At 66.3% G+C, this 54,825-nt stretch carries 58 protein-coding genes (1 of these 58 only partly in view); 21 read left to right on the forward strand and 37 right to left on the reverse strand.

The features are described 5' to 3' along the window. Positions 1 to 129: 129 nt before the first annotated feature. The 4 genes from QRN13_RS04820 to QRN13_RS04835 all read right to left on the reverse strand — a co-directional run bounded on the left by QRN13_RS04820 (position 130) and on the right by QRN13_RS04835 (position 2,447). Positions 130 to 330 carry a hypothetical protein gene (locus QRN13_RS04820; RefSeq protein WP_284877043.1) on the reverse strand — a complete coding sequence of 67 codons (201 nt, stop codon included), beginning with the start codon at positions 328 to 330 and terminating at the stop codon, positions 130 to 132. A 54-nt stretch (positions 331 to 384) separates the two neighbouring features. Further along, positions 385 to 675, reverse strand: a complete 291-nt coding sequence (locus tag QRN13_RS04825; RefSeq protein ID WP_284877044.1) for a DUF167 domain-containing protein — start codon at positions 673 to 675, stop codon at positions 385 to 387. A gap of 76 nt (positions 676 to 751) precedes the next feature. Further along, positions 752 to 1,681: an electron transfer flavoprotein subunit alpha/FixB family protein gene (locus tag QRN13_RS04830; RefSeq protein ID WP_284877045.1), complete on the reverse strand. Its 930-nt coding sequence runs from the start codon at positions 1,679 to 1,681 to the stop codon at positions 752 to 754. 1 nt (position 1,682) lies between these two features. Next, positions 1,683 to 2,447: an electron transfer flavoprotein subunit beta/FixA family protein gene (locus QRN13_RS04835; RefSeq protein ID WP_284877047.1), complete on the reverse strand. Its 765-nt coding sequence runs from the start codon at positions 2,445 to 2,447 to the stop codon at positions 1,683 to 1,685. A 116-nt stretch (positions 2,448 to 2,563) separates the two neighbouring features. Here QRN13_RS04835 and QRN13_RS04840 point away from each other — a divergent pair, with 116 nt between their 5' ends. Next, positions 2,564 to 2,908 (forward strand): hypothetical protein, encoded by a 345-nt coding sequence (locus tag QRN13_RS04840; RefSeq protein WP_055755047.1) that lies wholly within the window; start codon positions 2,564 to 2,566, stop codon positions 2,906 to 2,908. 10 nt (positions 2,909 to 2,918) lie between these two features. Here the strand turns inward: QRN13_RS04840 and QRN13_RS04845 are convergent, their stop codons facing one another. Both QRN13_RS04845 and QRN13_RS04850 read right to left on the reverse strand, forming a co-directional pair. After that, positions 2,919 to 3,491 carry a cob(I)yrinic acid a,c-diamide adenosyltransferase gene (locus tag QRN13_RS04845; RefSeq protein WP_039246607.1) on the reverse strand — a complete coding sequence of 191 codons (573 nt, stop codon included), beginning with the start codon at positions 3,489 to 3,491 and terminating at the stop codon, positions 2,919 to 2,921. Positions 3,492 to 3,493: 2 nt separating this feature from the next. Then, on the reverse strand, positions 3,494 to 3,697 hold the full coding sequence (locus QRN13_RS04850; protein ID WP_055755048.1) for a twin transmembrane helix small protein: 204 nt from the start codon (positions 3,695 to 3,697) through the stop codon (positions 3,494 to 3,496). A gap of 157 nt (positions 3,698 to 3,854) precedes the next feature. Between QRN13_RS04850 and QRN13_RS04855 the strand changes: the two genes are divergently transcribed. Then, positions 3,855 to 5,009, forward strand: coding sequence for a hypothetical protein (locus QRN13_RS04855; RefSeq protein WP_199061685.1), 1,155 nt, complete (start codon positions 3,855 to 3,857; stop codon positions 5,007 to 5,009). A 7-nt stretch (positions 5,010 to 5,016) separates the two neighbouring features. Here QRN13_RS04855 and polA read toward each other — a convergent pair whose 3' ends face one another. The 5 genes from polA to QRN13_RS04880 form a co-directional block, all read right to left on the reverse strand. Then, positions 5,017 to 7,929 (reverse strand): DNA polymerase I, encoded by a 2,913-nt coding sequence (gene polA / locus QRN13_RS04860; RefSeq protein WP_284877048.1) that lies wholly within the window; start codon positions 7,927 to 7,929, stop codon positions 5,017 to 5,019. Between the two features lie 37 nt (positions 7,930 to 7,966). Beyond that, complete coding sequence (locus QRN13_RS04865) at positions 7,967 to 8,584, reverse strand: DUF6655 family protein (RefSeq protein WP_017505427.1); 618 nt, start codon at positions 8,582 to 8,584, stop codon at positions 7,967 to 7,969. Further along, a complete protein-coding gene (locus QRN13_RS04870) occupies positions 8,584 to 9,024 on the reverse strand; it encodes a VOC family protein (protein WP_284877049.1) in 441 nt (146 codons plus the stop codon). Before QRN13_RS04870 ends, QRN13_RS04865 begins: the two co-directional genes overlap by 1 nt. 81 nt (positions 9,025 to 9,105) lie before the next feature. After that, positions 9,106 to 9,345, reverse strand: coding sequence for a zinc-finger domain-containing protein (locus QRN13_RS04875; RefSeq protein WP_017505425.1), 240 nt, complete (start codon positions 9,343 to 9,345; stop codon positions 9,106 to 9,108). 56 nt (positions 9,346 to 9,401) lie between these two features. After that, on the reverse strand, positions 9,402 to 9,695 hold the full coding sequence (locus tag QRN13_RS04880; protein WP_284877050.1) for a hypothetical protein: 294 nt from the start codon (positions 9,693 to 9,695) through the stop codon (positions 9,402 to 9,404). 185 nt (positions 9,696 to 9,880) lie between these two features. Between QRN13_RS04880 and QRN13_RS04885 the strand changes: the two genes are divergently transcribed. Further along, positions 9,881 to 10,855, forward strand: a complete 975-nt coding sequence (locus tag QRN13_RS04885; protein ID WP_055809533.1) for an ABC transporter ATP-binding protein — start codon at positions 9,881 to 9,883, stop codon at positions 10,853 to 10,855. On the opposite strand, the gene QRN13_RS04890 is transcribed toward QRN13_RS04885, so the two are convergent. The 3 genes from QRN13_RS04890 to QRN13_RS04900 form a co-directional block, all read right to left on the reverse strand. Next, on the reverse strand, positions 10,852 to 11,733 hold the full coding sequence (locus QRN13_RS04890) for an alpha/beta fold hydrolase (RefSeq protein WP_284877051.1): 882 nt from the start codon (positions 11,731 to 11,733) through the stop codon (positions 10,852 to 10,854). The two genes, QRN13_RS04885 and QRN13_RS04890, sit on opposite strands and share 4 nt — an antisense overlap. A gap of 63 nt (positions 11,734 to 11,796) precedes the next feature. Then, the gene (locus QRN13_RS04895; RefSeq protein ID WP_284877052.1) at positions 11,797 to 12,306 is read right to left on the reverse strand and encodes a D-glycero-alpha-D-manno-heptose-1,7-bisphosphate 7-phosphatase; all 510 of its coding nucleotides are present in this window, start codon (positions 12,304 to 12,306) and stop codon (positions 11,797 to 11,799) included. Then, positions 12,303 to 13,379, reverse strand: a complete 1,077-nt coding sequence (locus QRN13_RS04900; protein WP_284877053.1) for an AGE family epimerase/isomerase — start codon at positions 13,377 to 13,379, stop codon at positions 12,303 to 12,305. The genes QRN13_RS04895 and QRN13_RS04900 overlap by 4 nt, the downstream gene beginning before the upstream one ends. Before the next feature lie 175 nt (positions 13,380 to 13,554). Between QRN13_RS04900 and QRN13_RS04905 the strand changes: the two genes are divergently transcribed. The 4 genes from QRN13_RS04905 to QRN13_RS04920 all read left to right on the forward strand — a co-directional run bounded on the left by QRN13_RS04905 (position 13,555) and on the right by QRN13_RS04920 (position 17,221). Next, positions 13,555 to 14,718 carry a DegT/DnrJ/EryC1/StrS family aminotransferase gene (locus QRN13_RS04905; RefSeq protein ID WP_055755057.1) on the forward strand — a complete coding sequence of 388 codons (1,164 nt, stop codon included), beginning with the start codon at positions 13,555 to 13,557 and terminating at the stop codon, positions 14,716 to 14,718. A 4-nt stretch (positions 14,719 to 14,722) separates the two neighbouring features. Next, positions 14,723 to 15,655, forward strand: coding sequence for a Gfo/Idh/MocA family protein (locus QRN13_RS04910; RefSeq protein WP_284877054.1), 933 nt, complete (start codon positions 14,723 to 14,725; stop codon positions 15,653 to 15,655). 47 nt (positions 15,656 to 15,702) lie between these two features. Beyond that, positions 15,703 to 16,206 (forward strand): hypothetical protein, encoded by a 504-nt coding sequence (locus tag QRN13_RS04915; protein ID WP_045810938.1) that lies wholly within the window; start codon positions 15,703 to 15,705, stop codon positions 16,204 to 16,206. Between the two features lie 217 nt (positions 16,207 to 16,423). Beyond that, complete coding sequence (locus QRN13_RS04920) at positions 16,424 to 17,221, forward strand: exodeoxyribonuclease III (RefSeq protein WP_284877055.1); 798 nt, start codon at positions 16,424 to 16,426, stop codon at positions 17,219 to 17,221. A 3-nt stretch (positions 17,222 to 17,224) separates the two neighbouring features. Here QRN13_RS04920 and yczR read toward each other — a convergent pair whose 3' ends face one another. Next, positions 17,225 to 18,724, reverse strand: coding sequence for a MocR-like transcription factor YczR (gene yczR / locus QRN13_RS04925; RefSeq protein ID WP_350224838.1), 1,500 nt, complete (start codon positions 18,722 to 18,724; stop codon positions 17,225 to 17,227). Positions 18,725 to 18,735: 11 nt separating this feature from the next. Between yczR and yczE the strand changes: the two genes are divergently transcribed. Next, on the forward strand, positions 18,736 to 19,335 hold the full coding sequence (gene yczE, locus QRN13_RS04930) for a membrane protein YczE (RefSeq protein ID WP_284877057.1): 600 nt from the start codon (positions 18,736 to 18,738) through the stop codon (positions 19,333 to 19,335). Between the two features lie 4 nt (positions 19,336 to 19,339). On the opposite strand, the gene QRN13_RS04935 is transcribed toward yczE, so the two are convergent. Together QRN13_RS04935 and QRN13_RS04940 are read right to left on the reverse strand one after the other, a co-directional pair. After that, complete coding sequence (locus QRN13_RS04935) at positions 19,340 to 20,026, reverse strand: response regulator transcription factor (protein ID WP_066553631.1); 687 nt, start codon at positions 20,024 to 20,026, stop codon at positions 19,340 to 19,342. A 65-nt stretch (positions 20,027 to 20,091) separates the two neighbouring features. Further along, on the reverse strand, positions 20,092 to 20,808 hold the full coding sequence (locus QRN13_RS04940) for a YggS family pyridoxal phosphate-dependent enzyme (RefSeq protein ID WP_284877058.1): 717 nt from the start codon (positions 20,806 to 20,808) through the stop codon (positions 20,092 to 20,094). Here QRN13_RS04940 and QRN13_RS04945 point away from each other — a divergent pair. Beyond that, positions 20,807 to 21,451 (forward strand): thiamine phosphate synthase, encoded by a 645-nt coding sequence (locus QRN13_RS04945; RefSeq protein ID WP_284877059.1) that lies wholly within the window; start codon positions 20,807 to 20,809, stop codon positions 21,449 to 21,451. The genes QRN13_RS04940 and QRN13_RS04945 overlap by 2 nt on opposite strands. 10 nt (positions 21,452 to 21,461) lie before the next feature. On the opposite strand, the gene QRN13_RS04950 is transcribed toward QRN13_RS04945, so the two are convergent. After that, complete coding sequence (locus QRN13_RS04950; protein ID WP_284877060.1) at positions 21,462 to 21,755, reverse strand: NtrZ family periplasmic regulatory protein; 294 nt, start codon at positions 21,753 to 21,755, stop codon at positions 21,462 to 21,464. Positions 21,756 to 22,205: 450 nt separating this feature from the next. On the opposite strand from QRN13_RS04950, the gene QRN13_RS04955 reads away from it, so the two are divergent. The 4 genes from QRN13_RS04955 (at position 22,206) to holA (ending at position 27,077) form a co-directional block, all read left to right on the forward strand. Then, positions 22,206 to 22,670 (forward strand): DUF3576 domain-containing protein, encoded by a 465-nt coding sequence (locus QRN13_RS04955; RefSeq protein ID WP_017505409.1) that lies wholly within the window; start codon positions 22,206 to 22,208, stop codon positions 22,668 to 22,670. A gap of 159 nt (positions 22,671 to 22,829) precedes the next feature. Then, on the forward strand, positions 22,830 to 25,409 hold the full coding sequence (leuS, locus tag QRN13_RS04960; RefSeq protein ID WP_284877061.1) for a leucine--tRNA ligase: 2,580 nt from the start codon (positions 22,830 to 22,832) through the stop codon (positions 25,407 to 25,409). Further along, positions 25,409 to 25,885, forward strand: coding sequence for an LPS assembly lipoprotein LptE (lptE, locus tag QRN13_RS04965; protein ID WP_284877062.1), 477 nt, complete (start codon positions 25,409 to 25,411; stop codon positions 25,883 to 25,885). The genes leuS and lptE overlap by 1 nt, the downstream gene beginning before the upstream one ends. A 139-nt stretch (positions 25,886 to 26,024) precedes the next feature. Beyond that, entirely contained in the window at positions 26,025 to 27,077 is a 1,053-nt protein-coding gene (gene holA / locus QRN13_RS04970) for a DNA polymerase III subunit delta (RefSeq protein WP_066553619.1), read from the forward strand. A gap of 2 nt (positions 27,078 to 27,079) precedes the next feature. On the opposite strand, the gene QRN13_RS04975 is transcribed toward holA, so the two are convergent. The 11 genes from QRN13_RS04975 to hemE all read right to left on the reverse strand — a co-directional run bounded on the left by QRN13_RS04975 (position 27,080) and on the right by hemE (position 37,451). After that, positions 27,080 to 27,262 carry a hypothetical protein gene (locus QRN13_RS04975; RefSeq protein ID WP_066553618.1) on the reverse strand — a complete coding sequence of 61 codons (183 nt, stop codon included), beginning with the start codon at positions 27,260 to 27,262 and terminating at the stop codon, positions 27,080 to 27,082. Between the two features lie 26 nt (positions 27,263 to 27,288). Then, positions 27,289 to 28,179, reverse strand: coding sequence for a ParB/RepB/Spo0J family partition protein (locus QRN13_RS04980; protein WP_197458396.1), 891 nt, complete (start codon positions 28,177 to 28,179; stop codon positions 27,289 to 27,291). A gap of 24 nt (positions 28,180 to 28,203) precedes the next feature. Beyond that, entirely contained in the window at positions 28,204 to 29,022 is an 819-nt protein-coding gene (locus QRN13_RS04985) for a ParA family protein (RefSeq protein ID WP_039246649.1), read from the reverse strand. After that, a complete protein-coding gene (gene rsmG / locus QRN13_RS04990) occupies positions 29,003 to 29,635 on the reverse strand; it encodes a 16S rRNA (guanine(527)-N(7))-methyltransferase RsmG (RefSeq protein WP_055755071.1) in 633 nt (210 codons plus the stop codon). Before rsmG ends, QRN13_RS04985 begins: the two co-directional genes overlap by 20 nt. Beyond that, complete coding sequence (gene mnmG / locus QRN13_RS04995) at positions 29,635 to 31,515, reverse strand: tRNA uridine-5-carboxymethylaminomethyl(34) synthesis enzyme MnmG (RefSeq protein ID WP_284877063.1); 1,881 nt, start codon at positions 31,513 to 31,515, stop codon at positions 29,635 to 29,637. The genes rsmG and mnmG overlap by 1 nt, the downstream gene beginning before the upstream one ends. Positions 31,516 to 31,617: 102 nt before the next feature. Next, complete coding sequence (gene mnmE / locus QRN13_RS05000; protein WP_284877064.1) at positions 31,618 to 32,928, reverse strand: tRNA uridine-5-carboxymethylaminomethyl(34) synthesis GTPase MnmE; 1,311 nt, start codon at positions 32,926 to 32,928, stop codon at positions 31,618 to 31,620. Between the two features lie 36 nt (positions 32,929 to 32,964). Further along, positions 32,965 to 33,189, reverse strand: coding sequence for a DUF6489 family protein (locus QRN13_RS05005; protein WP_017505399.1), 225 nt, complete (start codon positions 33,187 to 33,189; stop codon positions 32,965 to 32,967). A gap of 40 nt (positions 33,190 to 33,229) precedes the next feature. Next, positions 33,230 to 34,663 (reverse strand): transcription termination factor Rho, encoded by a 1,434-nt coding sequence (gene rho / locus QRN13_RS05010; protein WP_055755074.1) that lies wholly within the window; start codon positions 34,661 to 34,663, stop codon positions 33,230 to 33,232. Positions 34,664 to 34,870: 207 nt separating this feature from the next. Continuing rightward, positions 34,871 to 35,338 (reverse strand): CopD family protein, encoded by a 468-nt coding sequence (locus QRN13_RS05015; protein WP_271042187.1) that lies wholly within the window; start codon positions 35,336 to 35,338, stop codon positions 34,871 to 34,873. Continuing rightward, on the reverse strand, positions 35,335 to 36,396 hold the full coding sequence (gene hemH, locus QRN13_RS05020; RefSeq protein WP_284877065.1) for a ferrochelatase: 1,062 nt from the start codon (positions 36,394 to 36,396) through the stop codon (positions 35,335 to 35,337). The genes QRN13_RS05015 and hemH overlap by 4 nt, the downstream gene beginning before the upstream one ends. Then, positions 36,393 to 37,451: a uroporphyrinogen decarboxylase gene (gene hemE / locus QRN13_RS05025; protein WP_284877066.1), complete on the reverse strand. Its 1,059-nt coding sequence runs from the start codon at positions 37,449 to 37,451 to the stop codon at positions 36,393 to 36,395. Before hemE ends, hemH begins: the two co-directional genes overlap by 4 nt. A 450-nt stretch (positions 37,452 to 37,901) precedes the next feature. On the opposite strand from hemE, the gene QRN13_RS05030 reads away from it, so the two are divergent. From QRN13_RS05030 to dnaQ, 5 genes are read left to right on the forward strand one after another with little or no spacing between them, the layout of a single operon-like run. Beyond that, on the forward strand, positions 37,902 to 38,771 hold the full coding sequence (locus QRN13_RS05030; protein ID WP_055809600.1) for a pyruvate, water dikinase regulatory protein: 870 nt from the start codon (positions 37,902 to 37,904) through the stop codon (positions 38,769 to 38,771). Then, positions 38,768 to 39,364, forward strand: a complete 597-nt coding sequence (locus QRN13_RS05035; protein ID WP_502868578.1) for a Maf family protein — start codon at positions 38,768 to 38,770, stop codon at positions 39,362 to 39,364. Before QRN13_RS05030 ends, QRN13_RS05035 begins: the two co-directional genes overlap by 4 nt. Then, entirely contained in the window at positions 39,361 to 40,191 is an 831-nt protein-coding gene (locus QRN13_RS05040; RefSeq protein WP_284877067.1) for a shikimate dehydrogenase family protein, read from the forward strand. The genes QRN13_RS05035 and QRN13_RS05040 overlap by 4 nt, the downstream gene beginning before the upstream one ends. Beyond that, entirely contained in the window at positions 40,188 to 40,820 is a 633-nt protein-coding gene (gene coaE / locus QRN13_RS05045) for a dephospho-CoA kinase (protein WP_284877068.1), read from the forward strand. The genes QRN13_RS05040 and coaE overlap by 4 nt, the downstream gene beginning before the upstream one ends. A gap of 24 nt (positions 40,821 to 40,844) precedes the next feature. Further along, entirely contained in the window at positions 40,845 to 41,567 is a 723-nt protein-coding gene (gene dnaQ, locus QRN13_RS05050) for a DNA polymerase III subunit epsilon (RefSeq protein ID WP_284877069.1), read from the forward strand. A gap of 68 nt (positions 41,568 to 41,635) precedes the next feature. Here dnaQ and dapB read toward each other — a convergent pair whose 3' ends face one another. From dapB to dnaK, 3 genes are all read right to left on the reverse strand, one after another. Beyond that, the gene (dapB, locus tag QRN13_RS05055; RefSeq protein WP_066553577.1) at positions 41,636 to 42,385 is read right to left on the reverse strand and encodes a 4-hydroxy-tetrahydrodipicolinate reductase; all 750 of its coding nucleotides are present in this window, start codon (positions 42,383 to 42,385) and stop codon (positions 41,636 to 41,638) included. After that, on the reverse strand, positions 42,382 to 43,584 hold the full coding sequence (gene dnaJ / locus QRN13_RS05060) for a molecular chaperone DnaJ (RefSeq protein WP_284877070.1): 1,203 nt from the start codon (positions 43,582 to 43,584) through the stop codon (positions 42,382 to 42,384). Before dnaJ ends, dapB begins: the two co-directional genes overlap by 4 nt. Positions 43,585 to 43,759: 175 nt before the next feature. Beyond that, positions 43,760 to 45,700, reverse strand: coding sequence for a molecular chaperone DnaK (dnaK, locus tag QRN13_RS05065; protein WP_255353582.1), 1,941 nt, complete (start codon positions 45,698 to 45,700; stop codon positions 43,760 to 43,762). A gap of 257 nt (positions 45,701 to 45,957) precedes the next feature. Here dnaK and QRN13_RS05070 point away from each other — a divergent pair, with 257 nt between their 5' ends. Genes QRN13_RS05070 through QRN13_RS05080 form a run of 3 tightly spaced genes read left to right on the forward strand, consistent with a single transcriptional unit; the run spans position 45,958 to position 47,729 of the window. Further along, a complete protein-coding gene (locus QRN13_RS05070) occupies positions 45,958 to 46,326 on the forward strand; it encodes a hypothetical protein (RefSeq protein ID WP_284877071.1) in 369 nt (122 codons plus the stop codon). Next, entirely contained in the window at positions 46,289 to 46,927 is a 639-nt protein-coding gene (locus tag QRN13_RS05075) for an alpha-ketoglutarate-dependent dioxygenase AlkB (protein ID WP_284877072.1), read from the forward strand. Before QRN13_RS05070 ends, QRN13_RS05075 begins: the two co-directional genes overlap by 38 nt. A gap of 52 nt (positions 46,928 to 46,979) precedes the next feature. Then, positions 46,980 to 47,729 (forward strand): dienelactone hydrolase family protein, encoded by a 750-nt coding sequence (locus QRN13_RS05080; protein ID WP_284877073.1) that lies wholly within the window; start codon positions 46,980 to 46,982, stop codon positions 47,727 to 47,729. 4 nt (positions 47,730 to 47,733) lie between these two features. Here the strand turns inward: QRN13_RS05080 and QRN13_RS05085 are convergent, their stop codons facing one another. The 5 genes from QRN13_RS05085 to typA form a co-directional block, all read right to left on the reverse strand. Next, a complete protein-coding gene (locus QRN13_RS05085) occupies positions 47,734 to 48,198 on the reverse strand; it encodes an OsmC family protein (protein ID WP_284877075.1) in 465 nt (154 codons plus the stop codon). Further along, positions 48,198 to 49,253: a tryptophan--tRNA ligase gene (gene trpS, locus QRN13_RS05090; protein WP_284877077.1), complete on the reverse strand. Its 1,056-nt coding sequence runs from the start codon at positions 49,251 to 49,253 to the stop codon at positions 48,198 to 48,200. Before trpS ends, QRN13_RS05085 begins: the two co-directional genes overlap by 1 nt. Positions 49,254 to 49,378: 125 nt before the next feature. Then, positions 49,379 to 50,974, reverse strand: a complete 1,596-nt coding sequence (gene murJ, locus QRN13_RS05095) for a murein biosynthesis integral membrane protein MurJ (RefSeq protein ID WP_284877078.1) — start codon at positions 50,972 to 50,974, stop codon at positions 49,379 to 49,381. Positions 50,975 to 51,010: 36 nt separating this feature from the next. Beyond that, entirely contained in the window at positions 51,011 to 53,716 is a 2,706-nt protein-coding gene (gene glnD / locus QRN13_RS05100) for a [protein-PII] uridylyltransferase (protein WP_284877080.1), read from the reverse strand. A 51-nt stretch (positions 53,717 to 53,767) separates the two neighbouring features. Further along, positions 53,768 to 54,825, reverse strand: partial view of a translational GTPase TypA gene (typA, locus tag QRN13_RS05105; protein WP_165114724.1) — the 3' portion only. 775 nt of this gene lie beyond the right edge of the window; 1,058 of the gene's 1,833 nt are visible here — the last part of the coding sequence; its start codon lies beyond the right edge, outside the window; it ends in the stop codon at positions 53,768 to 53,770.

The raw sequence follows: 54,825 nt of genomic DNA on the forward strand, positions 1-54,825 counted from the left end.
GAGAGGCGGATTTGTCAGCAAGCGGATTCTGACAGTCCGGGGGAAGTTTCTCGCAGACTCATGATCGTCGATCAGGAATCGCAGTCCCCGAGCCTGTTCGGGGCCCGCAAATCCGGGCGTTTCGCCTTTTCAGGCCCCGCCGAGACGCGACATCAGCTCTGGATCCTGCTCGGAAGCCGCGACCTCATTATCGAAGGCGCGTTGGGCGTCCGCCTCTTCCGAGAAAGTCGCCGGGTCGGACAGCCGCAGGCTTGAGACCCTATAGACATCGTCCTTCTGCTCAAGCGTGACGCCGCTGCGGGCGTGGAGGATGCGGGCGTCCATCGTCATTGGGCTGGTCTCCTGTTCCGATGCAGAACGCACCAATCGGCCGGATGGCTCTCCTCAATCGCCAGAAAGACCGTCGACGAGGCGCGAGCGCAGCTCTTCGTCATCCAGTCCCTTCACGACGATCATTTTCGAGCGCGACTGTCCGCCGCGTCCGACGCTGATCGACGACTTCGGCACGCCAAGGCTTTTGGCCAGCATCCGGATCAGGGCGTCGTTGGCCTCTCCCTCGATCGGACGGGCGCGGACGCGCACCTTGAGCACGGGTCGTCCCTCGGCGTCGGTCGCCCAGCCATCAATGCGATCGGCCGCAGCGCCGGGCTGCAGCCTTATGGGCAAGTTCGCCATGCCGTCCTCTGCGGGCAAGAAAAAGGGCGCGGCTCCGATCGGCGCCGCGCCCTCTTCAGATCGATTCGACCTGGGCCTAGCCTAGGGCGGCCATTAGTTCCGGCACGACCGTCTTGTAGTCGCCGACCAGACCATAGTCCGCGACCTGGAAGATCGGGGCGTCCGCATCCTTGTTGATGGCGACGATGGTCTTGGAGTCCTTCATCCCGGCCAAGTGCTGAATGGCGCCCGAGATGCCGATGGCGATGTAGAGCGCCGGGGCGACCACCTTGCCGGTCTGACCGACCTGATAGTCGTTGGGCGCATAGCCGGCGTCGACCGCCGCGCGCGAGGCGCCGATGGCGGCCCCCAGCTTGTCGGCGAGCGGCTCCATCACGGCATGGAACTCGTCCGCCGAGCCCAGGGCGCGACCGCCCGAGACGATGATCTTGGCGGCGCCCAGTTCGGGCCGGTCCGACTTGACCATTTCCTCGGACACGAAGGCCGTCTTGGGCGCATCGGCGCCGGCGACGCTCTCGACCGGGGCCGAACCGCCATCAGCAGCGGCCGCGAAGGCGGTCGGTCGCACCGTGATCACCTTCTTGGCGTCCGACGACTGGATCGTCTCCAGCGCATTGCCGGCATAGATGGGGCGCACGAAGGTATCGGCCGACACCACCTCGACGATATCCGAGATCGGCGCGACATCCAGCTTGGCGGCCAGACGCGGGGCGAAGTTCTTCCCGTCCGTGGTCGCCGGCGTCAGGATGGCGCCGTAAGCCCCGGCCAGCGGCAGGACGGTCGCCTCGACCGCCTCGGCCAGCATCTTGCCCAGACCGGCGCTATCAGCCAGCAGCACCTTGCGGACGCCGGCGATCTTGGCGGCGCTGTCGGCGGCGGCCTGCGCCCCCTGCCCGAGGACCAGGACGTCCACATCGGACGACAGGCTCAGCGCGGCTGTCACGGTCTTGTGGGTGGTGTCGCGAACGGTCGAACCGTCGTGATCGGCGATGACGAGGACAGCCATATTACAGCGCTCCCGCAGACTTGAGCTTGGAAACCAGTTCGGCCGCATCGGCCACCTTGACGCCGGCCGACCGCTTGGGCGGCTCGGTGACCTTGATGACCTTCAGGCGGTCGGCGACATCGACGCCGTAGTCGGCGACCGCCTTCATGGCGATCTCCTTCTTCTTGGCCTTCATGATGTTCGGCAGGGAGGCGTAGCGCGGCGTGTTCAGCCGCAGGTCCACCGTCACCACCGCCGGAAGTGCGGCGGCGATCGTCTGCAGACCGCCATCGACCTCGCGCGTGACCGTCGCCTTGCCGGCGTCGATCACCAGCTTGCCGGCGAAGGTCGCCTGAGGCCAGTCCAAGAGGGCGGCCAGCATCTGGCCCACCGCATTGTTGTCGCCGTCGATGGACTGTTTGCCCATCAGGACAAGATCGGGCTTTTCTTCCTCGACCACCGCCTTCAGCAGCTTGGCGACAGCCAGCGGCTCGAGATCCGTGTCCGACTGGATCAGCAGACCCCGATCCGCGCCCATGGCCAGCGCCGTGCGGATCGTTTCCTGGGCCTGGGTCACGCCTATGGAGACCACGACGATTTCCGTCGCGGTGCCGGCCGCATGGTGTTCCTTGCCTTCCTTCAGACGAACCGCCTCTTCGACGGCGATCTCGTCGAAGGGGTTCATGCTCATCTTGACGTTGGCCAGATCGACGCCCGACTGATCCGCCTTGACGCGGGCCTTGACGTTATAGTCGATCACCCGTTTGACGGGGACGAGTACCTTCATGGGTCTATCCGTGAAATCGCCTGAATGTGTGGGCAGGACATGGAGCGGTCGCGAAGGCCTGTCAACGTAACGCGGGGTCAAGCTGCGGCTTCGATCCCTATCCAACGGACCACGAGATGAAGCGTTTCCTGACCTTTCCCCGCCTGGCGATGATCTTCTTCGGCCTGTTCGGCATCACAGTCGTCGGGATTTTCGCCCTGCAGGACTATTGGGTCGCGCCCGGCAAACGCTGCGAGGCGGCCGGCAAATGGTACGACATGGAAAGCCGTATCTGCGCCCAGCCCATCTCGATCGCCCAGATCACCGGCCGCCCCAATGGCGTGTCGCGCGCCGAGGCGTCGGCCGAGAAGAACCGCGAGCTGGTTCGCATAGAACAGGACCTCGCCGCCCAGAGCCGCGCCCGCGCCGCAGAGGCCGAGCGTCAGAAAGCCGCACTGGCGGCGGCGCGTCCCGCCGCCTGACCGGTTTCGCCTAACGGGTCGCGCCGGGCTTCCATTTGATGTCGCTGGCGCCGTTGGCGTTGGCGCGTCGCGCGGCGACGAACAGATGGTCGGAGAGGCGGTTCAGATATTTGACCGCTTCGACATTCACGGCCTCGCCGTTTTCGATCAGGCGCACCGCCTCGCGTTCGGCCCGTCGGCAGACGGTGCGCGCGACATGCAGATGGGCCGACAACGGCGCGCCGCCCGGCAGGATGAAGCTGTCGAGCGCCTTCAGGCTCTCGTTCATCCAGTCGATTTCCTGCTCAAGGCGCGCAACCTGGCTCTCGACGATGCGCAAGGCCTCCCAGGCCGGCGGCGGGTCCAGAGGCGTGGCCAGATCGGCGCCCAGGTCGAACAGCTCATTCTGGATCCGGCCCAGCATGGCGTCGATCCGGTCGTTCTGGCCGCTGTTCAGCCGGGCGACCCCGATCACCGCGTTCAGCTCATCCACCGCGCCATAGGCCTCGACCCGAGCATCGCTCTTGGACACAGGCGCGCCAGACGCCAGACGCGTGCGACCGTCGTCGCCCGTGCGGGTGTAGATTTTGTTCAGCGTCACCATGATCAGGCTCCCTGCGTCGCCTTCCACATCATGCCGACGACCAGCAGGATGACGGCGACCGCCTGAAGCCCGACGCGCAGACGCATCAGCTTGTTGGAATGGCTGCGCGCATAGTCCCCGCCCCGGAACAGCGAATAGAGGCCGAAGCCCAAGGTGATCGTCACGGCCAGGATCGCGAGGATGATCAAAATGTCGAAAATCTGCATGCCGCCGTTCTAGACCCGGATCGCCGTCACGCGCCAGCGCAGCGCTCAAAGCCATTGTCCGGCGCGCAGGATCGAACGGCAGAAGTTCGCCGACCGCAGATATTTTATTTCCCGAGCTAAGCCATTTGGTGACGATTGTTGGCGTAACGTCAGCGCCATGACTGATCGCGCCGTCCGCAACCTGGAGCACCTCAAGAGCTCGGCCTCCACAGCTCGCGTGCTGAATCTGCTGCGCGTGTGGGAGGAGAACGGCGACAGCGCGCCCGACGGCGCCGTGCGCAATCCCGACTGGGCGGCGCGTCCGATCTTCCGTACGGCGGCGCTGAACCGCGCCCTGATCATCAAACATCGTCTGCGGCGCAATGAGACCGATCTGTTCACCGGCCGACGCCAGGTCGCGACTAAGGTCGTCATCCCCATCGACGATGCCGACTTGAAGACCGGCGGCCGATACGTCTTCGTCAATCAGATCGGCTTTGAGCGGATGATGATGGAGGCGTTCGGCGTTGCGCCCAACCATCCCGACATCGAGACCCTGCGCCTGATCGATAAGCTGCCGTCTCTGGACCCCTTCCTGCTGCGAGAACAGCTGCGTCGCGGCGGCCTGGACCCCTCGCCCTGCTACTTCTCGATCAGCGACAGTGATCTTCAGCGCATGCTGGCCTTCGTCCGCAGCGAGATCGAGCCGCTGGTCACGCTGAGCCTGGGCGCGGATACGATCGCAGTGAACTCGGATTCGGCCGGGCGGATGGCGTCCAAGATTCTGTCGAACACGCCCGGCGATCAGCTGGACGCCCTGCGACTGACCCTGCGCCTGGCGCCCGAACAGTATCAGGAGGGCGTCTTTTGCTGGAAAGGCTTCCTCTATTACAAATGGACGCTCGCCGCCCTGCTGGGCGAGGTCGCCGGCGTCGCCGAGGCCGTGCGCACCATCAAGCCCGTCGGCAAGGTCGATCGCGCCGCCAAGGAATATCTTGCGCGGAGCCGCGATGTCCTGCGCGGCCGCATCATCAAGACGTGCGACGAGGTCAGCAGAACCCTGCGCGTCTATGACGACGCCTACGCCAAATTGACCCAGGAAGGCCGCCCTATCGCTTTCCGTGACTTCCTGCTGGACGCCCCCTCCATGTTCGCAAAGCTGGGCGACCAGCTGGGCGCCGTCCAGCACATCGTCAGCTACTGGCGCTTCCGCTTCGGCCCGTCGGCCTCTCCGGTGAACGTCGAGGAGCTGATGGACATCTTCATGGACTTCGAAACCGGCCTGCTCGGCCGCGGCGAACTCCCCGACGACATCGGCATGATCGCCGCCTAGCCCGATCCTAGTGCGCCGCGTCCCAGTTCGACGCCGCGCGGGCATCTACTACGAGGGGCACGGTCAGGGCCACGGCTGGGTCCGAAGCGTTTTCCATCACGCGTTTGATGACGGCGACGGCGCGGTCGGCCTCGGCTTCCGGCGCCTCGAACACCAGTTCGTCGTGGACCTGAAGCAGCATGCGCGTGCTGAGGCCGGCTTCGGTCAGGGCGGCGGGCATGCGGATCATGGCGCGGCGGATGATGTCGGCGGCCGCGCCCTGGATCGGGGCGTTGATGGCGGCACGCTCGCCGAACTGGCGCTCGGCGCCGGACTTGGAGTGGATGGCCGGGATGTGTATCCGGCGGCCGAAGACGGTCGAGACGAAGCCCGTCTGGCGGACCTCGGCCTTGGTCTTGTCCATATAGGCGCGGATGCCGGGGAAGCGCTCGAAATAGGTCTTGATATAGGCCCCCGCCTCGCCCTGATCGATGCCCAGCTGATTGGCCAGGCCGAAGGCTGAAATGCCGTAGACGATGCCGAAGTTGATCGCCTTGGCGCGACGGCGGGTCTCGGACGGCATGCCCTCGACCGGCACGCCGAACATCTCCGAGGCCGTCGCCGCGTGAATATCCAGCCCCGCCTTGAAGGCGCGCTTCAGTTCGAAAATATCGCCGATATGGGCCAAAAGGCGCAGCTCGATCTGGCTGTAGTCGGCGCTGATCAGGACATTGCCCGGCGCAGCGATGAAGGCCTGGCGGATTTCGCGGCCCGTCTCGGTGCGGATGGGGATGTTCTGCAGGTTGGGATCGCTGGATGCCAGACGGCCCGTGGTGGCGGCGGCCAGTTGATAGCTGGTGTGAACGCGGTCCGTCTTGGGATCGGCCGCCGCGGTCAGGGCATCCGTATAGGTGCCCTTCAGCTTCGACAGCTGGCGCCAGTCCAGGATGGCGCGCGGCAGATCGTGGCTGAGAGCCAGTTCCTCCAACACGCTGGCGTCGGTGCCCCACTGGCCCGAGGCGGTCTTCTTGCCGCCCGGCAGGTTCAGTTCGCCGAACAGGATCTCTCCGATCTGGCGCGGCGAACCGATGTTGAAGGGCCGCCCGGCGATCTCATGGGCCTGGGCCTCCAGCTCGGCCATGCGCAGGCCGAACTCGCTGGATAGGCGCTTCAGTCGGTCGGGATCGATGCGAACGCCGTTCAGCTCCATGTCCGCCAGCACCGTTGGCATGCCGCGCTCGAGCGTCTCATAGACGGTGGACAGGCCCTCACGCGCCAGACGGGGTTTCAGAATACGCCACAGCCGCAGCGTCACATCCGCATCCTCGGCGGCATATTCCGAGGCCGGTTTCAGCGCGACGTGCTTGAAAGATTTCTGGCTCTTGCCGGCGCCCGCCACGCTCTTGAATGCGATCGGCTCGTGGCCCAGGTGCAGGCGCGCCAGCTCGTCCATTCCGTGCCCGTGCAGTCCGCCCTCCAGCACATAGGAGACCAGCATGGTGTCGTCATAGGGCGCGACGCGGATGCCCCGACGCGCCATGACGGCGATGTCGTATTTGGCGTTCTGAAGCACCTTCAGGACCGACGGGTCTTCCAGAAGCGTCTTCAGCTTCGCCAGGGTCGTGGGCTTGTCCAGCTGATGGATCGGCTCGGGCGCCTCGCCCGTTTCGCCAAATAGTCCGCCCTCGCCGGACTGCGGCTCGTGCTCGTGCGTCAGGGGGATGTAGCAGGCCTCGTTCGGCCCCACCGCCAACGACACGCCGCACAGACCCGCGTGGGTCGCCGACAGCGTGTCGGTCTCGGTGTCGAAGCCGACGACGCCGACCTCGGTCGCGCGCGCGATCCAGCGATCCAGCGCCTCATCGGTCTGGACGCATTCGTAAGCCGCGTGATCGAAGGTCTGAACCTCGGCCGGGCCTTCGACGACCTGGCCGTAGCGAGGGGTCGCGACCGGCGCGTTCAGGTTCGTCGCGCGCTTGGGCGCAAAGGCCGAGACGTCGCTGGGCCCGGCCTTGCCGTCGCCGACGCGGCGCTGCAGCGAGCGGAACTCCATCGTCTCCAGAAAGGCCGACAGGATCGCGGGATCGGGATCGCGCACAGCGAAATCGTCGATCGCCTCGGGCGCCGGCGCATCGCAGGTCAGGCGCACCAGCTCGCGCGACAGACGGATCTGGTCGGCGAAGTCGATCAGAGTCTGGCGGCGCTTGGGCTGTTTGATCTCACCGGCATTGGCCAACAGGGTGTCCAGATCGCCATATTCGTCCAGCAGCTGCGCCGCCGTCTTCGGTCCGATGCCTGGCGCGCCGGGGACGTTGTCCACGCTGTCGCCGATCAGGGCCTGCAGGTCGACCATCTTCTCAGGCGCAACCCCGAACTTTTCGAAGACCTCAGGCTCGGCCAGACGCCGATCCTTCATCGGATCCCACATCACGACGCCGCCGCCGATCAGCTGCATCAGGTCCTTGTCCGACGAGACGATCACCGCCTCCCCGCCTGCATCGCGCGCCTTGCAGGCGTAGGTGGCGATCAGGTCGTCGGCTTCATAGCCGGGCAGTTCGACGCAATGCACGCCGAACGCCGCCGTCGCCTCGCGCACCAGCGGGAACTGCGGGATCAGATCTTCGGGCGGCGGCGGGCGGTGGGCCTTGTATTGATCGTACAGGGTGTTGCGGAACGTCTTTTCCGAGTGGTCGAAGATGGCCACGAGATGGGTCGGACCATCGGCGCCCTTCATGTCCTTCAGCAGCTTCCACAACATGTTGCAGTAGCCCTGGACCGCGCCGACCGGCAGGCCGTCGGACTTTCTCGTTAATGGCGGCAGGGCGTGATAGGCGCGAAAGATGTAGGCCGAGGCGTCGATCATCCACAGACGCAGCGCAGGGCCGTCCTGCGTCATCGGGCGTTCGGTTTCTGGATTTTCGGGCGCAGTCGTCTCGGTCATGGCGGGAACATAGGGCTCCTACGCCCCCGCGTCAGCGTCAGAATTCGGTCCAGCTCGATCCCGGATCGCGTTGACCCGGCTGGGCCTGCTGCTGGCCCCAGGACACGACCATGAAGGCCTTATGGCTGCGGATGCGATAGGTGCCGATCATCGGCACCACCGCGCCCAGCGGCGCACCGGTCTTGGCTTCGTAGAGGAAGCCGGAAAACTCTGCGACCCCGACCCGGTCCCGGTGGCTGTAGACCGACAGTTCCGGCAGGGAGACGACGTTGAAGGTCTCGTTGATCGGGATCCGCATTTCGGGAATGCCGAAGACCCGCCGCATCTGCTCCAGCGAAAGCGCGCCGGCGCGGATTTCGAACACGGCGTTCGCCTCGTCCTTGTTGCGGGCCAGGCTGAAACCGGCGTCCGAGATCGCCCCCCGGATCGCGCTGACGGCGTAGCGAGTGCCCTCGCCTTGGAAATAGGCGTCGTCGATGAAGACCGAAGCGCCCGTCGGCAGCGGCAGGACCAGCCCCTCGACCGCCCGGTCCGAGGCGCGCGCCAAGAGCAGCTGCTCCGTCGCCGTGCGGCCGGTGTTGCTTTCGGTGGTCGAGGCGCAGGCCGACAGCACGACCGCCGCAACCGTCAGCAGAGCCGCCGTCCGCGCCGTCATCACCAGGCGCCGACGTTCGGCATGGAGACCCAGGGCTCGGCCGGCGCCAGCGGCGCGCCTTCCTGAAGCAATTCGATGGAGATGCCGTCGGGCGAGCGGACGAAGGCCATGTTGCCGTCGCGCGGCGGACGGTTGATCGTCACCCCGCCGTCCATCAGCTTTTGGCAGGCGGCGTAGATGTCATCGACCTTATAGGCCAGGTGACCGAAGTTGCGGCCGCCCTGATACTCTTCCGGATCCCAGTTGAAGGTCAGCTCGACCTCGGGGCAGCGTTCCGCCGCCGACTGTTCCAGATTCTTGGGCGCGGCGAGAAACACGAGCGTGAACCGGCCCGCCTCGTTCTCGGTGCGGTGCACCTCCTGCAGACCCAGAAGGTCGCAATAGAAGTGCAGCGAGGCGTCGATGTCCTTTACCCGGACCATGGTGTGCAGATAGCGCAAGGCTCGTCTCCGTCCGAACAGCGTGTCAGCCGTCTATAGACCCAACCGCCGCAACACCGCGACTGAACTGAGGTTACGGTCTCAGTGGGCCTCGGGCGCGCGGGCGGCGGGGCTCAGATATTCGTTCTCGTCGTGGGCCTGGGCCGACAGGACGAAACGCCGGTCGCAATAGCCGCACTCGATGAAGTCGTCCTCGCCCATGTCCATATAGACCAGCGGATGGCCCAGGGCCCCGCCGCCGCCGTCGCAGGCCACGCGTTTGGTCGAGACGACGATCTCTTCGGGCGGCGGGATGATGGCGTCGGAATGGCGGGGAGGCATGGTCCGGTCCGGGTCTGAAAGGCTTGCGCGCTTCCTAGGCGGACCGGCCCCGAAGGTCAAACCTCGCTGGGCGCCGCCGGGCGACGGCCCAGAAGACGATTCAGCATCGCTTTGCGCTTCTTAAACAAGGTCAGGCCTAGACAGGCCGCGCCAACCCACAGACCGATCTCGCCGATCAGCAGCAGGGCGGCGCCGGCGATGGCGGCATGTGTCATCTCGATCTGATCGGTCTTGCCCGCCAGCAGCGCCAGTCCTCCACCGACATAGCCGATGGCGCAGACCGCCATGGCGACGAAGCCGATCAGGCGGGTGCGGGTCAGAGGCGTTTTGGCTTTTTGAACGGGGGTCACGGCGATCTCCATCAAGGTCGGTTGTCTTTATGACAAGCAAGCTAGACATATAGACGGGTTACGTCAAGCACCATTGACACATAGACAGGTCTGCTTGCCGGATGGTGTCGGCGAGACAGGTTGGCGATTGCGATCGTGCGCCCTACCTATGCCGCTCGCCGTCCCGTCCGAGTGAATAGCCGACCATGTCAGAGACCCCCGCCCTGCCCGACAACGCCATCGAGGTGCGGGGACTGAAGAAGACCTATGCCGGGTCCAAGAAGGCTGCCCCCAAGACGGCCCTGCGCGGCGTCGATCTGGTCATTCCGCGCGGCTCGGTCTTCGGCCTGCTGGGCCCGAACGGCGCCGGCAAGTCGACTCTGATCAACATCCTGGCCGGGGTCGTGAAGAAGTCCGAGGGCTCGGTGACCATCTGGGGCCGAGACATCGATAAGGAGCCGCGCGACGCCGCCGCCGCCCTGGGCGTCGTGCCGCAGGAGATCGTCGCCGACGTCTTCTTCACCCCGCGCGAATCGCTGGAGGTGCAGGCGGGCTTTTACGGCGTGCCCAAGGACGAGCGCCGGTCCGACGAACTGCTGGCCGCGCTGGGCCTGTCGGACAAGGCCAACGCCTATGTCCGCGCCTTGTCCGGCGGCATGAAGCGCCGTCTGATGGTGGCCAAGGCCTTGGTCCACAATCCGCCCATCCTGATCCTGGACGAGCCGACGGCCGGCGTGGACGTCGAACTGCGTCGCCAGCTGTGGGCCTATGTCCGCCGCATCAACGAGGAGGGGGTGACGATCGTCCTGACCACCCACTATCTCGAAGAGGCCCAGGAGCTTTGCGACACCATCGCCATCGTCAACCGGGGCGAGGTGGTGGCCTGCGAGCCGACGCCGCAGCTTCTACGCCGTCTGGACAGCCGCAATGTCGTCGTGACCCCGGAAACGCCCCAGGCGACGCCGCCGGTGCTGGCCGGTTTCGAGGTGACACCTCGTCCGGGCGGCGCCTTCGCGGTCGCCTATAAGAAGGGGCAGTCATCGGTCGAGCAGGTCATCAACGCCGTGCGCGCCGCCGGCGTCACCATCGCCGACATCACCACCGAAGATCCGGACCTGGAGGACGTCTTCCTGGCCCTGACCTACGGCGATGCGTCACGGGTCGACCCGACCAGGGACTAATCGACCTCGGCCAGGAACTCGAAGATCGCCGCCTTGGCCTCGGCCTCGTCCAACATGGGCGCGTGGCCGATGCCGGGAACCTCGACATAGGCCAGGGTTGGAGCCGCCCTCTTCATCCGCGCGGCGATGTCAGCGCTCAGCAGATCCGAGGCAGCGCCCCGCACCAGCAGCGTCGGCTTCTTCTTCGCCAGCCGCCGGAACATCGGCCACAGGTTCGGGACCAGCGCCTTAGCCCCCGCCGCTCGGATCGGCACGGCGATGTCGGGATCGTAGTCCAGCGCGATCTCACCGTCCGGCTGCTGGCGGAAAATGCGCCGGGCGAAGGCGTCCCAGTCCGCATCCGTATAGTGCGGGAAGGCCACCGCATTGATCCGCTTTGCATAGGCCGCCGCATCGGCCCAAGAGCCGATCTCGACGGGCTGACCGCTGTAGGCGGCGATCCGCGCCAGACCTTCCGGCGCCACCTCCGGCCCGATGTCGTTCAGGATGGCTGCGACCACCGCCTTTGGCCGCATCGCCGTCAGCGCCATGGTGATCAACCCGCCCATCGAGGTGCCAACGAAGACCGCGCGGTCGATCCCGGCATGCTCCATCAGGGCCAGTACGTCGCGCGCATAGACATCGAGCATATAGGTCATGGGGTCGGGCGCACGGTCTGACAGGCCGCGCCCGCGCACATCCACCGCCAGCACCCGCCGCCCGCTCTGGGCTAGCAGCGGTGCGATGGCTTCGAAATCGGCGCTGTTGCGGGTCAGACCATGGATGGCGATCACCGGCGGCCGCGCGACGCCGGGACCGGGCGCATAGTCCCGCGCAAAGAGCGTGAGACCATCCGGCGAGGTCCAGCGGCGTTCAGCGAATGGATAGGGCGCGCTCATTAGCGATCTCCTCCGATTTTGGATCAGAGTAATTCGCCAGGCGAGGAAATGCGACGCCTGGTCTTAGAGACCCACCACATCGCGCACGAAAGCGTCCAAGTCCCCGCCTTCGAAGCGATAGCCCTGCACCCCGGCGCGCTCTCCGGCCTGCAGATCGCGCGTCTGATCGCCGATGATGAAGGACTGCGTCGGATCCAGATCGTGCTCGGCGATGGCGCGCAGCAACATGCCCGGATTGGGTTTGCGGTCGGGATGATCGGGATGGCGATAGCGCGCCTCGATCGCCTCGGGATGGAAGGGCGCGGAATAGACGGCGTCGATGATCGCCCCCTCATCGGCCAGTCGCGCGACCAACAGATCGTTGAAGGCGTTCATCGTCTCTTCGCTGAACAGGCCCCGCGCCACGCCCGACTGGTTCGTCACGATCACGGTGCGATAGCCGGCCTCGTTCATCCGCCGCACCGCCGCCGCCGCGCCCGGGATCAGCGTCAGATGCTCCGGACGATGCGGATAACCACTGTCCTCGATCAGCACCCCGTCCCGATCCAGAAAGGCGGCGGGCAGGCCGGTCATGCGTCGCTCCGAAGCAGTTCAGAAAAGGCGGTCATCAGGTGATAGAGGCTGGACGCCGGCGCCGCCGCATCGTGCGAGCGGCAGTCGGCGTCGTAGCTGTCCACCCATAGGCCCGGCACGGCGGTCGCCAGATGCGTGTCGAACACGGTGGCGATCAGTGCCGAAACGCCTGCGTCGCCAAAACTCAACCCCGTGCGAATGGCCTCGGTTTGGGCCCACAGACGCCGCCCGCCATCCAGCACCTCTCCCGTCGGGCCGATCTCGCGGATGGCGAATCCGTCGCGGTAACCCTGCGTTGCCGCCCGACGATGCAGCGCCGTGGCCAGATCTGAATCGTCCCCGCTCTGTTTCAATAGCCAGGCCCATTCTTCGAGGTGGCCCGGCTCGATCACATGACCCGTCGCTGGATCGGCGGACCAATCCTCGGTGAAATATTCGCGGATCGCGCCGTCGACCAGGAAGCGGTGTTTGCACAGGTCCAGCGACACCCGCGCCGCCGCTTCGAACGCTGGGTCGGGCGCAATCGCCTGCCAGGCCAGCATCGCCTCCAGCATATGCATGTGGGGATTTTGACGCCGCGGCAGGCGTGGCGGCAGGGCCTCCTCCCATCCCCCATGCGGAGACGCCATCAACCGATCGATTGCAGCCAGCGTCTCAAGCGCCAGAGGCCGCGCTCGCGCATCACCCATGACGCGGTGCGCCGCCGCGAGCGCGAACAGGACGAAGGCCAGATCGTAAAGATCAGGCGTCTCATTGACCACCATGCCGTCGTCATCGGTTGCCGAGACCCAAAGGCCGTCGTGACGTCGGCGACTGGATATCAGTTGATCCAGCCCGGCCTTGGCCACCGCACGGCCCTGCGCCCATCCCAAGGCGGCCGCTTCGCAGAACACATAGATCTGGCGCGCCTGAACCCGCGTGCGGCGACGAAGACCGGTCACCGGCCGGCCGTCGAAATCCAACTGCTCGAAGAAACGCCCCTGCGCATCCACGCCCTGCTCGGCCCACAGCGGAAGGGCTTGGTCGAACAGCCAGTTCGAGACCCTGGTCCGGGCGGCGGAAAGCGTCGTCATGGCGCTGGCTTAGGACGCAAGCCGACGGGCGCCAAGACCTGTGTGCGGTAGCAAAGGGCAACGCGATGTGACGCCGCGCGATTTGGCCCGCGCGCCCGATCTTGCTAGGACGACCCGACATTCGCGGCCCGCCTGTCCGGCCGCCGCCCCCGATCCCCCGTGGAGAGCGTCCCCCATGATCCCCTTCATCGACCTTCAGGCCCAGCGCCAACGCCTCGGCGGCAAGATCGAGGCCGCCGTTCAGGAAGCCGTCGTCGGCGGCGCCTGGGTCATGGGTCCGCAGGTCCGCCAGTTCGAGGCCGACCTCGCCGCCTTCGGTCAGGCCAAACACGCCTTGGGCTGCGGCAACGGCACCGACGCCCTGATCCTGCCGTTGATCGCCTGGGGCGTCCGCACCGGCGACGCCGTCTTCTGCCCCAGCTTCACCTTCACGGCCACGGCCGAGGTCGTGCCGTGGCTGGGCGCCTCGCCTGTGTTCGTGGACGTCGACGCCCACACCTACAATATGGACCCGGCCAAGCTTGAGGCGGCCATCGAAGCGGTCAAGGCCGAAGGTCGCCTGACGCCCAAGGTGGTCATCGCCGTCGATCTGTTTGGTCAGCCGGCCGACTATCCCGCCATCCGCGCGATCTGCGATCGCCACGGGCTCAAGCTGATCTCGGATTCGGCGCAGGGCTTCGGATGCACCCTGAACGGCGACCATCCGCTGAAGTGGGCCGATGTCACCACGACCAGCTTCTTCCCGGCCAAGCCTTTGGGCTGCTACGGCGACGGCGGGGCGGTGCTGACCGACGACGACGATCTGGCGCAGGAAATGGATTCCCTTCGCGTGCACGGCAAGGTCGTCGCCAAGGACCTGGAGGCCGGCGCCGCCGCCTTCGCCCACGACCCCAAATATCTGGCCATGCGCATCGGCATGAACAGCCGGCTGGACACCATCCAGGCCGCCATCCTGATCGAGAAGCTGAAGGTCTTCGGTCAGGAGATCGAGTGGCGCAACCGGATCGCCGCCCGCTACAACGAACACCTCGCGCCCCATGTCTCGGCCGTGCCCCACGTCATCGACGGCGGCGTTTCCATCTGGGCGCAATACACGATCGAGCATGAGGACCGCGACGGGCTGGCCGCGCACCTGAAGGATCAGGGCGTGCCCACCGCCGTCTATTATCCGGTGCCCATGCACATGCAGCCGGCCTATCAGCGCTTCCCTCAGGGTGCGGGCGGCCTGCCCGTCACCGAACGGCTGAGGGACCGGGTCCTCAGCCTGCCGATGCACGCCGATCTGGACGAGGCGACCCAGGACAAGGTCGTCGCCGCCGTCGCCAGCTACAAGGGCTAAGCCTATGCCGAACACCCCCGCCCTCAAGATCGGCGTCGCCGGCGTCGGCGTCATGGGCCGCAACCATGCGCGCGTCGCCTCCGAGATGCGCGAGTTCGACCTGACCACCGTCTTCGATCCCGATGCGATGACGGCCGAGGGCGTCGCCGCCGCCTATGGCGCATCGCCTGTCACGACGGCCCAGGCCTTCGTCGACGCCGGCTTGGACGCCGCCATCGTCGCCACGCCCAACCGGTTCCACGCCGAGATTGGCGTCGCCCTGCTGGAAAAGGGCGTCCACGTCCTGGTGGAAAAGCCGATCGCCGCCAGCGTCGCCGACGCCCAGCGCATGATCGATGCAGCCAAGGCCAATGACCGCGTTCTGATGGTCGGTCAGGTCGAGCGCTTCAATCCGGCGGTCGAAACCGTCAAGCGGGCCGTGACTGACGACGACATCATCTCGATCCAGATCACCCGCGTCGGTCCGTTCCCGCCCCGCATGGGCGAGGTCGGCGTGGTCATCGATCTGGCCGTACACGACATCGATATCATCCGCCACCTGACGGGTTCCGAGATCGTCGAGGTCCAGCCGCAACTGGCCCGCACCCGCGCGGACCGCGAGGACACGGCCCTGCTTCAATTCCGCCTGGACAGCGGCGTGATCGCCCATATCACCACCAACTGGGTCACCCCCTACAAGACCCGCACCCTGCAGGTCGCGACCAAGACCAAGTTCATCGTCGCTGATCTGATCACGCGCCAGGTCACCGAATATTTCGGCCAGCAGCCGGACGGCTCCTATTCGACCCGGATGCTGAACAGCTGGCCGGCCGAACCGCTGAAGAAGGAGCTGGAGGCCTTCGCCCGCGCCATCACGACCGGCGAAACGCCGGCCGTCACCGGCGAAGACGGCCTGCGCAATCTCGAGGTCGCGCTGCGCTGCCTCGGCGAACGCTGATCGGATCAGGCCCCGTTCTCGCCGCAAAACCTGAGGAAGAGAAACGTATGCGCCGTATCACCGCCACCGCTCTCGCCCTGATCGCCGTCGGTTCGGCGGCGGCGCCCGCCCATGCGGACACCCGCTACCTGGCCTATAATGCGTCGGACCGGATCACCCAGGCGCTGACCAAGGGCGTCACCTTGCAGGTGCGGCGCGGCCTTTTCGGCGCGGTGCAGGTGGAGCGTCTGTTCTCCACCACCGCGCGCGGGACAGCAGGCTTCACGCGCGGCGGGCCGGACGCCGCGCGACGCGTCCTGCCCCAAGGCGCCGAGGAAAACGACATCTACGCCATCGATCAGGACGGCGACGGCCGCGGCCTATCGCGCGCCCTGTGTCCCGGCGCCGACGAGGTCTGGCTGATCATGGGCCGCGTGCGTGCGCCCCGTCCCCTGACCATGCAGGCGGTGGGTCGGTGGTCGGACGGCGCCTATCGGCACTGCGTAACGCTCAGCTACGACTGGCGCGGCGAATGGGCGACGGCCCCGCAAGCGCAAACGCCGCGAGACTGATCCGCTGCCGGACTGCTTCATAATCAGCACGCGCAAGCGGGTAATTATGACGATTTGACTTTTATAATCGTCAGTGACACTTTTAGCACAGGAACGGCGGCGGCCGTTCTACCGCCCTGGAATATCCCCCTCCCCGGCGGCGAGAGAGACGAACCTCCCAAAGCCCGGCCCGTCGCGGCCGGGCTTTTTTTACGCGGCGCGCCTGCTAGACGGGGGCATGACCCTTCGCCTCGCCACCTGGAACATCAACTCCGTCCGCCTGCGCATCGATCAGGTGGCCCGCTTCGTCGCCGAACGCGCGCCCGATGTCCTGATGCTTCAGGAGATCAAATGCACCACGGACCAGTTCCCGCGCGGCGCCTTTGAGGACATGGGCATGCCCCACCTTCGCGTGGCGGGCCAGAAGGGCTGGCACGGCGTCGCCATCGCCAGTCGCCTGCCGCTTGAGGACAGTGACACCTTCCAGGTGTGCAAACTGGGTCACGCGCGCTGCGTCTCGGCCCGCGTGTCCGGCATCGACGTGCAGAACTTCTACATCCCGGCCGGCGGCGACGTTCCCGACCGGGCGCTGAACCCCAAGTTCGATCACAAGATGGACTTCTATGAACAGCTGACCGCCATCGTGGCCCATCAGGACAAGTCTCGTCCCCTGGTCATGGCCGGCGATTTCAATATCGCCCCCGGCGAAGGCGATGTTTGGAACCACCGCTACATGTCCAAGATCGTCAGCCACACGCCGATCGAGGTCGACACCCTGAACCGGCTTCAGGAGACGGGCGGTTTCGCCGATGTGCTGCGCGACCGCTTCCCCGAGCCCCAGAAACTGGCCAGCTGGTGGAGCTATCGCGCCGCCGACTTCCGCAAATCAAATCGCGGTCTGCGCCTGGACCACATCTGGACCTCGCCCGGCCTGACCCCCGCCGTTGTCAAGGACACCGCCCGCATCCACGACGACGTCCGCGAGTGGGAACGTCCCAGCGACCACGCGCCGGTGACGGTCGATCTGGACGTGTGATCCTCAATAGACGGCGACCGGCTTGACCGACCCCGCCGCCTTTCGCCCCCGGCCGACCTTTCTGGCGGCGCGCCCTAGCCGGGCCACCGCCTCGTTCAGCTGATCTTCCGGCAAGGTATAGGGCAGGCGCAGCCGTCGTTCGAAGGCGCCGTCGACGCCGAATCGCGGACCGGCGGCGAGGCGCAGGCCTTCGGCCTCGGCTGCGATCGTCAAAGCGGAACTGATCGGCCCCGGCAGCCGCGCCCATAGGGACAGTCCCCCAGCAGGGCGCGGACAGACCCACTCAGGCAGTTTTTCAGCGAGCCGCGCCCGCAGATGATCCCGCCGGGCGCGCAAGAGGGGCCGGCGCGCCGCCAGGGCCTTGCCGCCGTCGTTCAACAGTTCGACCGCCGCCAGCTGCTCCAGGATCGGGACACCCAGATCAAAGCTGGCGCGACTTTGGGCCAGACGCTGGATCACCGCCCGGTCCGCGCGGATCCAGCCTATTCGCAAACCGCCCCAGACGCTCTTGGACATCGATCCCAATCTGACCATCCGCGGCGCATCGACGGCCGAGGCGCTGAGCGCCGGAGGTCCGCTCAAGGTCAGTTCGACCAGAGTCTCGTCCAGCACCAGTAAGGTTTCCGACCCCTTCAGCCCCGCCAGAAAGCGCGTCCGGTCCGCCGCCCGCATCATCCGGCCGGTCGGATTGTTGTGGTCCAGCACCAGATAGGCCATCGCCGCGTTGCTGCTGCGGCAGGCCGCAATCAGACCCTCGACATCCCAACCCTCCTCGCCCTCGCCGTCCGGCAAGGCGACGGGCACGGCGCGACCGCCCGCCGCCAGGATGGCGTCGATCGCCTGCGGATAGGTGGGATGGTCGAACACCACCGGGGCGCCGGGCCGCGTCGTCAGGCGCAGCAGATGAACCAGGCCGTTGTGCGCGCCATGCGTGATCAATATCTGTCCCGAAGAGGTCGCCAGGCCGCGCCGCCGGTATCCCGCGGCCACCGCTTCGCGCAGTTCCTCTAGCCCCGCCGTCTCATAACCGTGTCCGGGCAGGTTCGCCGGCAATCGCTCCAGCGCCCGCACATAGGCTGCATGCACATTAGCATCGGCCGGCAGGACGGCGGCGGTCAGGTCGATCAGACCGGGCTTGTCCGTTTGCGTCGCCTCATGGCGTGGCGTCGGTCCGGTCGGCAGGCTGGTGCGTGTGGCGGCGCCCTGCCCGCCGGTCAGGAACCCGTCATCCCGCAACCGGCCGTAGGCGGCCGAGACGGTCGTTCGGCTCAGGCCCAGCGCCTGGGCCAATTCCCGTTCGCCGGGCAATCGCGCCGCCAAGGGCAGTCGGCCATCCAGAATCAGCAGTCGTATCGCCCCTGCGAGCTGCCGGTAGGCCGCGCCTGCAGCCGGCGACCGCCAAGCGCCGAGGTGGCGCGTCAGAGAAACAAGACCGATCGACCGCGACGACATGGGGCCAGAATGGCATAACTGGCCCTGTTTTCGATAGCCAGTTTGGCGCATCAGATCGATTTATGACCCGTCGCCTGATCCAGCTCTTCGCCGGCCTGTTTCTCTACGGCCTGTCCATCGCCCTGATCGTCCGCGCCGATCTCGGTCTGGATCCATGGGACGTGCTGAACCAAGGGGTGTTCGAGCGGTTCGCGAAACCCGCCGGGATCAGCTTCGGTCTGGTGGTCAATCTGATCGGTATGGCCGTGCTGCTGCTATGGATTCCCCTGCGCCAGAAGCCGGGGATCGGGACCGTCGCCAATGTGCTGGTCATCGGCACGGTCGCCAACGTCGGCCTAGGCTGGATTCCGTCCGACCTGGGCCTACCGCTCCGGGCCGGCCTACTGATCGGCGGCATCGTCCTGAACGGCGTGGCCAGCGGGGCCTATATCGGCGCAGGCCTCGGTCCCGGCCCCCGCGACGGCCTAATGACCGGCATCGTCGCGCGCACAGGCTGGCCGGTAAAATGGGTGCGGACGGCCATCGAACTAGCCGTTATAGCCGTCGGCTGGCTGTTGGGCGGCTCGGTCGGGGTGGGCACGGTGCTCTACGCCGTGGCCATCGGCCCGCTGGTCCACGTCTTCCTGCCGCTGTTCACGGTCCGCCCGAAGACGGCCGACTGAGCCGTTAAGGCTGCAGGCGGTATCCGCCCGCGTCGGTCAGCAGCAGACGCGCATGGCCCGGTTCCGGTTCGATCTTCTGGCGCAGGCGATAGATATGGGTTTCCAGCGTATGGGTCGTGACCCCGGCGTTGTAGCCCCAGACCTCGGTCAGCAACTCTTCGCGCGACACCGGCTTGGCGCCGGCGCGATAGAGGTATTTGAGGATATTGGTTTCCTTCTCGGTCAACCGCACCTTCTTGCCCTTGGCGTCCATCAGTACCTTGGCGGCGGGGCGGAACTCGTAGGGGCCGATGGTGAAGACGGCGTCCTCGGACTGTTCATGACTGCGCAGATGGGCGCGGATACGCGCCAGCAGCACGGCGAATCGGAAGGGCTTGGTGACATAATCGTTGGCCCCGGCGTCCAGGCCCAGGATGGCGTCGGCGTCCGCCGATTGCGCCGTCAGCATGATCACCGGTGTCGAAACCCCGTCCTTGCGCAACAGGCGACAGGCCTCGCGGCCATCCATATCGGGCAGATCGACGTCCAGCAGGATCAGGTCGGCGCGGATCTCGCGCCCCATCCGGACGCCATCGGTCGCGGTCGCGGCCTGCTGGGTCTTGAACTCCTCATGCAGGTTCAGCTGCTCGGCCAAGGCCTCGCGCAGGTCGTCGTCGTCGTCGATGATCAGAATGGTCTTGGGCGTAGGCATGGGACAGACAATGGCGAGGCTTGGCCCCCGCGCCAAGGCTTGGGGGTGCGAATATTCACATAGGGTTACGAGCTAGAGGGCGTTTCGGGTCGATTTCGTTCCCCGAACAAGGCCGTTCCGACCCTGACGTGCGTCGCGCCGCACCGTATGCCGGTCTCGTAATCGCCGCTCATGCCCATCGACAGCACGAACAAACCGTTTCGTTCGGCCATGGCCCGCAACATCTGAAAATGTGGCCCTGCATCCTGATCCGCCGGGGGAATGCACATCAGTCCCTCGACTGTCAGCCCGTAGGTGTCGCGGGCCGCCGCAATCAAGGCGTCGGCGGCGTCGGGCAGGACCCCGGCCTTCTGGGGCTCCGCGCCCGTGTTCACCTGGACCAGGACGCGCGGCGATCGGCCGCGCTTTTCGCCCGCCTGCGCCAAGGCTCGCGCCAGTTTTTCACGGTCCAGGGTTTCGATCACGTCGAACAGAGCGACCGCATCCTCGGCCTTGTTGGTCTGCAACGGGCCGATCAGCCGCAGCTCCAAACCCTGTGCGCCCCCGCGACAATCAGCCCACCGTCCCTGCGCCTCCTGCACCCGATTCTCGCCGAAGATCCGCTGACCCGTCGCCAGGATGGCGTCGATGGCCTCGGGGGCCTGAGTCTTGGAGACCGCGGTCAGGGTCACGTCCGCTGGATCCCGACCGGCCGCATGGCAGGCGGCGTCGATACGCGCCCGCACCTCGGCGACCCTTTCGGCGATGGACGGGGCGGAAAAAGCGGAGGAATAAGAGGTCATGATCCTGCCGGCCGGTTACAGCGACGATGCGCGCGCGCTCTGGAACGCCGCGACCGCTCTAAACCGCGCCGCCGCCGCTGTCAGCCCGGCCGCCGCGGCCTTGCCGCCAATGCTGTTCTTCACCGACCCGGATCGCACGCCCAGACCGTGGGAGACGGCGGCGCGCCTGCCCGCCGGTTCGGCCGTGGTCTATCGCGCCTTTGGCGCCTCCAATGCCGTCGAAACGGGGCATCGGCTTCGCGAAGCGACGGCCGGTCTAGGCGCGAAACTGTTGGTCGGGCTAGACCCCGATCTGGCCGAGGCGATCGACGCCGACGGGCTTCACATGCCTGAACGTGCGGTGGAGCAGGCCGCGCGCATTCGCTCGGACCGACCCGACTGGATTTTGACAGCGGCTTGGCACGGCCTATCCCTGCCGCCCGAAGGCGTGAACGCCCTGATCCTGTCGCCGGTGTTTCCGGCGGGCGGTGCGTCCGCCGGCAAACCCGCATTGGGCGTCCCTGCATTCGAACGGCATGTGAAAGCCGCCCGCCTGCCGGTCTATGCGCTGGGCGGTGTCACGCCAGAGAACGCCGCAACGCTCGCACACACAGGCGCCTGCGGCCTGGCGGCGGTAAGTGCGATCCAGTCAGCGTTTCGCTGACTGATCGAAATCAGAACTTGAAGATGGTTTCCAGACGGACGCGGGGCTGAGCCCGGCCGTTGGTTTCGGGCGCACGGGCCGGATCGGCTTCCGGCGTGCTGACGGCCGCAGCGGCGCCGACACGCAGACGGTCGTTCAGACGGTAATAGGCGCCGGCCTCGACGTCACCCCAGTCGGTCTCGCGACCCACGGGCTGGTTCAGGTTGAAATCCAGACCCCACCGGCCACGATCGTTCAGGCGCAGGCCGCGACGCTGCGGCGCCGGCGCGTTACGCTGCGCCGCCTGGGCCTCCGAAAGGGACACGGTGGATGTGCTTTGGGCAAGCGCAGACGTCGACGCGGCTATCGCCGTCGTCGCCATCATCACAGCCAGGAAACCACCGAACCGCATACCAAATCCTTCGAACCCCGCCATGAGGCGGCGTTTCAACCCTGAACCGACCTTATATGGTCGTGAGCCCCGCGATTAGACACCGGGTGTCTGCGCGGTCAACGCAATGAGCCGGCGATAACAAGGTTCCCGCGCATTGTTGTCGGCGTATGTGTCTCAAGCGTCACGGGATTCGGGCGGATTCCGGCGAAATCTCACATGCCCTTCACAAAACACCGCGACGCGCGATGCGGTGGGAACCGACTTCGCCTTGTCATCGCCCCTTTTCGCCGTGTTATAGAGCCTGGCAGTCGGCATTCCCCATGCCGTGCGCGCGTGCGGGCGAGGGCTCTCACGTCCCTGAGTTTACGGAGACTTCTCTTGATGAGCCTCAACAAGGCCCTGGTTCGGAACGTCGCGGTCGTGCTGGTCTCGGGCGTGGCCCTGGGCGCGTCCCTGTCGGCCTGCTCGAGCATTCCCTTCGTCGGCGGCAAGAAGTCTGCGCCCAAGACGAACGTGCAACAGGGCATCGGCGTCAACGCCTTCCTGTGGCGCGCCTCGCTCGACACCCTCAGCTTCATGCCGCTGCTGACCGCCGATCCGTGGGGCGGCGTCATCAACTATGACTGGTACATCAACCCCCAGACGCCGAACGAGCGCTTCAAGGCGACCGTCTTCATCCTGGACACCCGTCTGCGCGCCGACGCGCTGAACGTCACAGTGACCAAGGAAGTGAAGGGCGCCGATGGTCAGTGGACCGCCGCCCCGGTTGCCGCCCAGACCGAGGCCGATCTGGAAAACGCCATCCTGACCAAGGCGCGCCAGCTGAACCTGTCGAACGCCGGCTAAAGCCGGCGCTCGCTTTATTTCTAGGCGCTACCGCCCTTCGGGCTGCTTGAGCGCGACGCGTCCAAGAGTTTTTAGGACGCATTACTTCTTGGGCGCTGTCGTCCTTCGGGCTAGTTGAGCCGGGAGGGCGTCAGCGCCCTTTCGACTTTCAGGACGACCGTGGCCCGTTACGAACCCAAGACCGCCGAACCCCGCCAGCAGGCCCGATGGGCCGAGGCTTCCGCCTTCGTCACGAAGGACACCGGCCGGCCGAAATACTATGTGCTTGAGATGTTCCCCTATCCGTCGGGCAACATCCACATGGGTCACGCCCGCAACTATGTGATGGGCGACGTGGTGGCGCGGTCCAAACGCGCGCAAGGGTACGACGTTCTCCACCCGATGGGCTGGGACGCCTTCGGCATGCCGGCCGAGAACGCGGCCATGGAGCGCGGTATCCACCCGAAAGGCTGGACCTATTCCAACATCGCCAATATGCGCGAACAGCTGAAGCTGCTGGGCCTGTCGCTGGACTGGTCGCGCGAGTTCGCCACCTGCGACCCGGAATACTATGGCAAGCAGCAGGCCTGGTTCCTGGAGCTGTATCGGCGCGGTCTGGTCTATCGCAAGGATGCGGTGGTCAACTGGGATCCGGTCGACAACACGGTCCTGGCCAACGAACAGGTGATCGATGGACGCGGCTGGCGCTCGGGCGCCCTGGTCGAGAAGCGCAAGCTGAACCAGTGGTTCCTGCGCATCACCGACTATGCGGACGACCTGATCGACGGCCTGAAGACCCTGGACCGCTGGCCCGAAAAGGTCCGGCTGATGCAGGAGAACTGGATCGGCAAGTCCAAGGGCGCGACCCTGTGGTGGGACATCGCCGCGGCGCCCGACTTCCTGCCCCCCTCCCCCGAGGGCGAACCCAATCACGCCCGCGATCCGATCGAGGTCTACACCACCCGCCCCGACACACTGTTCGGCGCCAGCTTCCTGGCCCTGGCGCCCGACCATCCCCTGACCAAGGCCATCGCCGAACATCGGCCGGACGTGGCGGACTTCATGAAGGCCTGCGCCCAGACCGGCACCAGCGAAGCCGAGATCGAAAAGGCCGAGAAGCTGGGCGTGGATCTGGGCGTTCGCGTCCGCCATCCCTTCGATCCGGACAAGACCCTGCCCGTCTGGGCGGCCAACTTCGTGCTGTCGACCTATGGTTCGGGCGCCATCTTCGGCTGCCCGGCCCACGACCAGCGCGACCTAGACTTCGCCCGCAAATACGATCTGCCGGTGACGCCGGTCGTCAAACCCGACGATGCCGAGACGGTCGAGATCGGAACCGAGGCCTATGTCGGCCCCGGCCGCATCTTCAACTCCGACTTCCTGAATGGCATGGACGTCGAGGCCGCCAAGGCCGCCGCCATCGCCAAGGTCGAGGCTGCCGGTCAGGGCCGCGCCGAGACCATCTATCGCCTGCGCGACTGGGGCGTCTCCCGCCAGCGGTATTGGGGTTGCCCGATCCCGATCATCCACTGCCCGTCGTGCGGCGTCGTCGAGGTTCCCGCCGATCAGTTGCCGGTCGTCCTGCCTGACGATGTGACCTTCGACGTGCCCGGCAACCCGCTGGCGCGTCACGCGACCTGGAAGCACGTCAAATGCCCGTCGTGCGGCGCCGACGCGACGCGTGAGACCGACACGCTCGACACCTTTGTCGATTCCAGCTGGTATTTCGCTCGCTTCACCGACCCGACGGCCGAGGCGCCGATCAACAAGGCCGCCGCCGACCGCTGGCTGGCTGTCGATCAATATATCGGCGGGGTCGAGCACGCGGTCCTGCACCTGCTGTACGCTCGCTTCATCACCCGCGCCCTGTCTGACGCCGGCATGCTGTCGGTGAAGGAGCCGTTCGCCGGCTTGTTCACGCAGGGCATGGTGGTTCACGAAACCTATCGCCGGGCCGACGGTGCCTGGGTCGAGCCGACCGACGTCGAGCTCAAGAACGACAACGGCGTCCGCTCGGCCCGCCAGCTGTCGACCGGCGAGACCCTGATCATCGGCGACATCGAGAAGATGTCCAAGTCCAAGAAGAACGTCGTGGCCCCGGCCGAAATCCTGGAAAGCCATGGCGTGGACGCCGGTCGCCTGTTCGTCCTGTCCGACAGCCCGCCTGAACGTGACGTGCAATGGACCCCCGGCGGCGTCGAAGGCGCCAGCCGCTTCGTCCAGCGCGCCTGGACCCTGTTCGACACCTATGACGCCGATTTCGCCGGCGAGGACAAGGCCAACGCCGAGCTGCTGCGCGAGACGCACAAGGCCATCAAGGCCGTGTCCGAAGGGGTCGAGGGCTTCCGCTTCAACTCGGCCATCGCCAAGCTCTACGCCTTCGTCGCCACCATTCGCGACAATGCCCAGGCCGGCGGCGACGCCAAGCGTCAAGCCCTGTCGGCGCTGGCCCGTCTGATCGCCCCCTTCACCCCGCACCTGGCCGAAGAAGCCTGGACGCGACTGGGTGAGGACGGGATGGTTCTGGACGCGCCGTGGCCCGTGTGGGACGCTGCGCTCGCGGCCGACGACGAGGTGGTCCTGCCCATCCAGATCAACGGCAAGCGTCGCGCGGAAATCCGCGTGCCGCGCGGCATGGAGCCGTCCGAGGTCGAAGCCCTGGTCCTTGCCGACGAAACGGTCAAGGCGCGGCTGGAGGGTCTGAGCGTGAAGAAGATCGTCGTGGTCAAGGACCGCATCGTCAATCTGGTGGCCGGCTGATGCGTATTGCGGCGGCTCTCGCGGTTCTCGCGTCTTTGGCGGTTTCCGCCTGCGGCTTCACGCCCATGTACGCCGAGCCGGCCGTGGGTTCATCCCTGCGCCGGATCGCCGTCACGACCCAGGATGACCGCCTTGGCTATCGCCTGCGCGAGCAACTGGAAGACGTCCTCGCCTGGGATCGCGGCGCGACGCCGCTTTATCGCCTGACAACCGAGGTCCAGCAGAACCGCCGCTCGCTGGGTCGCCGTATCGACGACACCGCCACCCGCTATGAACTGACGGTCAAGGCGACCTGGACCCTGACCCCAGCCAGCGGGGGAACGCCTGTCAGCGGCACGGAAACGGTCACCACGACCTACGCCACCGCCGACCAGCCCTATGCCGCCATCGCCGCCCAGCAGGACGGCGAGGAGCGCGCCGCCGCCGAGCTGGCTCGCCTGATCCGACTGGATCTTATGCAGGCTCTTTCCAAATGATTCTCCCCCGCACAGCGGGGGAGGGGGACCACGAAGTGGTGGAGGGGGCGACCCCAGGCTCGGTGTGCGCCCCCACCACCTCCACCGCCTACGGCGGTCCCCCTCCCCCGTTTCGCTGCGCTACTCGGGGGAGGATCGTTTGATCCTGGCCAAACGCCCCGAGATCGATCGCTTTCTGAAGGCGCCCGATCCGGCGATCCGGGCGGCGGTGATCCACGGCAAGGACCGGTCCGGCGTCGCCGAGCGGGCCGAGGTGCTGTGCAAGACGGTCACGCCCGATCTGAACGACCCCTTCAATGTCACCGTCCTGACCGACAGCGACATCGATGGCGATGAAACGAAGCTGGAAGAGGCGCTGACGGCCATGTCCCTGATGGGCGGCCGCCGTCTGGTGCGCATCCGTCTGTCGGCGCTGAAGCCCGGCGTGGACAAGGCGGTCGCCGCCGCGCTGAAGATCCACGCCGACGGCGGCTACAATCCCGATGCCATGATGGTGGTCGAGGCCGACCAGCTGGGCCGCGAATCCGCGCTCAGAAAGGCGGCCGAGAAGGAGAACGGCGCGGTCGGCATCGTCTGCTATGAGGACGAGACCGGCGATGTCGCCCGCATGGTCCGTGAGGCCCTGGCCGCCGACAAGGTGGGCCTGACGTCCGACGCGCTGGACCGTTTCGTCGCGCGCCTGCCGCGCGAGCGGGGCTTGATGCGGCAGGAGATCGAGCGCCTGGCCCTGTTCATCGGCCCCGGCTCCGGCAAGACTCTGGATATGGACGCGCTCGAGCATCATCTCGGCGTCGAGCCGGACGCCTCCCTGTCAGATGCGGCGCTTCAGGCCTTCGGCGCGCGTCCCGGCCCGGCGCAGGCGGGCCTCAGGCGCGCTTTCGCCGAGGGCGAATCGTCGGTGCTGGCCGTTCGCTCCGCCGCAATCCATCTCGGCAAGCTACGCCGGATCAATATCTTGCAGGCCAACGGCGCAAACGCCAAGGAGGCCGCCAAGGCCGCCGGCGTCTTCTGGAAACAGGAGGCGGAAATGCTGCGTCAGGCGCGGTCCTGGCGGCTCGAAGCCCTGGACGAAGTCTTGGACAGCATCAACACGGCCGATGTCGCCACCAAGACGACCGGAATGCCGGACCAATTGATCGCCGAACGCCTGCTGCTGGAAATCGCAGGTCGCGCCAGACGGCTGGGGCTGTAGCGCTAGCCGCGCTTGGACGCCTTGCGGAAGGCGGGCTGGGCCATGGCGACGTTGCGCGCCGACACGGCCTTCTCTTCGGCCTTGGCGCCCGGTTGGGCGTTGAACCCATGACCAGCCTTGGCCTTCTTGGCGGCGAGCGCCTGCTTCAGCTTTTCGGCGGCGGTGGGTGTCGTGTCTTCAGTCATATCGACACCCTAGCACAGTCCGCCGCTCAGCCGCGCATCAAACGGCGGCACAGGTCGTCGAGCTGCTCCAGCGAGCCGTAGCCGATCGTCAGCTCGCCCTTACCGCCCTTGTCCGACAACTGCACCTTCAGGCCCAGCGCATCGGCCAGATCCTGCTGCAGGGCGGCGACATCGGCCGCCCCCTCCCCGCCTGAGGCCGCCGACGCCGACTTGGTCTTCGTCGGCTTCGGCCCCTCGACCGCACGGCGCGCCAGGGCCTCGGTCTCACGGACACTGAGACCATCCACGAAAGCGATGTCCGCCAACTGGCCCGGATCGGGCGTATTGATCAGGGCCCGGGCGTGACCCGCGGACAGCTTGCCTTCGCGCACATAGAACAGCACCCGCTCGGGCAGTTGCAGCAGGCGCATGGTGTTGGCCACATGGCTGCGGCTCTTGCCTACCACGCCCGCCACCGCATCCTGCGTCCGTCCGAAGCGATCCATCAGAACGCGGTACGCCTCGGCCTCTTCCAGAGGATTCAGGTCCGCGCGCTGGACGTTCTCGACGATCGCGACTTCGAACACCTCGACGTCGTCCATCTCGTGGACCACGATCGGCACCTCGGTCAGGCGCGCCGCCTGCGACGCGCGCCAGCGGCGTTCGCCAGCGATAATCTGCCAGACGCCGTCCTCGCCCGGTTGGGTCCGCACCAGGATCGGCTGCAACACCCCCTTGTCGCGGATAGAGGCGGTCAGTTCCTCCAGATCCTCCTGGCGGAAGGTCTTGCGCGGCTGGTCCGGATTGGGCTTCAGGCTTTCGATCGGCACGCGTTGCACGCCGGCGGGCACAGGCGCGTCAGATGCGACCGGCGCCTCGGCGTCCTGCCCCATCAACGCCGACAGGCCGCGGCCCAGACCTCTTTGTCGTTCAGCCAAGATACTGTTCCGTTCTATTAAAACTCAGGCGGCCAGCTTCAGGCGCTGGCGTTCGCGCTTCACTACTTCCTTGGCTAGCCGCAGATAGGCCTGGCTGCCCGCGCACTTCAGGTCATAGATCAGCGCGGGCTTGCCGAAGGACGGCGCCTCGGCGACGCGGACATTACGCGGGATCACGCTCTCATAGACCTTGTCGCCGAAGTGAGCGCGCACGTCGTTGGCCACCTGGCCCGACAGGGCGCTACGACGATCGAACATCGTCAGGACTAGGCCCTGGATTTCCAGCGACGGGTTGAGGCTGTGCTTGACCATGTCGATGGTGCGCATCAGCTGGCTCAGGCCTTCCAAGGCGAAGAACTCGCATTGCAGCGGCACCAGCACCGCGTCCGCAGCGGCCATCGCATTCAGCGTCAGCAGGTTCAACGACGGCGGGCAGTCGATCAGGACGTAGTCATACGCGGTAGGGCCGTCGTCGTGCGCGCGAAGAGCATCACGCAGCCGATAGGACCGGCGATCCGCTTGGCTCAGTTCGATCTCAACGCCCGACATGTCCGCGTCTGCCGGGACGATCCACAAACCCGGCACCGTCGTTTGCACTGAAGCATCCGCGATTGAGCGCTGATCAACGACGACATCATAGATGGTCACCCGCCGTGTTTCACGTGGAACACCCAGGCCCGTCGAGGCATTGCCCTGTGGGTCCATATCCACGATCAGTACGCGCTCCCCAATGGCGGCCAGGGCGGTGCCGAGGTTGATGGCTGTCGTCGTCTTGCCCACCCCGCCTTTCTGGTTGGACACGGCGAGGACGCGGGCGGGCTTTCTAGCGCGTTGAGCGGGCACGGCGGAGGCTCCGGATTGTCACGATGCGGCCGCGCACGTCGCTTTGCGACGGGGCCAGTTCAGCCTCGAAATGCCAGGATTTGCGCGCTTCGATCAACTCGGATTCGGCACGCTCCCCCTTCAGGAACAGACCTTGTGCACCCCTTTGGAAGTAGGGCTGTGCATAACCTAACAGTTTCTCCATTGGCGCGACGGCTCGGGCGGTGACGATGTCACACGTCACAGTCTGCGCCTCAGCCCGACCGACGATGACCGTCGCCGGCAAGGACAATGCATTCACAACCTCCTGAAGGAATCGGCAGCGCTTGGCCAGGCTATCGATCAGCCAGACATGGGCCCCATCCCGCCCCTTCAGCATGGTGGAAAGCACTAGCCCGGGAAAGCCGGCCCCTGCCCCCAGATCCGCCCAGGTCTTCGCGTCCGGCGCCAGATCAAGCAGTTGCGCACTGTCCCAGACATGGCGGTTCCAGAAGTCTGGCAGACTGTCCGGGCCGACTAGATTCATCACCGCATTGGCCTCGACCAACCGCAGACGAAAGGCTTCAAGGTCGGCGATCTGTTCCGCTGACGCATTGGCGCGTGCACGGAACGCCTCTTGTTCAGCCTCCAACATCAGGCCGCGACCGACGCCTTGGGCGCGCGCTTCACATAGGCCAGCAGCGCCGTCAAAGCGCCGGGCGTCATGCCCTCGATCCGGCCAGCCTGGCCCAGGGTCCGAGGTTGCACGCGAGCCAACTTCTCCTTCACCTCGTTCGACAGACCGCCGACGGCGCCGTAGTCGAGATCGGTCGGAAGCATCAGCCCCTCCTCCACCTTCAGAGCGTCCGCATCCTGCGATTGGCGATCCAAATAGTTGGCATAGGCCGCGTCGATCTGGACCTGCTCGCGGACTTCAGTGGTCCAATCGGCAATGACGGGCACTGCCGAGAGGAATTGATCCAAAGTCACATCGGGGAAGGCCAACAGTTCGCGCATCGACCGTCGACGACCATCAGCATTTACAGATATGCCGAGTGCGCTGGCTTGGTTGGGGGTGAACAGTGTTTCACGTGAAACAGCACTCGCTGCCGCAAGCGCCAAGGCCTTGGCTCCAAACCGAATACGCCGCTTATCGCCAACAATGCCGAGTGTGGTCGCAATGGGTGTGAGCCGAAGGTCAGCGTTATCCGCTCGCAGCGTGAGCCGATATTCCGCCCGGCTGGTGAACATCCGGTACGGTTCGGTGACACCGCGTGTCACCAGATCGTCGATCATGACGCCGATATAGGCCTGATCACGCCCCAGGATCACCGGCTCCTGGCCGGCCGCTGAACGCGCGGCGTTCAGCCCCGCCATCAGCCCCTGCGCCGCGGCCTCCTCATAACCGGTCGTCCCGTTGATCTGTCCGGCCAAATACAGTCCGGGACGCTTCTTCACCTCCAGCGCCGCCGTCAGCTCGCGAGGGTCGACATAGTCGTATTCGATGGCGTAGCCGTATCGAAACACCTCGACCGCTTCCAATCCCGGGATAGTTCGCAGGAAGGCGAACTGCGTCGGCTCCGATACCGAGGTCGAAATCCCATTTGGATAGACCGTGGGATCGTCCAGCCCTTCCGGCTCCAGGAAAATCTGATGGCTCGTCTTGTCGGTGAACCGAACGACCTTGTCCTCGATCGACGGACAATAGCGCGGCCCCCGGCCCGACAGCTTGCCGCCATAGACGGCGCTCTCGCCGAGATTCTCTGCGATGATCCGATGGGTCTCCTCTGTCGTGTGCGTCACGCCACAGGCGATCTGGGGCACGTCTATACGGTCAGTCAGGAAGGAAAAGGCCGACGGCGCCTCATCCGCCTGCTGCATTTCCAGACGATCCCAGTCAATGGTCCGCCCGTCCAGGCGTGCGGGCGTGCCCGTCTTCAAACGCCCCATCATCAGGTCGGCCGCATGAAGATCGGCGGCCAGACCGGTCGAGGGCTCCTCACCATGCCGCCCCGCCGGGATGCGTTCATCGCCGCGATGGATGACGCCGTTCAGGAAGGTGCCGGTCGTCAGGACGACCGCCCCAGCGCGAACCGTCTCTCCGCCGCCGGTCACGACGCCGACCACACGGTCACCTTCAAGGATAAGTCGCTCGGCCGTCCCCGCCATCAGGGTCAGATTGGGCGTGCCGTGAAGTTCGGCCTGCATGGCTTCGCGATAGAGCCTGCGGTCGATCTGGCTGCGCGGACCCCGAACGGCGGCGCCCTTGGATCGGTTTAGGAGGCGGAATTGGATGCCTGACACATCGGCCAGCCGGCCCATCACGCCGTCCATGGCATCGATCTCGCGAACGAGATGCCCCTTCCCCAGCCCCCCGATAGCCGGATTGCACGACATCTCGCCGATCGTCTCCAACTTCTGGGTGAGCAAGACGGTGCGGGCGCCCGCCCGCGCGGAGGCCGCCGCCGCTTCACAGCCGGCGTGGCCGCCGCCGATGACGACGACGTCGAATACGAGATCAGGGTGAGAAATCATCGCCGCCACATAGGGCAAAACGGGTGTCATCGCCAGAGGCAGGCCAAGCTCGTCAGACTACGATGCCCCTCCGTTTCACGTGAAACAGCGGTATGGCTAGACCTACTTTCCGATGCAAAAAGTCGAAAAGACTTCGCCCAGAATTTCCTCGACACCGATCGCACCTGTGACGCGCGCCAAGGCGTCGGCAGCCCGTCTCAGATCGTCGCCAGCCATTTCAGGCGCAACATCGAGCGCCGCCCGCGCCGCATCAACGCTTTCCAGCGCCTCAAGCAAACGCAGCCGATGGCGCTCTTGCGTCACGGCAGGGAAGTCGGCGCCGGAAAGATCTCTCGCAAGACGGGAAGCAATCCAGTCCCGAAGCTCGATCAGGCCTTCACCGGTCGCGGTGCTGACCGCTAAAGTCTCAAGACCATCTGCCCCTCCTGACCAAGCGCCAAGGTCGGACTTGGTCGCCACGATCAGATCGCCATCCTTGACGTAGTTCGCAGCCACCCCGTCCGGATCACCCGGCGCGCGGACCCAGAGCCGCAGGTCGGCTTGTTCAGCGCGCACCCGGGCGCGACGAACGCCCTCGGCCTCGACCGGGTCATCGCTGTCTCTCAGGCCGGCCGTATCCGACAAGGTCACAGCATAGCCGCCGATTACCAGATCGGCATCCAACACATCCCGTGTGGTGCCGGCGATCGGCGTCACGATGGCCGCCTCACGCGCAACCAACGCATTGAACAGCGACGACTTACCGGCGTTTGTCTCACCGATCAGGACGATGCGATAACCGTCCCTCACCCGTTCGCCACGCCGCCCCGTATCAACCGCGCGTCGCAGGTCGCCGCCAAGCCGATTCAGCACCGGCCCCGCCGTGCGGGCCAAATTGTCCGGCACCTCTTCGTCCGGAAAATCGATCTCGGCCTCTACCAGAGCCAGGGCGTGAAGAAGGTCACGGCGGAAACCGGCATAGGTCTCGCTGAGCTTGCCGTCCAACTGACCCAAGGCCTGTTTGGCCTGGGCGCTGGTCTCCGCGTCTATCAGATCGGCGACCGCCTCGGCTTGCGCCAGATCCATGCGGCCGTTCTGGAACGCGCGCCGTGTGAATTCGCCGGGGTCTGCCGGGCGCAAGCCCAGTGCAATCAAGGCCCGGCTGGCGGCCTCCACGACCGCGCGACCGCCATGCAGATGCAGTTCGGCGGTGTCCTCACCCGTGTAGCTGTTTGGCGCCACGAAACGCAGCACCAGCGCCTGATCGATGTGATCGCCGGCATGGCTGAGGTCACGCACCGACGCCATGCGCGGCTTCAAGCGGGTTGCGCCCAGCGCCGTCAACGCGGCCTCGACGCCGGGGCCCGACAGACGGAAAACCGCAATGGCGCCTCGGCCGGGCGGCGTCGCCAAGGCGAAGATGGTGTCGATCATCAACTCAGACCGAGCGGCTCCGGAGTGGGCGGATGCTCATTTTACCGCCGCTTCCATCAGACGTCGGAACTGGTCCTGGGCCTGGAGGCCGAAGCTGGTCCAGGTCTTCATAAGTTCCTCGGGCTGCATGGCGGCGACATTGGCCTCCATCCGCTTCTGCATCTCCGCGACCATTGCGTCGTTCAGCGGCGTCACGTCCGGCAGACCGAGAAAGGCCCGCGCCTCCGCCGGCGTGCAATCGACTTCCACATTGACCTTCATCGCATGGCCTCCTGTTTCACGTGAAACGTCCGAAGACGGATTACGTGTTCATCGACTGGAAGAAGTCCGAGTTGTTCTTGGACTGACGCAGCTTGTCGAGCAGGAACTCGATCGCGTCCTGCGGACCCATTGGATTCAGGATGCGGCGCAGGACATAAGTCTTGGCCAACTGATCCTTCGGCGTGATCAGGTCCTCCTTGCGGGTGCCAGACTTCAGCACGTCGATGGCGGGGAAGATGCGCTTGTCTGCGACCTTGCGGTCCAGCACGATTTCCGAGTTGCCGGTGCCCTTGAACTCTTCGAAGATGACCTCGTCCATGCGGCTGCCCGTGTCGATCAAGGCCGTGGCGATGATGGTAAGCGAACCGCCCTGCTCCACGTTACGCGCGGCGCCGAAGAAGCGCTTGGGCCGTTGCAGAGCGTTGGCGTCGACGCCGCCGGTCAGCACCTTGCCCGACGAGGGGACGGTGGCGTTGTAGGCCCGGCCCAGACGCGTGATGGAGTCCAGCAGGATCACCACATCCTTTTTGTGTTCGACCAAACGCTTGGCCTTTTCGATCACCATTTCGGCGACGGCGACGTGGCGGGTGGCGGGCTCGTCGAAGGTCGAGGCGACAACCTCGCCCTTCACCGTGCGCTGCATGTCCGTCACTTCTTCGGGGCGTTCGTCGATCAACAGGACGATCAGGAAGACCTCCGGGTGGTTCCGTTCGATCGACTTGGCGATGTTCTGCAACATCACCGTCTTACCGACGCGCGGCGGCGCCACGATCAGGCAGCGTTGGCCCTTGCCGAGCGGCGCGACGATATCGATGACCCGACCCGAGCGATCCTTCAGCGTCGGATCCTGAATTTCCATGTGCAGACGCTCTTCGGGATAGAGCGGCGTCAGGTTGTCGAACAGGACCTTGGTCTTGACCGCCTCTGGGTCTTCCAGATTGATCGTGTCGACCTTGAGCAGGGCGAAGTAACGCTCGCCCTCGCGCGGCGCCCGCACGGCGCCGTGGACGGTGTCGCCCGAGCGCAGGCCGAAGCGACGAATCTGCGACGGCGAGACATAGACGTCGTCCGGCCCCGGCAGATAGTTGGCGTCCGAGCTGCGCAGGAAGCCGAACCCGTCCGGCAGGATTTCCAGCACGCCGTCCGCGATGATCTCGACTTCTTCGTCGGCGAGGGCCTTCAGGATGGCGAACAGCAGATCCTGTTTGCGCAGGTTCGAGGCGTTCTCGACCTCCAACTGTTCGGCGAAAGCGACCAGGTCAGCCGGGGTCTTCTCATTCAGTTCGGCGAGCGTGATGCGGCCGTTGGCGACGACGGGCTCGCCGTCCTCTTCGTCGTCTGCCGTCGTGTCCACGCCAGAATCGGCGCCCGCCGCCTCGCCCGCTTCATGCGCAGCGCCGTGATGGGTGGGGGCTTCAACCTCCACGCCTTCGTTCTCGGGGGTGTCGGGATTGGTGTCGCGGACGTCGGTCATGATGCAGGCTCGCGGGCGCACACGGCCAGACGGCTGCGGCGCGGGTCTCTGAAAATGTCTGGCCGGAAGGCCGAAGGGAGGTGCGACGGGCTCCCGCTGGCTCCAAGGCCTGCAGGCGTCACGAAAGAGAGGGACCGCCGACGCGAGACGCCGAACGGTTCGCCGCCAGCGGAACCACAGGCGGCGGACGAGGTCAAGCGGAGCCGCTTATCGGAACGTCCACTCCGTCGTCACCGACAGCACCATGATGATGGCCAGGACGAACGGAACCTCATTCGTCATGCGCCAGAACTTGCCGGAATATTTCGACGTGCCGGCCGCGATCTTCTTCCTTTGGGCCGCCAGGAAGCCGTGCCAGCCGCTGAGCAGGACGACACCAGCCAGCTTGGCGACCATCCACGGCTCGCCCAGGAAGGCGGCGCCGCGCGCCGAGACGTCGATGTGGATGAGCCACAGACCGAACACCCAGGCCAGGATCATCGCCGGGTTCAGAATGATGCGCAGCAGCCGCGTCTGCCACAGGCGCAACAGGGTCTGCATTTCGCTTTTCAGCGGTTCGGGCTTGGCGTTCTGCTCGGCGTCATAGGCGTAGAGCCGAGGCAGGAACAGAAGACCCGCCATCCAGGCGATCACCGCCAGAATGTGCAGCCCGCGTGCGAGATCATAGGGGTTCATGCCGCCTGCCCTCCCTTGCGATGCGGACAGGCCTTCCAGTCCGCCTTGCACCCCTGGCCGAACGGCGCGACGCCCGCGTGGGATAACGCGCCCACTGCCGCGTCAGCTAAGGCGTCAATGAACCGTGGCTCAATCCCGACCGCCGGCGCCCGCAAATAGGGACTGGCCCCTTTTTCGTGGGCCAGTTCGCCATATTCAATATCCAGCTCGACCAAGGTCTCGATATGCTCCGAGACAAAGGCGATAGGCGTGACGACGACCCCAACGCCATCTTTGGCTGCGGTTTCAATGGCTTCAGGCGTTGACGGGCCCAGCCATTTCATCGGCCCGACCCGGCTTTGGTAGCAGATGGCGTGGTCGATCTCCCCGCGCTGCGCCTCGATGGCAGCGACGACGGCGGCGACCGTCGTCTCGATCTGCTCCTGATAGGGATCGCCCTTGCCGGTCACCAGCTTCTCGGGGATGCCGTGGGCGGAGAACAGCACCCGCACCGGCTGACCCACTGCCTCGTCCAGCTTCTCGCCGATCGCCTGGGCCTGGGCCTCAACCCAGCCTGTCGCGGCCGGATAGCAGCAGACGGCGCGGCTGACGCCCGGGCCGGTATAGGCGGCGTTCCAAGCCTTCAGCGAGGATTCCGTCGTCGTGGTCGAAAACTGCGGATAGAGCGGCAGCAGGATGACCTCGTCGGGTCCGAAGGCGGCGACCTCTGCCGCCGTCTCCTCGGTCAACGGATGCCAGTAGCGCATGGCGATGAAGACCTTGACCTCATCGCCATCGAGCCGCGCGCCAACCACCGCCTGCAAAGCCTCGGCCTGACGACGGGTTTCGGGCAGCAGCGGCGATCCCCCGCCCATCAGGGCGTAGTTGGCCTGGGCGCTGGTTTCGCGCCGGCTGGAGATTAGTTTGGCCAGAGGCGTGCGGAAGATCCCCGGAAGGCCGATGATGGCTGGGTCGTTGAACAGGTTGAACAGGAACGGCTTGACCGAAGCCTGATCGTCCGGCCCGCCCAGATTGAACAGCACCACCGCAATGCGGCGGCCGGGGGTCGCATCGCTCATTGGGCGCCGATCCGTCTCAAAACCTGTTCGACATGGTCGATCGGCACGTCCGGCAGGATGCCGTGGCCGAGGTTGAACAGCCAGGGCCCCTGCCCCCAGGCTTCCATCAGCTGATCGACACGTCGGTCCAGCAGATCCCCGCCGGCGCGCAGCAACAGCGGGTCGAGCGCCCCCTGGATAGGCTTGATCTGCTGCACCCGTTTGCCGACCTCGAGCGGGCAAGCGGTGTCCAGGGCGACGGCATCGACCTCGACCGCCTCGGCATACCGCTCTGCGAGCGCCGCAGAGCCCCGTGGGAAGCCGATGAGGGGTACAGTGACCCCCAGCTCCCGCGTGCGCTTCACCAGCGCCTGGTGGGGCTTCAGGACCAGTCTTTCGAACAGGTCGTCCGGCAAGCCCTCGGCCCAGCTCTCGAAGATCTTCAGAACCTGGGCTCCGGCGTCCGCCTGCATCTTCAGATATCGGGCGGTGGCCTCGACCAGAACCTCCAGCGTCTCATCGACGCGCTCGGGATCAGCATAGGCATAGGTGCGGGCCTGGGCGCGCTCGCCCTTGCCGATGCTGCGCGCCTGGCCGTCCAGCATATAGGTCGCCACGGTCCAGGGCGCGCCGGCGAAGCCGATCAGGGCCCGTTCCGGCTCCAGGGCCGCGCGCACGATCGACAGGGTCTCACCTACCGCCGACAGATGCTCGCCCGCCGCCGGGGCGAGCTCGGCCATCCGACCCGGGATCGGCATTTCGCCCAGGCGGGGCCCTTCCCCCGTCTCGAACCAGACGTCCTGGCCCAAGGCGCGCGGGATCAGCAGGATGTCGGCGAAGACGATCGCCGCATCGAAGCCGAACCGGCGCATGGGCTGAAGCGTCGCCTCGGCGGCCATTTCGGGGTTCAGACAGAAGGCGATGAAGTCGGGCGCCTCGGCCCTCAGCTTGCGATATTCCGGCAGATACCGACCGGCCTGGCGCATGAACCACACCGGCGGACGCTCCAACGTCTCCCCGCGGAGAGCCCGGAGCACCAAGGGTGTCGGATCGGCATTCTGGGTCTGATCGGTCATCCCGGAGGATTAAGGTCACAGCCCCCCGCTCTCAATCCCTAATCAGATTAAGAATTAAAAGATTCGAAGTGGCAGGTAGGGCGGTGGAATGGCGGGGATGACTCGATCGGCGGCGGCGGAACAAAAGCGGATATCCACGCCTGGCGTGTCGTTAACGGGGATGTCGAAACGGCCAATCCCGCCGGTGGACAATCCCTAACGAAACCTTAACGGGCAAGGGTTTGCGGGGACTTGCGGCTGTGAACGCGGTTAAGCGTCGTTAACCTTTCATTAGGATTTTCCACAGCGGTTGGAAATTCGGTTTTTCGCCTTGGGATGATCCGGCGGCGGACGACCAACGCGATCCACCATCATCCCCGCTCGCGGGCGGATCGATCAGCGGCTAAGAAAAACGGCGCCCCGACGGTCCAACGCCGTCCCCCAACTTTCAACAGGGAGACAGACAGTCTCATGAGCCCTGCGAGACCCTCGGGACCGGCCCGTCTGGCCACCTATTTCCACGTTCACCTGGTGTCGGACTCCACCGGCGAGACCTTGAACGCCATGGCCAAGGCGGTGACCGCACGCTTCGACGGCGTCATTCCGATCGAGCACATCTATTCCCTGGTGAGGTCTGCAAAGCAGATGGAGCGGGTGCTGCAGGAGGTGGAGTCCGCGCCCGGCGTCGTTCTCCACACCCTGGTCGACCGCGATCTGCGCGAGCAGCTGGAAGAAGGCTGCCGTCGCCTGGACATGCCCCAGATCGGCGCGCTGGATCCCTTGGTCGGCGCCATGTCGCGCTATCTCGGCGCGGCCCTGTCCACCCGCGTCGGCGCCCAACACGCGCTGGACCACGACTATTTCAACCGGATCGCGGCGCTGGACTTCGCCATGGCCTATGATGACGGCCAGGGCTCGCTGGATCAGCTGGAGGGCGCCGACGTCGTTCTGTGCGGGGTCAGCCGGACATCCAAGACCCCCACCTGCATCTATCTGGCCCACCGAGGCATCCGGGCGGCCAACGTGCCTCTTGTGCCGGGCCAGGAAGACGGCGAGCGGCTGACCAAGCTGAAGAACCCCTTGGTGATCGGCCTGACCGTATCGCCGGATCGGCTGGTTCAGATCCGCCGCAACCGCATCGACAATCTGAACGCCAGCCAGTCGTCGAACTACACCGATCAGGACGCCGTGCGCGACGAAACGATCAAGGCGCGCCGGGCCTTCGAGCGGCGCGGCTGGCCCACCATCGACGTGACCCGCCGTTCGGTGGAAGAGACGGCGGCGGCGATCACCAATCTGCTGAGCGAGCATCGCAACCACAAGATCGGGACGACCTGGTGAAATCTGAAACTCTCATCCTGGCGTCCAAAAGCGCGGCTCGCCGCGCCATGCTGGAAAACGCCGGCGTCGCCTTCGAGGTGCGCGTCGCCGACGTGGACGAGGACGCCATCAAGGCCGTGTCGAGCGACCTGGACGCCGCCGCCCTCGCCGTTCGTCTCGCGGAAGCCAAGGCCTTGGCCGTTTCGCGTGATGACGAGACCGCCTGGGTGCTGGGCTCGGATCAGACCCTGGCCTTTGACGGCGGCCTGGTCTCCAAGGCCAGGTCTCTGGACGCGGCGCGCGAACGGCTGAAAGCTATGCGTGGCAAGTCGCACCAGCTGCATTCCGGCGCAGCGTTGGCGACCAAGGGCCAGATCGTCTGGTCCGGTGTCGATACGGTTCAGATGCGGATGCGCGACTTCTCCGACGCCTTCCTCGATGCCTATCTGGCGGCCGAGGGAGAGGCCCTGCTGTCATGCGTCGGTTCCTACCGGCTTGAGGGGCTGGGCTCGCAACTGTTCGAGGCGGTGGACGGCGACTATTTCACGGTGCTGGGCCTGCCACTCTGGCCGGTAATGAAAGAGCTGCGTCGGGCGGGGGTGATCGCGGCATGAGCACGCACCGCATAACCGGGGCGGCCATGGTCGCCGGGATCGTCGGAAATCCGGTCGTCCATTCGCTTAGCCCGGTCATCCACAACGCCTGGCTGACGGCCGGCGGGGTCGACGGCGCTTATGTCCCCTTCGCCCCTGCCGATGCAGCCGGTTTCGAGGCCCTGGTCGCGGCGGGGCGCGCCGGTCTGATTATGGGTCTGAACGTCACCGCGCCGTTCAAGGAACAGGCCTTCGCCCTGGCGGATCAGGCGACGGCGGCGGCGCGGCTGACGTCCTCGGCCAATATCTTGCAGTTCGAAAACGGGCTGGTCCTGGCCGACAGTTCCGACGGGATCGGCCTGATGCGCGGCCTGAAGGAACAGGCGCCGGACCTGGACGTGGCCGGGCGGCCGGTGGTGATGCTGGGCGCCGGCGGCGCAGCCCGCGCCGGGTCCGGCGCCTTGGTCGAGGCCGGCGCCGAGGTTCGCATCGTCAACCGCTCGCCCGAACGCGCCCAGGCCCTGGCCGCCGATTTAGGGTCGTCGGTTCGGGTCGTGGCGGCCGACGACGCTTTCGACGGCGCAGCCCTGGTCATCAATGCGCTCAGCGTCCCGCCCAGCATCGACTTCGACCGGATCGCGCCCGGCACGGTGGTGATGGACATGACCTACAAGCCGTTGGCTACGCCCTTCCTGACGGCGGCGCGCGAACGCGGCCTGCGGACAGTGGATGGATTGGCCATGTTGATCGGCCAGGCGGCGCCGTCGTTCGAAGCCCTGTTCCGCCGCCCGCCGCCGCCTCTCGATCTTCGCGCCCTGTTGATGACGCATCTGGGCGAGACGGCATGATCCTGCTCGGTCTCACCGGCTCCATCGGCATGGGCAAGTCGACGACGACGGCCATGTTCGCCGATTTGGGGGCCGTCGTCTGGAACGCCGACGACGCGGTCCACCGCCTCTACGCGCGCGGCGGTGAGGCGGTCGGTCCTGTGGGCGAAGCCTTTCCCGGCGTCGTCGTGGACGGCGCGGTCGATCGCACGCGTCTGGCTGAGGCGCTTGGGAAAGACGACACCGCGTTCCATCGTCTGGAAGCCATCGTCCACCCCCTGGTCGCCCAGGGGCGCGCGGCGGATCTGGAGGCAGCGCGCTCGGCGGGTAGTAAACTGGCGGTTCTGGACATCCCCCTGCTGTTCGAGACGGGTGGAGACAGTGCCGTCGACGCCGTGGTGGTGGTCACCGCCGATCCGGCGATCCAGGCGGAGCGTGTGCTGGCCCGCCCCGGCATGACCCGCGAACGGTTCGACGCCATCCTGGCGCGCCAGATGCCGGACGCCGAAAAGCGGGCGCGCGCCGATTTCATCATCGACACCGGCCGGGGTTTGGAGGCCGCTCGGGCCGAGGTCGAAGCGATCGTGCGCGCCGTTCTGGCCCCGTCGTGGATATCTCCCCGGCGAGGCGCGGCGAGCCTTTCGCGCTGAGGCGAATGCCGCCATTAAGAGCAAATGGCGCGCGAGATCGTTCTGGATACGGAAACCACCGGCTTCGACCCCAAGACGGGCGACCGGCTGATCGAGGTCGGCTGTATCGAGATCCAGGACCTGCTGCCGACGGGGCGGACCTTCCATCGGTTCGTCAATCCCGAGCGGCTGATCCCGCCCGACGCCATCCGGGTTCACGGCATCACCGACGAGAAGGTCAAGGATGCGCCCAAGTTCGCCGAGATCGCCGACGACCTGATCGAATTCATCGGCGATGCGCAGATGATCGCCCACAACGCCGCCTTCGACCGCAACTTCATCGACTTCGAATATGCGCGGTGCGGCCGGCCGATCACCGGCGAGGCGCGCTGGATCGATACGCTGAAGCTGGCCCAGACGCGGTTTCCGGGCATGCCCAACTCGCTGGACGCCCTGTGCAAACGCTACAAGGTGTCGCTGGTCGAGCGGACGCTGCACGGCGCTCTGATCGACGCCCGTCTGCTGGCCGAGGTCTATCTGGAGCTTCGTGGCGGCAAGGAGCGGGTGCTGGACCTGTCGTCCACGCCGGTCGGCCGTGGTCCCGGCGGCGTCATCGAAACCGCCGCCTACGGCCAGCGCCCCCGCCCTCTGGCGCCGCGCTCCACGCCCGAGGAACAGGCCGCCCACGTCGCCTTCCTCGCCAAGGCGCTGAAGGACCGATCACTTTGGGACGCCTACGGCCTGCCGGCGCAGGAAGACGCGGCTTAGTCTCTTTTTAGCGCCCAAGTCGTGAGCGACCGCGTCGCGAACATAGCGCGGCGCGCAGCGCCCCAGGCTTAAGCCTGCCGGAAGCCCAGCACGTCCTGCATGTCATAGAGACCGGGCCCTCGCGTCCGCACCCAGGCGGCGGCGGCGACAGCGCCCTTTGCGAACAGCGACCGATCGATCGCCGAATGACTGAGGGTCAGCACCTCGTCTTCCGATGCGAACAGCACCGTGTGCTCGCCGATGATGCCGCCGGCGCGGATAGAGGAGAAACCGATCTTGCCGCTCTCGCGCTCGCCCTGGACCCCGTCATAGGGTTTGGAGCGCAGGTCATCCAGATCCGCGAACCGGCCCTCGGCGGCGGCTTCGCCCAGCATCAGGGCCGTGCCCGACGGTGAATCCACTTTCCGGCGGTGGTGGGCCTCGGTGATCTCGATGTCCCAATCCTGGGCGTCCAGACGTTGGGCCGCGTGCTGGACAAGGCCGATCAGGATGTTCACGCCCAGGGAAAAGTTGCCGCTCTTGACGATGGCGACCTTCTCGGCGGCCTTCATCAGGTCGGCCTCCTGCTCGTCCGTGAAGCCGGTCGAACCGATCACCAAGGCCGGGCCACCGCGCTCGGCCGCACTCTGGGCCAGGGCCACCGAGGCGGCCGGGGTGGAGAAGTCGATGATCACGTCGCACAGCGACAGGTCGGCGGTTTCGCCCCAATCGAAGCGGGCGGCGACCACCACGTCTTCGCGGGCGTCCAGAACCTGAGAGACCGCACGCCCCATCCGGCCGCGATAGCCGGAAATGCCGGCGTGGAAGATTGCGCTCAAACCGCGTTCTCTTTCGACCCGTCCGCGTCCTGACTGCCCAGGATGTCGGCCCAAAAACGCTTCGCCTTTCCGGCAAAGCTGGAATTCCTGGGGTTCTGCCCCTCCCCGAACGACAGGGCAAGCTCTTCCAGCAACTCACGCTGGCGCGCGGTCAGATCGGTGGGCGTCTCGACGAACAGTTCGACCACCAGATCGCCCCGGTTGCGGCCGTTCAGATGGGGCATGCCCTTGCCCTTGATGCGCACGGTCTTGCCGGTCTGGGCGCCGGCCGGCACGGCGACGGAGGCCTTGCACTTGCCGTCGCAGGCCGTTGAGACCAGGCAAGGGGCGTCGATCTCGCCGCCCAGGGCCGCCACCGTCATCGGCACGGGCACGGTGACCAGCAGGTCCAGGTTGTCGCGCTCGAACAGGTCGTGCGGCGTGACCGAGATGAAGACGTACAGATCGCCGCGCGGTCCGCCGCGCTGGCCCGCATCGCCCTCGCCCGACAGACGGATGCGCGAACCGTCGTCCACACCGGCGGGGATTTTCAGGTTCAGGGTGCGGGTTTTACGCACCTGGCCGTGCCCGTGGCAGGTGGTGCAGGGATCGGCGATCATCTGACCCTGGCCGTGGCAGCGGGGGCAGGTGCGCTCGACCTGGAAGAAGCCGTTGGCCTGACGCACGCGACCGGCGCCCTGGCAGGTGGTGCAGGCGACGGGCTTGGTGCCCGGCTTGGCGCCCGACCCCTCGCAGGTGTCGCAGGTCATGGTCGAGGGGATGTCGATCTCGACGTCCTCGCCCTTGTAGGCCTGCTCCAGGGTGATCTCCAGATCGTAGCGCAGGTCCGAGCCCCGGCGCGGTCCGCCCTGCTGGCCCCGGCCTTGGCGTCCACCGAAGGCGTCGCCGAACGCGTCGCCAAAGACCTGGGAGAAGATGTCGTTGATGTCCGAGAAGCCCTGGCCGCCCTGGCCGAAGGGATTGCCGCCCCCCCCGCCGTTCACGCCCGCATGGCCGTAACGATCATAGGCCGCGCGCTTGTTGTCGTCCGACAGCACCGTATAGGCCTCGGACAGCTCCTTGAACTTTGCCATCGACTCTTCCGAGCCGCCATTGCGGTCCGGGTGGTGGATCATGGCCAGCTTGCGGTAGGCGGCTTTCAGGCCGGGGGCGTCGATCGTGCGTTCGACACCCAGAACTTCGTAATAATCACGCGCCATCGGGCGTTCGTCCTCATACTTCCCCGTTCGCTTTCGCCTCGCCTCTTATCGAGCGTTGGTCGAAATCGATGTCCCGGCTGACATGGGGTCCGGGACCAATGATGCAAGTTTCATGAAAAGGCCCCGCCTATCGCAAGACAAGCGGGGCCGTATCATTTCAGCGACCTGTGACGGATCAGGCGCTCTTCTTGTCGTCGCCGTCCGTGTCCGACACTTCCTCGAACTCGGCGTCGACCACGCCATCGTCGGCCGGCTGGCCTTCGGCGGCGGCGTCGCCCTGCTGCTGGGCGTACATGGCTTCACCCAGCTTCATCGAGGCCTGGACCAGGGTGTTGGTCTTGGCGCGGATGTCTTCCGGGTCGGTGCCTTCGCGCGCCGTCTTCAGCTCGGCCAGGCCGGTTTCGATGGCCGTCTTCTCGTCCGCGCCGACCTTGTCACCGTGCTCGGCCAGGGCCTTTTCGGTCGAGTGGATCAGGCTGTCGGCGGCGTTCTGCGCCTCGACCAGATCCTTCTTGGCCTTGTCGGTGGCGGCGTTGGCCTCGGCTTCCTTGACCATCTTGTCGATGTCGGCGTCCGACAGGCCGCCGTTCGCCTGGATGCGGATTGACTGCTCCTTGTTGGTCGCCTTGTCCTTGGCCGAGACGTTGACGATGCCGTTGGCGTCGATGTCGAAGGCGACCTCGATCTGCGGCATGCCGCGCGGCGCCGGCGGAATGCCCATCAGGTCGAACTGACCCAGCATCTTGTTGTCCGACGCCATCGGACGCTCGCCCTGGAAGACCCGGATCGTCACGGCCGACTGGTTGTCGTCGGCGGTCGAGAAGGTCTGGCTCTTCTTGGTCGGGATCGTCGTGTTGCGCTCGATCAGGGGCGTGAACACGCCGCCCAGGGTTTCGATGCCCAGGGTCAGCGGCGTCACGTCCAGCAGCAGCACGTCCTTGACGTCGCCTTGCAGAACGCCGGCCTGAACGGCGGCGCCCAGGGCCACGACTTCGTCAGGGTTCACGCCTTTGTGCGGTTCCTTGCCGAAGAAGGCCTTCACGGCTTCCACGACCTTGGGCATGCGGGTCATGCCGCCGACCAGAACCACTTCGTCGATGTCCGAAGCCTTCAGGCCGGCATCGGCCAGGGCCTTCTTGCACGGCTCGATCGTGCGTTGGACCAGGTCCTCGACCAGGCTTTCCAGCTTGGCGCGCGTCAGCTTGATGTTCAGGTGCAGCGGACCCGAGGCGTTCATGGTGATGAACGGCAGGTTGACCTCGTACTGGGTCGTGGTCGACAGCTCCTTCTTGGCCTTTTCGGCCTCTTCCTTCAGGCGCTGCAGGGCCAGCTTGTCCTGGCGCAGGTCGACCGACTGCTCCTTCTTGAACTCGTCGGCCAGGTAGTCGACCAGACGCAGGTCGAAGTCCTCGCCGCCAAGGAAGGTGTCGCCGTTGGTCGACTTCACCTCGAACACGCCGTCGCCGATCTCCAGGATCGAGACGTCGAAGGTGCCGCCGCCCAGGTCATAGACGGCGATCTTCTGGCCGTCGTTCTTTTCCAGACCATAGGCCAGGGCCGCCGCGGTCGGCTCGTTGATGATGCGCAGCACTTCCAGGCCGGCGATCTTGCCGGCGTCCTTGGTCGCCTGACGCTGGCTGTCGTTGAAATAGGCCGGCACCGTGATCACGGCCTGGGTGACCTTATCACCCAGATAGGCCTCGGCCGCTTCCTTCATCTTGGTCAGGGTGAAGGCCGAAATCTGCTGCGGGGAATAGTCCTTGCCGAAGGCGCGCACCCAGGCGTCGCCGTTCGGGCCCTTAACGATCTCATAGGGCACCATGCCCTTGTCCTTGGCGACGACGGGATCATCGAAGTTGCGGCCGATCAGGCGCTTGATCGCGAAGAAGGTGTTGGACGGGTTGGTGACGGCCTGGCGCTTGGCGGGTTGACCCACCAGCACTTCCGCGCCGTCCTGGATCGCCACGACCGACGGGGTCGTGCGGTTGCCCTCGGCGTTTTCGATCACCTTCGGCGTCTTGCCGTCCATGACGGCGACGCACGAGTTGGTGGTGCCCAGGTCGATGCCGATAATCTTGGCCATGTGTTCTTCAGTCTCTCTGGTTCGGCGGGCGATGCGGCGGCCTTCGACGAAGCGCCGCGCGTGACCGCCCCCGGTTGGGTTGGCGTGGATCAGGCTGGATAGCCCCAAGTTTCGCGGGGTTTCTCCGAAGCTGGCCCCGATATGGGAAAATCCCCCCGGCCCGCAAGGGCGTTATGCGATTCAACGCTTTCGAAGAACGTTGAAATTCGAAGATGCGGAGGCAGCGATCGTCGGGCATAAGATTTCCCATCGCGCTCTGGGGACCGCGATGAAGGAAGGGAGAGGAAACAATGATCAAGATCATGCTCAAGGCCGCTGTCGCCGCCGCCGTTCTGATCGGCTCTTCGGCCGCCGCCGCGTCGCCTGCTGGGGCGCCGGCCATCCAGTCGCGCGACGGCTATGATCGGCACGTCACCATCAAGAACCGCACCGGCTGGACCATGTTGCGCTTCTACGCGTCGGATTCACGCAGCGACGACTGGGAAGAGGACATCCTGGGCTCGGACGTTCTGGAAAGCGGGCAGGATGTGCGCATCAACATCGATGACGGCTCGGGCGCCTGCATCTATGACTTCAAGGCCGAGTTCACCAACGGTCAGGAGCTGACGCGGTCGCGCATCAATGTTTGTGAGGTCAGCGAATACACCTACACCCGTTGAGGTGAAGACCGCCGTTGAGGGCTTCCGGCTCTGGCCGGGGGCGCTCGATGCCGCGGCGCAGGCTGATCTGGTCAGCGAGGTGTTCGCCCGGCTGGAAGATGCGCCCCTCTATCGGCCGACCACGCCGGGCGGTCGGCCCTTCTCGGTTCAAATGAGCAACTTCGGGCCGCTGGGATGGGTCTCCGACCGGGGCGGCTATCGCTATCAGTCGATCCATCCGGAGACCGTGCGACCCTGGCCCGCGATCCCGACTATGCTGCTTGACCTGTGGGACGCCACGGTCGGCTGGCCCACGCCGCCGGACGCCTGTCTGGTCAATCTGTATCGCGATGCGGCGAAGATGGGCCTGCACCAGGACAAGGACGAGGCCGACCTCGGCGCGCCCGTCCTGTCGGTATCCCTGGGAGACACGGCGACGTTCCGCATCGGCGCGGCGGAGGGCGGACGCACCACGACGTTGAGACTGGACAGCGGCGACGTCTGCGCCCTGACCGGACCCGCCCGCCTGGCCCGCCACGGCGTCGACCGCGTGCTGGCCGGATCGTCGCGCCTGATCCCCGGCGGCGGCCGGCTGAACCTGACGCTGCGCTGCGCCGGTTGAGCATCGGATTTTTGGACTGGCTTTCGCCGTCCGGCTGCGGCGTATGTCGGCCATGGATGATCTGAAGCGCCGTTGGGCCCGGCTGGAGCCCTACATCACCGTCGTAGGTCCGGACGACGATCGGCCCCGTCCTGCCGTGCTGATGTTCCACGGCTGCGGGGGTCTGCGCGATCACCTGCCCCGCTATGCCGAGGTCGCCAAGGCGGCGGGCTGGCGCGCCTTCATCATCGATTCCTACGGCCCGCGCGGCTGGGGTCGGGCCTTCACCCTGGCGGCGGTCTGCACGGGCCTGTCGTTCCGGGGCTATGAGCGGGTGGGCGACGTCCTGGCGGCGATCCAGGGCGTTTCGGCACGCCCCGATGTCGATGCGACAAAGCTGGCCCTGGCCGGCTGGAGCCACGGCGGCTGGTCGATCATGGAGATGATGAGCGGCGCGCCGACGCCCGGCGCCTTTGGCGTGATCGATCCCGCCGAGGCCGACCTGTCCGGCGTCAAGGCGGTGTGGCTGGCCTATCCCTACATCGGCCCGTTCGCCTTCAACCGGCTGAAGCCCTGGCGGCATTGCCCGCGCGTTCTGGCCGTCACCTGCAAGCGCGACCACCTGACCACTGTGCGCAACGCCGAACAGGTCAACGCCATGATCCGCAACTGCGGCTCCGAGGTCGAAAGCTGGATCGCCGGGGGCACTCACGCCTTCGACGAACCCACCAACAACGGTCCGATGCGCCACGATCCGGAACTAACAGTCGAGGCCCTGCGCCGGTTTGGCGCCTTCCTGACCGACGCCGCACCGCACGCCTGAGCCGTCAGCCGATCGTCGCCTCGACCGTGATGGTCGCGCGGACGGAATGGGCCATTTCGCAATGGTCGTGCGCCTGATGATGCAGGGCGTCGATCTCGGCCTGACCGGGTTCGCGGCCGGTGAAGCTGGTGAAGGGGCGCAGCGTCACCTCGGCGAGGTAGCGCTTGCCGTTCTCGTCCTTACCCATCTTGCCCGACGCTTCGTCGACATAGGTGTCGACCACCAGGCCGGCGTTGGCGGCGAAGGCCAGGAACCACAGCATGTGACAGCTGGACAGAGAGGCGATCATCGCCTCTTCCGGATCGACGCCGGCCGGATCGGACATCGGCACGGGCACGCTGGAGGGCGCCGACGACCCCGGCACCACCGCTCCGCCGTCGAAGCTCCACGAATGGGCGCGGCTGTAGCCCTTGTCCAGGAAGGGCTGGTCGCCCCGGTTCCAGACGACCTTGGCTTCATAGACGCCCATTACGCCCTCCAGAAGCCGACGATCTTCTTGACTTCGTCCACCACGGGATCGGCGACCTCGGCGGCGCGTTCGGCGCCGGCCTTCAGCACGCGGTCGATCTCGGCCGGATCTTCCATCAGGCGGCGCATCTCGGCCGTCACGGGCGCCAGCGACGACACCGCCAGGTCCGCCAGCGCCGGCTTGAAGGCGCCGAAGCCCTGGCCGCCGAACTGTGCGATCACCTGTTCGCGGGTCAGGCCCGCCAGCGCCGCATAGATGGCGACCAGATTCTTGGCCTCGGGCCGTTCGTTCAGGCCGTCCAGGGTTTCCGGCAACGGCTCGGGATCGGTCTTGGCCTTCTTGATCTTGGAGGCGATCGTGTCGGCGTCGTCGGTCAGGTTGATGCGGCTGTTGTCGGACGGGTCCGACTTGGACATCTTGGCCGCTCCGTCACGCAGGGACATGACGCGGGTCGCCGGTCCCTGGATGATCGGCTCAGGCACGGGGAAGAAGCCGGGAACGCCGAAGTCGTTGTTGAACTTGGCGGCGATGTCGCGGGTCAGCTCCAGATGCTGCTTCTGGTCTTCGCCGACCGGCACTTCGGTGGCTTTGTACAGCAGGATGTCGGCCGCCTGGAGGACGGGATAGGTGTAGAGGCCGACCGAGGAGCGTTCCTTGTGCTTGCCCGACTTCTCCTTGAACTGGGTCATCCGATCGAGCCAGCCGAGGCGGGCGACGCAGTTGAAGATCCAGGCCAGTTCCGCATGGGCGCGAACGGCCGACTGCGGGAAGATGATCGCCTTTGCCGGATCCAGGCCCGAAGCCAGATAGGCGGCGGCGATCTCGCGCGTCTGGGCGGTCAGTTTGGCGGGATCCTGCCACACAGTGATGGCGTGCATGTCGGCGACGAAGACATAGACCGGCGCGCCCTGGTCCTGCAGCTCCACGAACCGCTTCAGGGCGCCGAGGTAGTTGCCCAGGTGCAGCGCGCCTGAGGCCTGGATGCCGGACAGGATGCGGCGTGGGCCGTCATAGTTCGGGACGGGGGTCGCAACGTCCGGGGTCTGGTCGGTCATGGGATCGGGTCTCGGAAGGTCGAAAGGCAGGCGTGGCGAGGCAGGCGGCGGTTCAGCCGCGCCATCGCAGGTCATGGATCAGGCCCGAGGTCGTCATGGCCTCGCGCTTATCGGTTCGCCGCCTGTCAGTCCAGACCGGAGACCGCGCCGCCGCCGGGATCGCGCTTCAGCGTGGCCTTCAGTTCCGCGATGGTGACGGCCCGGAACGCCAGCAGGCAGAAGCCGTAAAGCCCGGCCCCGGCGCCGCAGACCACCAGGACGGCGATCTCTTTGGCCAGGAACAGTCGGCTCAGCTGCGGATAGAAGACGTCGGCGGCGAACAGCAGAGCGGCCATCATGGCGCTGGCGGCGATGACGCGGGCGATGCGCGACAGGAAGGCCGGCGACGGCCGCCAGCTGTTCTCGCGGATCAGGACGCCGCCTAACAGGGCGACATTCACCCAGGCCGAGGTGCTGGTGGCGATAGCCAGGCCCAGCACCCCGTCCCAACCCTGGCGGCGGAACCAGAAGAACAGGGCCGAGCCCAGGATGACGGTGATGACCACGCTGGTGACGGCGAAGATCATCGGACGGCGCGTGTCCTGGCGCGCAAAGAAGGGCGGAGTCAGAACCTTCGCCAGAACGAAGGCCGGCACCCCCCAGGCGAACTGACGCAGTACATCGGCGGTGCGGGCGGCGTCGGCCGAGGTGAAGGCGCCGCGCGTCACGGTCGCGTCGATGATGAAGAAGGGAATGACGAACAGGGCGACCGCCGCCGGCAGGGTGAAGGCCATCGCCAGATTGATGCCGTCGTCCAGCGTCTTCTGCCCGCCCTCGTGATCGCCGTCGACGAACGCCTTGGTCAGGCGCGGCACCAGGGCCAGGCCGATGGCGACCCCCACCAGGCCCAGCGGCAGTTGATAAAGCCGGTCGGCGTTATACAGCACCGAACGCGCGCCCTCGTCCGACCCGGTCAGGAACTGCGACACCAGAGAGTTGATCTGCAGCGCCCCGCCCGCCAGGGCGCCGGGCACGGCGAGCGCCAGGGTGTGACGCACATTCGGCGTGATGCGCGGCAGGCCGATCTTCAGCCGAACGCCCAGACGCCGCACGCCCCACCACAAGAGGCCGGCCTGGATCAGGCCCGATACCGTCACCGCCGCGGTCACCATCAGCAGCACCGTTTCTTGCGGGATCGGCAAGATCAGCGGCGGCATCAGGGCGGCCAGGGTGCACAGGTTCAGGAACACCGGCACGGCCGCCGACAGGGCGAACCGACCGCCCGTGTTCAACACGCCCGACAGCAGCGAGGCCACGGTCATACAGGCCAGATAGGGCATGGCCAGTTGGGTTGCGATCACGGCGGCGCGCAGCACCATCGGCTGGTCGCGATAGGCCGACAGCAGCCACGGCATGATCCACGGCATCACGACCTGCAGCAGGATGCAGAAGCCGGCGACCACGGCCAGCATGAAGCTGAGCGCCTCGGACGCCGTGACGGCGGCCGCTTCCTCACCCTCGCGCGCCCGAACCCCGCCATAGACCGGCACGAAGGCCTGGGCGAAGGCGCCTTCTGCGAACAGGCGGCGGAACATGTTGGGCAGCATCAACGCCGTAGTGAAAGCGTCCATCATCGGCCCTTGGCCGAAGCGCGCCGCCAGCGCCATGTCGCGCACGAAGCCGAGAATTCGACTGCCCAGCGTCAGGGTCGACTGCACCAGGGTGTTTCGGGCGAGGCTCATGCGGACATTCGACAGGGCGCGGAGAAAGGTTGTCGCTTAGCGCGCTTGTTCGCCGGGCGATACGGGCTTTGCGCGCGGGCTGCGGCGGCCCAGGTCGGAGACGTCGCGCGCGCTGGCGCGAGCCGAGGCGACCTTGCGTCCGGCGGGCGCGGGCGCGCGGCTGTCCAGCACGGCCTCAAGCGCGGTGCGCAGTTCGGTGATCCGCTGCTCCGAGGTGATCTTCCGCCCCTTTCGATCCACGACGTAGAAACTGTCCACCGCCCGCTCGCCATAGCTGGCGACATGGGCGGAGCGGATGCTCAGGCCTTCGTCGTTGAACACGCGCGACAGGTCCGCCAGCAGCCCCGGCCGGTCGGCGCAGGACACCTCGACCACGGTGGCGACCTCGCTGGCGTGGTGATCGACCATGACCACGGGCCGGACTTCGAAGGCCGCCTTGCGCGCATTGCCCGTCGGATCGGGCGCCTGGCCGATGCGGCCCTCGCCCCGCGCGGCCTTTTCCAGCGCCTCGACCAAAGCCTTCAGGCGACGCGGCTCGGCCTGGCCATAAGGCAGGCCCGCTCCGTCCTGAACACGAAACACGTCCAGAACGACGCCGTCCTCGGTCGCCACGCGGGCGTCGGTCACATCGGCGCCCAGCGCGGCCATGGTCTGGGCGAGATCGGCGAACAGGCCCGGTCGGTCGGCCGCGGCGATGGAGATTTCGGTGGTCTGCACCGTCAGTCCCTGCACCGGCGCGGTCGGCGCGCTCTCGGCCGCCGCGCCCGTCTCGCGCGCCCGTTGGACCAGGGCCGGATGCGCCGCCAGCGGATCCTCGCGCGTCACGTCCTCGCCCCGGAACAGGGCGGCGACCTGGTTGTAGAGGGTGCGCATCAGCTGACCCTTCCAGCCGTTCCACACGCCCGGCCCCACGGCCCGGATATCGGCGACGGTCAGGACCAGCAGCATCCGCAGCCGCTCGGGATCGCCGACCAGTTCGGCGAAGGCGCGGATCGTCGCCGGGTCCGACAGATCGCGCTTCTGAGCGTAGTCCGACAGCGCCAGATGGCTGCGCACCAGCCAGACGACCAGTTCGATCCGCCGAGGATCGACGCCCAGCCGCTCGCACGCCCGACGCGCGGCGATGGCGCCGTCCTCCAGCTGCCCCCGCTCGCCGCCCTTGCCCACATCGTGCAACAGCATGCCCAGCATCAGGGCTTCCATGTCCGAGATCAGATGCACGATCTCGCTGGCCATCGGGTGATCGGTCTTCAGCTTGCCGCGCGCGATGTCGTTAATGATGCCGATGGCCTGAAGCGTGTGCTCGTCGACCGTATAGGCGTGGTACATGTTGAACTGGGTCTGGCCGACGATCCGCCCCCATTCGGGCAGGAACCGGCCCAACAGGCCTGTCTCGTTCATGATGGTCAGGACGCGATAGGGCCTTTGCCCGTGCGCCAGAATGTCCAGAAACGCCCGCGTCGCCGCCGGATCGCGCCTCAGCCGGGGCGTCACCAGCGACAGCGACCGCGTCACCGCCGAAAAGGCGTCCGGGTGCAGGTCCAGGTCATGTTTGTCGGCGCAGACGAACAGGGTCAGCAGCTTGACCGGATCGGCGGCGAACACCTCCGGCCCCTCGACCGACAGACGGCCCTGATCGATCCAGAAACCCTCGACCTCCAGCTTGCGGCGGGGGGCGGGTCGGAACGGCGCCATCAGACGCGACAGACCGTGCGCCGTCTTCTGGTGGCGCGCCTCCAGCTTGGCCGACATGGCGCGGGTCAGGGCGCCGACGTCGCGGGCGACCAGAAAGTATCGCCGCATGAACCGCTCGACCGCCGGTTCGTCGCCGCGCCCGCGCCAGCCCATGCGCCGGGCCACCTCGGGCTGCATGTCGAACGTCAGCTTCTCTTCGGCCCGGCCCGCGATCAGATGCAGATGGATGCGGACCCGCCACAGGAAGTCGAACGCCTCGTCCGACGTCCGGCGCTCGCGCGGGGTGAACAGTTCGTCCATCACCGTCGCGCCCAGCCGGCTTTCGGGCGCCAGGGATCGGGCGATCCAGTACAGGGTGTTCAGGTCGCGCAGGCCACCCTTGCCGTCCTTGACGTTGGGTTCGACCTTGTAGCGGGTCGAGCCGGCCTTCTCGTGCCGGGCGGCCCGCTCCTCCAGCTTGGCGGCGATGAAGGGGCGCGGATCGGATTTCGACACCATGTCGCGGAACCGGCCGATCATCAGCTGGGCCAGCGCCTCATCCCCCGCCAGCGGACGCGCCTCCAGCAGGGTCGTCCGCACCGTCATGTCGGTGCGCGACAGGCTCAGACACTCTTCGACCGAGCGCACCGCCGACCCGACCTTGGCCCCCAGGTCCCACAGCACATAGAGGACGAACTGGATGACCTGCTCGCCGCGCGGCGTCGCCTTGGACGATCTCAAAAACAGCAGGTCCAGATCGGAATGGGGCGCCAGCACGCCCCGGCCGTAGCCGCCGACCGCGACCAGGGCCAGCCGTTCGGCCTCGACCGGCGAGGTCGGCCACAGCGTCTGGGTCGCCACCCGCCACAGGCCGGCCAGCATCTCGTCAGCGGCGGTGGCGTACAGACGCGCCACGTCGCGACCCTTCATGCCGCCATCCAGCTTGCGCTCGGCCCGCGCGCGGGCGGCGTCATAGGCCTCGCGCAAAACGACAGAGACCGCCGCGCGCGGGTCTTCCGCGCGGGCGGCCTCGTCAAGGCGGTCATCCAGACTGGGCGAGGCGTTCATGTCAGCCGTCTATAGGCCGCATCCCACCGCACGTCAGTCAGGGATTGCTGACTACTCCGGGCGAACGCGCTTCTTGCGGAACGACGGGTTCAGCACCTGCTTGCGCAGGCGGATGGACTTGGGCGTCACTTCGACCAGCTCGTCGTCGTCGATATAGGCGATGGCCTGTTCCAGCGACATCTGGCGCGGCGGCGTCAGGCGCACGGCCTCGTCCTTGCCGGAGGCGCGGACGTTGGTCAGCTGCTTGCCCTTGATCGGGTTGACGTCCAAGTCGTCCCAGCGCGCGTTCTCGCCGATGATCATGCCCTGATAGGTCTTTTCGCCGGCGCCGACGAACATGATGCCGCGGTCTTCCAGGTTCCACAGGGCGAAGGCGGCGGTTTCACCGTCAGAGTTCGAGATCAGAACGCCCTTCAGACGACCGGCGATCGCGCCCTTGTGCGGCTCATAGTGGCTGAACACGCGGTTCAGCACGCCCGAACCGCGCGTGTCGGTCAGGAACTCGCCCTGATAGCCGATCAGCGAACGCGACGGCGCCTTCAGGCTGATGCGGGTCTTGCCGGCGCCTGACGGGCCCATGTCGGTCATCTCGGCCTTACGGGCCGACAGCTTCTCGATGACGATGCCCGAGAACTCGTCGTCGACGTCGATCATGACGTCTTCGATCGGCTCCAGCTTCTCGCCGTTCTCGCCGGTCTGGAACACCACGCGCGGGCGCGAGATCGAAACTTCGAAGCCTTCGCGGCGCATGTTCTCGATCAGAACGCCCAGCTGCAGTTCGCCACGGCCGGCGACTTCATAGGCGTCGCCGCCTTCGGTCGTGGTCACGCGGATGGCGACGTTGGCCTCGGCCTCCTTCAGAAGGCGATCACGGATGACGCGCGACTGGACCTTGTCGCCTTCGCGACCGGCCAGGGGGCTGTCGTTGACCGAGACGGTCATGGAGATGGTGGGCGGATCGATCGGCTGGGCGGGCAGAGGCTCGGTGACTTCCATGGCGCACAGGGTGTCGGCCACGGTCGCCTTGGACATGCCGGCGATGGCCACGATGTCGCCCGCTTCCGAACCCTCGTCCAGAGCCTGACGCTTCAGGCCGCGGAAGGCCAGCA

The organism is Brevundimonas sp. MEB006b, from assembly GCF_030209705.1.
In the GTDB taxonomy this organism is placed as follows: domain Bacteria; phylum Pseudomonadota; class Alphaproteobacteria; order Caulobacterales; family Caulobacteraceae; genus Brevundimonas.

Bases quoted from the DNA above. Each gene is read 5' to 3' on its own strand.
- QRN13_RS04820 (WP_284877043.1), bottom strand. From the start codon at position 330: ATGACGATGGACGCCCGCATCCTCCACGCCCGCAGCGGCGTCACGCTT.
- QRN13_RS04825 (WP_284877044.1), bottom strand. From the start codon at position 675: ATGGCGAACTTGCCCATAAGGCTGCAGCCCGGCGCTGCGGCCGATCGC.
- QRN13_RS04830 (WP_284877045.1), bottom strand. From the start codon at position 1,681: ATGGCTGTCCTCGTCATCGCCGATCACGACGGTTCGACCGTTCGCGAC.
- QRN13_RS04835 (WP_284877047.1), bottom strand. From the start codon at position 2,447: ATGAAGGTACTCGTCCCCGTCAAACGGGTGATCGACTATAACGTCAAG.
- QRN13_RS04840 (WP_055755047.1), top strand. From the start codon at position 2,564: ATGAAGCGTTTCCTGACCTTTCCCCGCCTGGCGATGATCTTCTTCGGC.
- QRN13_RS04845 (WP_039246607.1), bottom strand. From the start codon at position 3,491: ATGGTGACGCTGAACAAAATCTACACCCGCACGGGCGACGACGGTCGC.
- QRN13_RS04850 (WP_055755048.1), bottom strand. From the start codon at position 3,697: ATGCAGATTTTCGACATTTTGATCATCCTCGCGATCCTGGCCGTGACG.
- QRN13_RS04855 (WP_199061685.1), top strand. From the start codon at position 3,855: ATGACTGATCGCGCCGTCCGCAACCTGGAGCACCTCAAGAGCTCGGCC.
- polA (WP_284877048.1), bottom strand. From the start codon at position 7,929: ATGACCGAGACGACTGCGCCCGAAAATCCAGAAACCGAACGCCCGATG.
- QRN13_RS04865 (WP_017505427.1), bottom strand. From the start codon at position 8,584: ATGACGGCGCGGACGGCGGCTCTGCTGACGGTTGCGGCGGTCGTGCTG.
- QRN13_RS04875 (WP_017505425.1), bottom strand. From the start codon at position 9,345: ATGCCTCCCCGCCATTCCGACGCCATCATCCCGCCGCCCGAAGAGATC.
- QRN13_RS04885 (WP_055809533.1), top strand. From the start codon at position 9,881: ATGTCAGAGACCCCCGCCCTGCCCGACAACGCCATCGAGGTGCGGGGA.
- QRN13_RS04890 (WP_284877051.1), bottom strand. From the start codon at position 11,733: ATGAGCGCGCCCTATCCATTCGCTGAACGCCGCTGGACCTCGCCGGAT.
- QRN13_RS04895 (WP_284877052.1), bottom strand. From the start codon at position 12,306: ATGACCGGCCTGCCCGCCGCCTTTCTGGATCGGGACGGGGTGCTGATC.
- QRN13_RS04900 (WP_284877053.1), bottom strand. From the start codon at position 13,379: ATGACGACGCTTTCCGCCGCCCGGACCAGGGTCTCGAACTGGCTGTTC.
- QRN13_RS04905 (WP_055755057.1), top strand. From the start codon at position 13,555: ATGATCCCCTTCATCGACCTTCAGGCCCAGCGCCAACGCCTCGGCGGC.
- QRN13_RS04910 (WP_284877054.1), top strand. From the start codon at position 14,723: ATGCCGAACACCCCCGCCCTCAAGATCGGCGTCGCCGGCGTCGGCGTC.
- QRN13_RS04915 (WP_045810938.1), top strand. From the start codon at position 15,703: ATGCGCCGTATCACCGCCACCGCTCTCGCCCTGATCGCCGTCGGTTCG.
- QRN13_RS04920 (WP_284877055.1), top strand. From the start codon at position 16,424: ATGACCCTTCGCCTCGCCACCTGGAACATCAACTCCGTCCGCCTGCGC.
- yczR (WP_350224838.1), bottom strand. From the start codon at position 18,724: ATGCGCCAAACTGGCTATCGAAAACAGGGCCAGTTATGCCATTCTGGC.
- yczE (WP_284877057.1), top strand. From the start codon at position 18,736: ATGACCCGTCGCCTGATCCAGCTCTTCGCCGGCCTGTTTCTCTACGGC.
- QRN13_RS04935 (WP_066553631.1), bottom strand. From the start codon at position 20,026: ATGCCTACGCCCAAGACCATTCTGATCATCGACGACGACGACGACCTG.
- QRN13_RS04945 (WP_284877059.1), top strand. From the start codon at position 20,807: ATGATCCTGCCGGCCGGTTACAGCGACGATGCGCGCGCGCTCTGGAAC.
- QRN13_RS04940 (WP_284877058.1), bottom strand. From the start codon at position 20,808: ATGACCTCTTATTCCTCCGCTTTTTCCGCCCCGTCCATCGCCGAAAGG.
- QRN13_RS04955 (WP_017505409.1), top strand. From the start codon at position 22,206: ATGAGCCTCAACAAGGCCCTGGTTCGGAACGTCGCGGTCGTGCTGGTC.
- lptE (WP_284877062.1), top strand. From the start codon at position 25,409: ATGCGTATTGCGGCGGCTCTCGCGGTTCTCGCGTCTTTGGCGGTTTCC.
- QRN13_RS04975 (WP_066553618.1), bottom strand. From the start codon at position 27,262: ATGACTGAAGACACGACACCCACCGCCGCCGAAAAGCTGAAGCAGGCG.
- rsmG (WP_055755071.1), bottom strand. From the start codon at position 29,635: ATGTTGGAGGCTGAACAAGAGGCGTTCCGTGCACGCGCCAATGCGTCA.
- mnmG (WP_284877063.1), bottom strand. From the start codon at position 31,515: ATGATTTCTCACCCTGATCTCGTATTCGACGTCGTCGTCATCGGCGGC.
- mnmE (WP_284877064.1), bottom strand. From the start codon at position 32,928: ATGATCGACACCATCTTCGCCTTGGCGACGCCGCCCGGCCGAGGCGCC.
- QRN13_RS05005 (WP_017505399.1), bottom strand. From the start codon at position 33,189: ATGAAGGTCAATGTGGAAGTCGATTGCACGCCGGCGGAGGCGCGGGCC.
- rho (WP_055755074.1), bottom strand. From the start codon at position 34,663: ATGACCGACGTCCGCGACACCAATCCCGACACCCCCGAGAACGAAGGC.
- QRN13_RS05015 (WP_271042187.1), bottom strand. From the start codon at position 35,338: ATGAACCCCTATGATCTCGCACGCGGGCTGCACATTCTGGCGGTGATC.
- hemH (WP_284877065.1), bottom strand. From the start codon at position 36,396: ATGAGCGATGCGACCCCCGGCCGCCGCATTGCGGTGGTGCTGTTCAAT.
- hemE (WP_284877066.1), bottom strand. From the start codon at position 37,451: ATGACCGATCAGACCCAGAATGCCGATCCGACACCCTTGGTGCTCCGG.
- QRN13_RS05030 (WP_055809600.1), top strand. From the start codon at position 37,902: ATGAGCCCTGCGAGACCCTCGGGACCGGCCCGTCTGGCCACCTATTTC.
- QRN13_RS05040 (WP_284877067.1), top strand. From the start codon at position 39,361: ATGAGCACGCACCGCATAACCGGGGCGGCCATGGTCGCCGGGATCGTC.
- coaE (WP_284877068.1), top strand. From the start codon at position 40,188: ATGATCCTGCTCGGTCTCACCGGCTCCATCGGCATGGGCAAGTCGACG.
- dnaQ (WP_284877069.1), top strand. From the start codon at position 40,845: ATGGCGCGCGAGATCGTTCTGGATACGGAAACCACCGGCTTCGACCCC.
- dnaJ (WP_284877070.1), bottom strand. From the start codon at position 43,584: ATGGCGCGTGATTATTACGAAGTTCTGGGTGTCGAACGCACGATCGAC.
- QRN13_RS05070 (WP_284877071.1), top strand. From the start codon at position 45,958: ATGATCAAGATCATGCTCAAGGCCGCTGTCGCCGCCGCCGTTCTGATC.
- QRN13_RS05075 (WP_284877072.1), top strand. From the start codon at position 46,289: ATGTTTGTGAGGTCAGCGAATACACCTACACCCGTTGAGGTGAAGACC.
- QRN13_RS05080 (WP_284877073.1), top strand. From the start codon at position 46,980: ATGGATGATCTGAAGCGCCGTTGGGCCCGGCTGGAGCCCTACATCACC.
- QRN13_RS05085 (WP_284877075.1), bottom strand. From the start codon at position 48,198: ATGGGCGTCTATGAAGCCAAGGTCGTCTGGAACCGGGGCGACCAGCCC.
- trpS (WP_284877077.1), bottom strand. From the start codon at position 49,253: ATGACCGACCAGACCCCGGACGTTGCGACCCCCGTCCCGAACTATGAC.
- murJ (WP_284877078.1), bottom strand. From the start codon at position 50,974: ATGAGCCTCGCCCGAAACACCCTGGTGCAGTCGACCCTGACGCTGGGC.
- glnD (WP_284877080.1), bottom strand. From the start codon at position 53,716: ATGAACGCCTCGCCCAGTCTGGATGACCGCCTTGACGAGGCCGCCCGC.